A 57671-nucleotide genomic window follows, 5' to 3' on the forward strand; every position below is an offset into this window, starting at 1 on the left:
GACCAAATGGGGGCAGAAATACGGCTATGCGATCAAAAGCTGGAGAGACAACTGGGAAGAACTGACCGCATTTCTGGACTTTCCGCTGGAAATCAGAAAAATTATCTACACAACCAACATCATCGAAAACCTGAATGGAAAAATCAGAAAATACACCAAAAACAAGCTTTCCTACCCAACCGATGAAGCCGTACTGAAATCAGTATTCTTGGCAGTCATGGAAGCAACAAAAAAATGGACCATGCCTATCCGAGATTGGGGCATGATCCTAAACCAATTTATGATTATGTTTGAAAACCGTATAAAACTCTAACTAACCCTAAAATCTATTTACACACTTTTTGGGATAGTGTCATTTATATCTTTCGTTTTCATTTTTTTTAAAAAAACAAAGCTTTTCAGTTCCTTTATAATATTGTTATTTAGTTCCTCATACGGCTTTTACTTGTATTATAATTTGTATGTTTTATATGATTCATGCTCTTGCCAGTCTTTATTCTCATTTATTTCTCTCAAGGAGAATTTTCAAATTTCGTTAATATTTGTACTGATTTGTATTATTTATTTAATATTTTTCTTTGGTGATAGAATTAAACCAACTAGACAAACGCTTTAAAAAATCCCATGCGCTCCAATCGGTCTCTCTGAAGATTGAACTGGACGGGAAACTATATGGATTGGTGGGACCCAATGGAAGTGGGAAAACGACCTTAATCTCTATATTATCCAGATTTCTTTCTTCTGATTCGGGCTCTATTAGCGGAATCCAAAAGGATACCCTTGGCAGTTTCGTTGGCAACGAATCGTTTATGGACCACCTGACCGTGCAGGAATGGTTGGAATTTTTGCAGGTATTGAAAAACCTAAAAACTGACGAATCCACAGTCTCGGAGTTGTTAGCTCTATTAAAGCTCGATGAGGAAGCTGATAAAAAGATCAAATCGCTTTCTTATGGACAAAAACAAAGATTAGGGATAATTTCAGCCATAATGGGTAAGCCAAAGCTTGTTATTTTTGATGAACCGTTGAATGGCCTTGACCCATCAGGGGTCTTCCTTTTCAAAAAAGCCCTCACTTGGCTGATTGATCAAAAAATCTCGGTGCTTTATTCTTCTCATCGCTTGGATGATTTGGCAAATTACTGCAATCATCTATTCCTCCTCAATAAAGGAAAACTGCTATTCGATGGGGATTTTGAAACGTTTCTTAAGCTCGGGAACGGAAATATTGAAGAAAGTTATCACTCCCTTGTGCTATGAGTCTGCTTAAAATCTTCTGGTCTAATTGGTTCAAAAGTAATTTTGTCAAAGGGTACATCCTTTGTTCCATTTTTCTAATCCTGATCGCAAATTTTTATATAGTCTCTTTTGAAAAAGACCTGATTTACCGGTTGGGCGGGTCTTTCAAAATTCCCTATGTTTTCAATTTACTTTTTGCAATGAATTATCCCTTCGTGTTTTTATTTCCTTTGCTGATGGGGTACGTGTCAGGAATAAAAGATCAGGGTGGCAGTTTTCTGCGCTATATTCTTTTATCAGGGTTTAGTAAGAAACAGCTTTTTATCTTTTTTCAGAAGAATTTGCTGATTGCAAACTCCATTTTAACAATACTAGTCTTTTTTTCAGCCTTAGTATTAGGATTCATTGAAGGAGTTTCTCCAAAGAGAACAACTATACAAGACTTTATCTGGCCATTTCTTTACTTCTTTCAAGGTTTCGCAATAGGTAATTACTTTTTGCTAATTCTACTACTTTCAAGAAGCCTGCTCAAAACCATTTTAATAACTTTCTTTTTTGCTTTCTTACTTGAGCCACTTTTAGTTTACACCTCAAAAGAAGCCTTTGATCTATTTTCCTATCTTCCTTTCCGAACGATTAATAATCTAACTTTTGTGCAAGGAATGGATTTTACCATTTCGGACACTCCCAGCCGATCATTGAACTTATTGCTTGCTACTTTATACCTGTTTCTTTCTTTTTTCTTAAATCTGAGACTTTTTAAGAGACTTAGAGTTTAATAATTGCATCATTAAGCAATTGAGGTTAAGAGGATTTCTGATTTAATATTGGGAATACCCAGAAAACTTGTGGAAATAAGGAAAGAGGCTTCGGGCTCTTTTTTTACTCCCTTTTCACCTTCCCCATCTCCACTCCAAAGAAAACGACCTCCGAGTCGAGTTGGGTGAGGATGGCGTGCGATCGCTCGGGTCTGGCATCTGTCAAAAAGATCTGCCCGAAGGTATGCCGGGAGATCAACTGCATAAGTTGGGCGATACGAATATCATCCAACTTGTCAAAAATGTCATCCAGAAGTAGTAGCGGCTTTTCGCCTCTATCTTTTTCAAAAATCTGAAACTGAGCCAGCTTCAAAGCAATAATAAAAGACTTCTGCTGACCCTGACTACCGATCTTGCGAATGGGGTGATCCCCGATCAAAAACACATAGTCATCTTTGTGAATCCCGGCATTGGAGTTTTTAGTGATCTGATCTTTTTTGCGAAGACTCATAAAATAATCTCCAAAATCCTCCCGAAGTGCCTCGGTCTGATACTGAATGGTTACTTTCTCCTGACCCTGAGAGATTTCTTCATAATGCGCCTGAAGCATGGGCGCCACTTCCTCTAGGAGTTTGGACCTTCTTTGCGCCAGCTCCTGGCTCAACCGGATCATTTCTTCGTCATAGCTTCCCAATAAGGTCATATCTCTTCTGCCGGTCTCGGCAAATTGCTTCAAAAGGGCATTTCGCTGCTTCAGAAAATGGTGATAGCGAATGAGTTGGTTCAGGTACTGCCGATCGAGCTGAGAAAGCAATCCATCAAAAAACTTCCGCCGTCCTTCACTCCCGCCTTTGATCAGCTCGGTATCATCGGGTGCTATTAAGACCAAAGGAATTAACCCTACATGCTCGGAGGTCTTATCCAAGGTTTTCCCATTTTGCCAGATTTGCTTCTTCTTTCCGAGCTCGAAAGTGCATCTCACCTCCAGTGGCTTTTCTTGAATTTCAAATTGCCCTTTGATCGAAAAGAAGCTTTCCTCATGCCGCACATTCAGGGAATCGCTCGATTGGACTGCGCTTTTGGTGAGGGAGAGGTAGTGGATCCCATCCAAAACATTGGTCTTGCCGCTTCCGTTGAGGCCAGTAAAGCAATTGATCTGTGGGGAAAAGTCCAGCCGGGTTTTCTCATGGTTTTTGAATTGTAAGAGTTCCAGGGACTTTAGGTACATGGGTCTGGGGAATTATTTTGGCGACAGCCTTAATTTTAGGAGAGGTTGGTTATATTTGGGGCCTAAATTAGCATATTTTAATAGTACGATATGGCAAAGAGAACGACAGCAAGCAAGTCAAAAGTGAAATATTCCAAGGAAACCTATGCCTACTGGTATGAAAGCATGCTTTTGATGCGAAGGTTTGAGGAAAAAGCTGGTCAGCTCTACGGTCAGCAGAAAATCCGTGGATTCTGTCACCTATACATCGGTCAGGAAGCCTGTGCTTCAGGTGCAATCACTGCCTTGACTAAGGATGACAAATGGATCACCGCCTATCGCTGTCATGCGCATCCACTGGGACTTGGTACCGATCCGGGTGCAGTGATGGCTGAGCTTTTCGGAAAAATCACCGGAACCACCAAAGGAAAAGGTGGATCCATGCACATCTTTGACAAGGAGCGAAACTTCATGGGAGGCCATGGGATTGTAGGTGCACAAGTCCCGATGGGCTTGGGAATTGGCTTTGCTGAAAAATATAAAGGCACTCAAAACGTCTGCATTTGTAAGATGGGTGATGGTGCAGTAAGACAGGGAGCTTTCCACGAAGCGCTCAACTTGGCCATGATCTATAAGAGCCCAGTCATTTTCGTCATCGAAAACAATGGCTATGCCATGGGTACTTCAGTAGCTCGTACTTCCAATGTCACAGAGCTTTACCAACTTGGGGAGGCCTATGACATTCCTTCTTTCCCAGTCGATGGGATGAATGTAGAAGCAATTCATGAGGCAGTAGCTGAAGCAGCAGAGCGAGCTAGAAAAGGTGATGGTCCTACGCTTTTGGAATTCAGAACGTATCGATTCAAAGGTCACTCCATGTCTGATCCTCAGAAGTATCGTACCAAAGAGGAAGTGGAAGAATATAAAATGAAAGACCCGATCGAGCAGGTTCTTAAAACCATTCAAGACAATAAAATCCTGACAGAGGACGAAATCTCCGAAATCAACTCACGGGTAAAAAAGAAAGTAACTGACGCCGTCAAGTTTGCTGAGGAATCACCATGGCCAGAAGGAGAGGTAGCTTTCCAAGATGTCTATGTACAGGAAGACTATCCTTTCGTGATGGAATAATTGAATCATCAAGTCATTGAAAGCCGTGATTATTAATAAAATCATGGCTTTTTTATTTGGCTTTGTCTAAATCATAAAAACCGTATATTTGCGACTCGAAAATTGAGTAACATGGCAAAAACTAAATCCGGAAAAGCAGCACAACAGGATCCAAACGACTTCCTGGAGAATCCAGAAGTATTGGCTGAGCGACTTGGTCGTGGTGAAGCTTTTCTGAAGCAGAATAGCAAAGTATTGGGTGGCGTTTTGATCGCTGCCATCATTTTGATCGGAGGAATTTTATTTTTCCAGATCAACAATGAAAATAAAAATAAGGAAGCACAGGCAGAGATGTTTCAGGCTGTCTATTTCTACGAGCAAGACAGTATTGATTTTGCGCTGAATGGTGATGGAATCAATGCAGGTTTTCTAGAAATCGTCGATGAGTACCCACGTACGGATGCCGCTAATTTGGCCAACTTCTACATCGGTTCGATTCACCTTTCTGAGAAAAACTTTGGAGAAGCAATCGAATATTTGGAGAAGTTTTCTTCTGATGACTACTTGGTACAGGCCAAAGCCTATTCCCTTCTAGGTGATGCTCATTTAGAAAGTGGTAATTTGGATCAGGCTATTTCAAACTATGAAAAAGCGGCTTCCTACAAGGAAAACGATTATTTCACGCCGAAATATCTTTACAAACTCGCTATCGCATACGAAGAAGCTGGCAGAATTCAGGACGCCATCGCTTCCTATGACGAAATCGAAACTAAATACTACGAGTCTTACGAGTATTCTTTTGCTCGAAAACACAAAGCACGCTTAGAAGGCCTTGCCGCTAAGTAATGCTTTAGTCCATAGCATTTTAGAAGAGTAAGGTCCTGCGGGTCTTACTCTTTTTTGTTTTTACCCAAATGAAAAGTTCTATATGGCTACTTCCAATAAAAGCCTGAGCGAATACAGCTCAAAAAATATTGCAGACATCAGCGCTAAAAAATTTGCCATCGTCGTATCAGAGTGGAATGAGGATGTAACCGAATCCCTCTACTCCGGAGCCTATCAGACCTTGCTACAGCATGGAGCAAAGAAGGAAAACATCCTCCGAAAAAACGTCCCTGGCTCTTTTGAGCTCACACTTGGCGCCCAATGGTGCGCTCAGGACGAATCCATCGATGCGGTCATCTGTTTGGGCTGTGTGATTCAGGGCGAGACCCGTCATTTTGACTTTATCTGCGATGCAGTAGCTCATGGCATCACGGAAGTTGGGCTGAAGTTTAACAAGCCGGTGATTTTTGGAGTTTTAACCCCAAACAATCAGCAGCAGGCTATGGATCGTGCAGGCGGAAAACACGGAAACAAAGGTGATGAAGCAGCCATCACTGCCGTGAAAATGCTGGGATTTTAAATTAGAAATTAGAATCTAGATCCAAGAAGCAAGAATTTAAAACCAAACCTATTTCTCGTATTATATGAAGGTAATGAAATTCGGGGGGACCTCCGTGGGTAAGCCCGAGCGAATGCATCAGGTCAAAGACCTTGTAACTGCTTCAGACGAACCGACCATTGTGGTACTTTCAGCCCTTTCCGGCACGACCAATGCCCTTGTGGGGATCGGAGAAGCCTTGGCAGATGCCAATCGAGTACTAGCCAAAGAGCGAATTGATGAACTTCATGCTCACTATCTGGACTTTTACCCGCAACTTTTGAAAACAGAAAAGGCTAGATCCAAGGCAGAAGCAATCATCAAGGAGCATTTTGAATTTTTGAATATCATTTTGAAAATATCCTTCAATGAGGCAATCAACCGGGATATTTTAGCTCAGGGTGAATTACTCTCTACCAAATTGTTTTACACGCTTCTGGAGGAAATGGAAATCCCATCGGTATTCTTGGTCGCCTTGGACTTTATGAGCATCGATGAAAACTCCGAACCGGAATTGACGCGGATTTCGGAGAAATTGAAGGCAATTCTAGCTCAGCATCCCGAGCAAAAGCTATTCGTGACTCAAGGCTACATCTGTAAGAATCACCGAAATGAGGTGGACAACCTAAAGCGAGGTGGATCTGATTACACAGCCTCTTTGATTGCTGCTGCCATCAATGCATCAGCCTGTGAAATCTGGACAGACATCGATGGAATGCATAATAATGATCCAAGAATAGTCGACAGAACCCGTCCCATCGCAGAATTGTCCTTTGATGAAGCTGCAGAGTTGGCCTATTTCGGAGCGAAGATTCTTCACCCGGCTTCCATTTGGCCAGCCCAGCAGTACAATGTACCTGTACGACTACTGAATACCATGGACCCAAGTGCTCACGGCACCTTGATCAAGGCAAATGTTGAGACCAAAGGTGTGAAGGCCATTGCTGCCAAAGACGGAATCACCGCCATCAAAATCAAATCCAGCCGAATGCTCTTAGCTTATGGATTTTTGAGAAGGGTTTTTGAGATTTTCGAAAAGTACAAGACTCCTATCGATATGATCACTACTTCTGAGGTAGCAGTATCGGTAACTATTGATGATGTATCTCATTTGAACCAAATCATCAAAGAACTCGAAGTCCTTGGTTCTGTAGAAGTAGACCAAAATCAATCCATCATTTGCATCGTGGGGAATATGGTCTCTGAAACTAGGGGAGCAGTCAAATCCGTGATGGATAGCCTGGTTGATTTCCCCATTCGAATGGTTTCTTATGGAGGGAGCAGGCACAACGTTTCGCTTTTGATTGACAGCAAGTTCAAAAAAGACGCGCTGCAACATTTGAATGATGGGGTTTTTAAATGGGAATGACGAAACAACTATCTACAACCGGAACTTTGCTTCCGGTTTTTTTATTTTGGGTATATTAGAATTATGAAAACAATTACGCTTTCCATACCAGACTTTATCGACATAGATAGTAAAGAGGCGCTTCAAGCAATAGCTGCCCACTTATATGGTGCCGGAAAGCTGTCTTTAGGTCAAGCGGCTGACTTGGTAAACTTACCAAAAGTTGAATTCATGGATATTTTGACAAGGTTTAATATATCAGTTTTCAACTACTCACATGACGAATTAGATTCTGATTTTGAAGCCATCAAAGATCATAATAGCTGATACCAGTTGCTTAATTATTTTAGAAAAAATTGGGCAGCTGGAGCTTTTGCAAGTCCTTGACGGAGAAATTGTCATTACTTCTACTATTCAAAGCGAGTTTCAAAAACCTGTTCCTCGATGGATTAAAATAGAAGATCCTCAAAAAACCTCTCCAACTATTATTCAAAGCCTACTTGACCCAGGAGAAATGAGTGCTATTTCTTTAGCCTTGGAAAAAAAGAATACACTATTAATCCTAGATGATGATAAAGCAAGAAAATATGCCAAACAGTTGACTTTGAAATACACGGGTACCCTAGGGGTGATACTCGAGGCCAAAAGAAAAGGAAAAATCAACTCGGTAATTCCAATTTTGGATGCCATTAAAAAAACTAATTTTCGAATTTCCCCAAAAATGGAAGCTTGCTTTCTATACCTCGCAGGAGAATAAATCAAATTCAATCAAAAATCTAAATTCCTTGACATCAGAAAAAAGTAATCCCGGATTCCTCAAACGACTCCAAACCAAATGGAAGCTAGACAGCCTCTTTCAGGTGGTCATGGTGTTGGTTGTTTTTGCCTGTACTGGATTCACGATTCTTTTTATCAAAAACCCGATTTTGGATTTCTTCGGAGTTGAGAAAGGAGGCTTTGTCAATACATTCTTATACTTACTCCTCGTATTACCTCTATATCAGATTTTCCTTTTGGTTTATGGATTTATCTTCGGGCAGTTTAAGTTTTTCTGGGAAAAGGAAAAGCAGATTTTCAGAAGAATCGGAAGTGTTTTTTCTAGGAAAAAATCCTAATTCCAAGAACCAATTCCTTGCAAAATCCCTTGTAATAGAAACCGAATTTTTAACCCAAAAATCCATTAAACCATGATTAGAAAAGCAACTGCCGTATGGCAAGGAAGCGGAAAAGAAGGAAAAGGACATCTTTCTACTCCAAGCACTGTTTTAAATAATACTCAATATTCATTCAGTAGCCGATTTGAAGATGGCGTAGGAACCAATCCCGAAGAGCTCGTAGCCGCTGCGCATGCAGGTTGCTTCGCCATGAAGCTTAGCTTCAACTTAAGCGGTGAAAACTTCCCTCCTCAGGAGCTGAATGTCACCAGCCACATTACTTTCGAAGATGGAACCCTGAAAAAATCACACTTGGTCCTTCAGGCTAAAGTGGAAGGCATAACTGAGGAAAAATTTGCGGAATTAGTGAAAGATGCCGAAGAAAACTGCCCGATTTCCAAAGCCCTTGACATGGAAATCTCGGTAGATTATACTCTCAATTAGGCATTAGAAAATTTAACATTGAAAAAAGATCCTTCGGGATCTTTTTTTGTACAAACTTAATTGAAAGAAAGCACGTTAAGTCTTTGCTACGAGCACTAAACCAACTCCATTACTATCAAATGAATACCGTTTCTGACCGGCAACTTGCCCATGATTCAAACCGCATGGTCTTTGCCAAAAATGCCATCTTCACGGTCTTGGCATTGATTGTCATCTTCAGCCTAGAGGGAAAGCTTTCCGCTGAAAATCTACGTGAGCTCTCGATCTGCTTTACCTTCACACCGGTCGCCACCGGCTTGGCTGGGATTATCTTCAAAAATACTGCGGGCCTTCGACAGTCCGCAGGCTGGATGAAATATGTGGGATATGGCATCGGCTTTCTTGCCTACGCTGGGCTTATATTTCTATCCTTTGCGATTGTGTTTTAGTCTACTTCAAAAACCAGCTTCATCGTAATGGAAGCAGTTTTATTTTTTGAGCTGGTATTGAAGGCTCCTCCCCAAGAGTAGTCCTCGCCGGAGTTTTGACCGGTGATCTGGAAAACCCCCATATTGGCAGAGATTAGATTTCCCAAACCTGCTCCGGAATTTTCTGCTATTCGCTCCGCACGTACACGAGCGTCTTCCGTTGCCTTGGCAATCATTTCCAGTTTGAGAGATTCTAAGTCTGTGTAGTAGTAGCGCGGCTGTTGGGAATAAAAAGCAATTCCCTGATTGAGCAGCTCGGTAATTTCCCGACTTATTTTCTCCACTTTTTCCACCTCCTTTGACTCGATGACCAAAGACTGATTGAGCTGATACCCGGTAAAGGTCTGACCCATGTAGCGTCCATCACTGGAGTAATTCTGCTCGTATTGCGGATTGGTGGTGACGGCATTAAATACCAACTGCTCTTCGGGAATTCCCTTTGAGATCAAATATTGCGTTACCGCCTCTCGATCCTTTTCCAAATTCGCGTAAGCGGACTGAATATTGGAGTTACTTCGGCTAAAATTCCCCTCCCAGACGATCAGGTCTGAAGTAAAATTTTTCTCCCCCAGTCCTGTCACATTGACTGTTCCCTGAGGACGGTTTCGGTTGATGACTGCATAGCCAAATATGATGGAAGAAAGTACAATGGCTACTGCAAAAAGCAAGGCGTTTGATTTCATAAATACTGGAATTTTGAATCTAAAGTTATTGATTTTCAGCGTACAAAAAAGCCTCCAAATTTCAGGATTTAGCAATAATTTACATTTCCTAAATCAATAAACCCGTTGTTTGAATAGCTGATCTTTAGGATTTTGTAAGTCGATCAAATAGCCATTGATCAATGCATATTTCAAGACCTCGTCTTGTTTTAGAAAGAAGCTAGGATTGGAACCTGTCTGCCAGCCTCCCGTGAATTCATCTCTGCTTTTCAATACGATCAGGGGTAAATTATGCAAATCTCCCGGGTCATCATTTTGGACTTTGACAGCAGAATAGCCTGATCTCAAGAGTTCCAAAGCTTTTTCACCTGTTATTTCATTCACGGATTCAAATGCCTGATCGTAGGTTTTGCCCTCCTCGTACCGTAGGCCATTTGCTTCGAGCTCCTCCAGTCCAAAGTACACCTTCATATCTCCTAAATCCTCCACACTTCCGTTGACATAGTAAGTAGAGTCGGCATTGGATTCTCTACGGCGAATGGCAATATCGATTGGGTACCAATCTCCCTCCACCGGCACTTGTACCTCCTGAAGAATCAAATCCATGAGTTGAAAGCCATTGTCGGGAATTTCAAAATATTGATCCACAGAATAGGCTTCATATCCTTTCAAAGCGATCTGATGCAGGGCATTCAGGATGATCATAAAATTGAGTTTCCGGATAAATTGCTTTTCCGGATCACCCAGATAGCCTCCGGACTCGATCAGAATAGTACTTGTTCCCCACTTTTGGATATTGTCTCCAAAAGCTCTTGGCTCAAAACCATCGTCATATTTACCTACTCCACCCGGAATGACCTGCTGCAAGACTTCATTCATTCCGACGATTGCCTTCATGGCCCGGCCACGGACTTCATTGACATCCCGCTCATAATTATATCCCGGCGCCAAAACCGAAATCGTCGCCTGCTTCGGGGTCTTATCTACATTGTAATAGATTTGTTGATCGTGAAGGTTAAAACCAAACTCCGGCTCAAAGGCATCCCGAATACTTTTTAAAATAACTGCTTCTGGCGAAATCTGTGAAATAGCATCTCGATTCAAATCTATATCTAAGGCATTTCTTCGCTTGAAGGCATCAGCCCCATCGGGATTCAGCATAGGTATAAATTTGATCTGAAGATTACTTTTCAACACTCGTCGAAGTTCATCGTAGGCATCGCCAGAGGCTTCCAAAAAGTTAAAGAGGTCGAACAATGACATGGTTGCTGTACTTTCATTTCCATGCATCTGTGACCAAAGCAAAACTTTTGTTTGTCCTTCGCCCCAAGTCAGTGAACTAATGCTCTTCCCCTCCACGGATTCGCCCAACTCTTCAATTTCAAAAGCGGAGGAATGCTTTTGGATCAAGGGCTGAATGTCAGCATGTTTAAACCTTCGATGTGTAATGGCAGGTTCTTTATACTGCTCAAAGGCAGCCTCAAGCGTTTCAAGCTCAATGGCATGTTTTTCATTTTCTGATGCCATTTTACACCCAAAGGCAAAAAACAAAAACAGCACAAACATGCAAATCGTAGAAGTTTTGATTATTTTCATCTTTTCAAATAGTAAGCTGGTGTGATCAAGTAAATCTAATCAAGATTGTTTGGAAACACAGGTTTTTACTGCCAATAAACCCATCGAAATTGTAATGAAACTTTCTTATCAAGTCGTAGACCTCCCTTTAAAACATACATTTACCATCGCTCATCAAAGCAGAGACGTTCAAGACAGCCTGATTGTAAAGCTCGAGAATGCTGGTTTTTTCGGTTTAGGTGAAGCCACTAGCAATCCCTACTATGGAGTCACTGTACAGCGAATGACAGATAGTTTGGATAGTTTTCGGGATGTTGTAGAAAACGGCAAATGGGATCATCCTTCGGAGCTCTGGGAACTGGGAAGACAGCATTTTGCCCAAGATGCTTTTGCCCAATGTGCGCTTGACATGGCTGCTTGGGATCTCTATGCCAAACAACGTGGCCAAAAACTCTATGAGGTACTCGGTCTGAATCCGAAAGATATCCCCATCAGCAATTTTACGATAGGGATTGACAGCGTAGAAAAAATGGTATCCAAAATGAAGGAAGTGGACTGGCCCATTTATAAAATCAAATTAGGAACAGATCATGACCTCGAGATCGTCAGGGCGCTTCGCAAAGAAACCGACGCTAAATTTCGGATCGATGCCAACTGCGCTTGGACCGCTGAGCAAGCCATTCGAAACTCAGAGGAACTTGCCAAACTAGGGGTTGAATTTATGGAGCAACCTCTTCCAAGGGAGAGTTGGGAGGAAATGAAGGAGGTTTATCAGCATTCCAAACTTCCCGTCATGGCGGACGAGAGCTGCATGATCGAGTCAGATGTAGCCAAATGCCAAGGTTTATTTCATGCTATCAATGTCAAACTAGTCAAAGCGGGGGGAATCACTCCGGGTCTTCGAATGATCCAAGAAGCCAAAAACCTGGGAATGAAAACTATGGTGGGCTGTATGACAGAGTCTTCGGTGGGCATTTCTGCAATCGCTCACTTGGCACCGTTGCTTGACTTCGTGGATATGGATGGAGCATTGCTGTTGGCAGAGGACCCTGCTGAGGGTGTAGTGGTCAAAACTGATGGCGTAACTTTTCCGGATCGAGCAGGTATTGGGGCTCTTTTGAAATAGAATATCGGGAACAAAAACTCGTTCGGAAGCCGCATTTATGTTACCGTGAGTGAAGACACTCCCGGTGGCAAATAGGAAAAAAAGAATGCTGCCTCTAGAGAAGCGAATTAGCATAGCTTTCCCCGTGAGTGATGACACTCACGAGGGCAAAAAAAAATGCTGCCTCTCGTTTCTAGAAGCAGCATAGTGGTCGCCATGGGTGATGATTTTCACTGGGAATTTAGCGGTAAACACATAACATGCCCAGCTTTAAGAAAAGCCGAGTAGCAGTAGGCCATTATTCCCTTTATGTCTATTATCCGGAGGCTTCCCTCTCCCTTCTTCCAACTTCCAGCCGGGTAAGCATAGAAATTTGGACAAAGACACAATTTCGGATCATTACCTAATTATTTGCCAATTCATTAACTATCTCCCACAATCAATTTAAAACCTTCCCCATGTACCGTGATAATCTGTACTTTCGGGTCGTCTTTAAGGATTTTTCGGATTTTGCTGAGATATACGTCCATGCTTCGGGCATTGAAATAGCTATCATCGCCCCAAATCTGCTTTAGTGCATGACTCCGGTTGACCAACTTATTCATTTCAGCGGCTAGCAAACGCAATAGCTCATTTTCTTTGGAAGTAAGCTTATGTGGGCCCTTGGGACCTTCCAATAATTGCTTGTCGTAATGAAGCTGAAAGTCTCCGAACTCATATACTTTTAGAGGTGTGATTTCCTCGCTTTTTTGAGTTCTTCGGAGGATGGCCGTCACTCGAAGCAAAAGCTCCTCCATGCTAAATGGCTTGGTGATGTAATCATCTGCACCGATTTTTAGCCCTTCGATGACATCATCTTTTTGATTTTTGGCAGTAAGAAAAAGAATCGGTAGATCCTCCTGAACCTTCTTGATCTCACGCGCAAGTGTAAACCCATCTTTTTTGGGCATCATGATGTCTAGAAGACAAAGATCGTATTTGTCTTTTTTGAACTTACTCCAGCCTTCTTCCCCATCCCTGCAGAGAGTGGGTTCATAGCCTTTCATTTCTAAATATTCCTTGAGAATATCACCCAGATTAGGGTCATCTTCTACTACTAATAGTCTGGCCTTGCTCATGTTGTTTTGGGTAAGTTTATGATAAAGGTACTTCCTTTTCCGATTTCACTTTGGACATTGATTCCGCCCTTGTGGGCTTCCAGCATAGTTTTGACATAGGAGAGCCCCAGTCCGAAGCCCTTTACGTCGTGGACGTTTCCGGTAGGAACACGGTAAAATTTGTCAAAAATCTTTCGCTGTGCATCCTTGCTCATACCAATCCCCTGGTCTTGAATACTGACAAATATTTGATCCTTATCCTCCCAAGCTTTCACACTGATTTCAGGTTTTTCAGGAGAATATTTATTGGCATTGTCCAACAGATTATTGAAAATATGGGCAATATGAAATTTATCGGCTAGGAGGATTGGGTGCTCTAATTCATTTTCGAAAGTCAATTCTCCCGATCGCTTTTCGATCTGTAGAGAAAAATGATCCACAGCGTCCCCGAGGAGTTCGGAAATATTGACCTCCTCCAGTTTAAGCTTGAAGTCTTGCTTCTCCAATGCTGCGGCCTGAAGGACATTTTCAACCTGAGATACAAGTCGCTTATTTTCATCTTTGATAATGCCCAGGTATCTATCCCGGAATCTGTCCTGAGAGGAGAGCTCAGGATCTTGAAGCGCCTCCACGGCAAGACTTACTGTTGCCAGCGGAGTCTTAAACTCGTGAGTCATATTATTGATGAAATCATTTTTGATATCTGATAAGGCCTTTTGCTTGAAAATGACCCGTATGGCATAGATAAAACACCAAATAATGACCCCAATAAATAAAATTGAAGAGGCTAGCGGAATCCAAAGCTGACGAAGCACATGCTGGTTTTTCTCAGGAAAAAAGATGTACAGATAGTTTTCTTTTCCAACGATGTCTCTTGGAAAAAGCTTGGCTTGGATTCCATACTGCACCAATCTAAAAGGCTGATCCACCGGACCAATTCCCATCAAGAGTCCATCATCTTTCAAGATTCCCAACTCAAAATCCTCCATGATACCCCGCTCTAGTAGAAAGCTTTTGACGATTTTCCGTACTTGGGAAGTATCCAATCTATCCATGATGGCCTTTTGACCCTGAGAAAACTCTTCCCATGCGCGATTCATCAGATCAATCTTCAGGTTTGCTCTTCGGATTTTATCCAAAGCCTGCGGTGAAATATTCGTCTCGTATTCCACAAAAGCCTCTTCCACCACCTTAGGACTAGGATTTTTCGCCGAGAAGGTTTCAATTTGACTTAGGTACTGAAGTTGTCTTTCCTTCTCTTCTAAAAGAATCGCCATTTCATCCGGCGTGAAAATGGTTGAAGCTACTTCAGGAGTCATGTAAGCAAAAAATTGCTCCAACTCATCCAATAAGGAAAGATTGATTCCACGTACTTCCAACATCCGCTTGAAGGTGACGCTGACCTCAGGCATTTTTCCTATGTCTAAGGTATCGACAATGGAAGTTTGGGGACGTAACTGTAGCCTGGGACGGATTTCATCCAAATCAATCGGCTCAATTTTTTGAAAAAGTGACTCCTGGAGTTTTGGATCTCGAATAAGCTGACTCAGAAGTACATCACTCGCTTCTCCTTTTTCCAAAGCATCTACCGTGCTTTCAAGGGCTTGATAGACTTCCTGGTCAAAGCGCTGCTGATTGATGCGGATGGCATTATTCACCCAATAGTACTGAAAGGCCATCAAACCAAAACTGGCGACGGACATCAGGATGATGATCAGGTTAATTTTGCGCTTGGACATATGACAAATTTACGGCCTTTGACTACTAGGGGTCAATGCTTAACAAGTTTTAACCGATTGAGATCAAGGCTATTTGATCTGATTCGCTGTAATAAGCAGCTTTTCGAGCCAAAACTGGCCGAATTCTTCGGTGCTTGCCGGCTTGATGCCTATCTTTGATGGCAAATTTCAGACCATGAATTCAAACCAACATCCACAAGATATTCAAGGAGTAAGTCTACTTTCGCTAGCTGATCAATATGAGCTGCCGCTCTATGTGTATGACGGTGAAAAAATCGTCAATCAGATCCAAGCGATGCAGGAGGCTTTTGCATCAGTTCCCCTCAAAATCAAATATGCCACCAAGGCTCTTCCCAATATTTCGGTATTGAAACTAGTCCGAAATGCAGGAGCTGGGATCGATGCAGTATCGATTGAAGAAGTGAGACTAGGGATGCTTGCGGGCTATGAAGCCTCTGAGATCATGTATACACCCAGTGGAGTATCCTGGAAGGAGATCGAGGAAGCTGTGGATCTCGGCGTGATGGTGAATCTAGATAGCATTCCACTTATTCGTGAATTTGGTGAAAAATATGGAAATCGAGTACCTGCCTGTATTCGGATCAATCCGCATATCATGGCTGGAGGAAACTCCAAGATTTCTGTAGGACACAAGCATAGCAAGTTTGGAATTTCTATTGAGCAGCTTGATCAGATAGTGCAAACTGTCGAAAAGTATCAGCTCAGCATCGCCGGACTGCATGTGCACACTGGTTCGGATATTTTGGATGCGGAGGTATTCCTCCGCGGAGCCAAAGTTCTATTTGACGCAGCAAAGCATTTCAAAGAATTGAAATTCATTGATTGTGGTGGTGGATTTAAGGTAGCTTATAAAGCGGGAGATCCCTTTACTGATATCCGGGAAGTAGGCCGCATCGTATCCAAGGCCTTTTTGGAGTTTTGTGAAGACTATGGCCGACCGCTAGAATTATGGCTAGAACCGGGTAAGTTTTTGGTCAGTGAAAGTGGGTATTTCTTAGCCAAAACAAATTTGGTGAAGGAAACGCCCACGGTGACTTTTGTGGGGGTAGATTCTGGGTTGAACCATTTGATTCGTCCGATGATGTATGATGCCTATCATGATGTGTACAACCTGAGCAATCCAGAAGGGCCAGAGAAAACGTATCATATTGTGGGGTATATCTGTGAGACGGATACCTTGGCTGCAGACCGGAAACTTTCAGAAGTAAGAGTAGGCGATGTATTGGTTTTGAAAAATGCCGGTGCGTATGGATTTAGCATGGCATCCAACTATAATTCAAGACTTCGACCCGCAGAGGTTTTGATTTGGAAAGGGGAAGCACATTTGATCAGAAAACGGGAAGAATTTGAAGATTTGATCAGGCATCAAGTGCAAATAGAATTGTAGACTAGAAAAAAGGGGGAAGCTTTTTGCTTTGGTATAGTTATTGAGAATGGAGAGAGACTATTAAGAATAAGGTCTGGAAACCCATTTGATTGATCACCCCAATCGTAAGCCCTAGTAGTTTCACAACCTAAATTTCATAATTCAATTTACTGAGGCCCAAGGTAAAATGCCTACCTTTAACTTGGTAATATTGGTGGCGTAAGGTACATGCGAACGAAGAGATCGGTCAGTCTACTAGTTGTTTTTTCCATTTTTTGGATGGGGTTGGGGATGCTGTCTGCTTTTGGGCAAGTAGTTGTTATTCCAAGGGACGGTTTTCCGTATTGTGAACCCTTTACTGGAAGTTCAACACGTGCAAATACCATCTTTGGTCCACCTCCACCTGCCCAAGGTGCAGTCCTTACTTCCGGAAATGGTGATGCAGTTGATGATGGTGTACTAAGACTCACCACAAACGACTCAGACCAGACTGGTTACGTTTTCGTAGACTTAGCTTTTTCTTCAGTTTATGGAATAAAAACAAGCTTTGAGTATTTTGCATATAATGCTGCTATACCTGGAAACCCTGGTGATGGGTTCAGCTTTTTCCTTTTTGATGGTTCCATTGGTCCTGCAGATTTTGAAATTGGCGGTCTAGGCGGTTCTCTTGGATATTCTCCTTTGAGATATAGTGGAGGTAGTTTTGCTGGAGGCTATGGTCTAAAAGGAGCCTATATGGGTATAGGGCTAGATGAGCGGGGAAACTGGGGAAATCAATATGAAGGTAGATTGGGAGGATTTGAAGCTCCATTTTCGTATGGATCAGGCCTTTCACCAGCGTTCTTCCCAAGATACCCTAATTCCATTGCCATTAGAGGCCCGGTAGACCCTAATGATACAGTAAGGGACAATGGAATGACTGGTCTAGGAGCAGGTTTTCCTGCCAGTTTTCCTGATCCTCCGACCTATCTCAGTTATCCCTTTATCGATGGAAAAATTTTGTTTAATGATCCAAGTGATGGAGCCCCATATGATATCTTAGCTGCAGGTTTTTTTCTTCCTCCAGGCGATCGGTTTGAAGTCGGGGCCCTTACAAGGGTTACAGACTGTTCAGATGATGGCTATCGAAAAGTGTTCATTGATTTAAGGCCTGATGGTTCAGGGTCATACACTATTACCATGGACGTATTGGTCAATCGAGGTGGTGTACAGGATGTGATCAAAATTTTCAACAATGTACCCTATCCCTTTGGAGCACCGCAAAACTTGAAAGTTGGCTTTGCCGCTTCTACTGGAGCTTCCTTAAGAAGTGTTCACGAAATCAGAAATGTTACGGTAGAAGTATCTAGCATTGATCCTGTTTTGGCTCCAAACCCGCCAAACTTAGATGAGTCGGTTTGTTTTGATGAGAATCTAACCTTTGATTTTGAAGTATCACTACCAGCTCAAAACCAATTTATTCGCTGTTTACAGCTTTACGAAAATAATCCCGGAGATCCGGATAATTCACCAAATCCAGCGGGGGACCCAGCCATTGGAAACTGTGGACTATCCAATGTTTGTATTGAAAAATGTAGACCAGAAAATCGTCAGATCACTATTCCAGGTGTAGGAATTTTCGAGGCGATTTTAGAAGAATTAAACACGGGGAATTTTGATGACGAAAGAAATGAAGCTTCCATTCAATTTACACCTGAGCCTGGATTCTTTGGTACTCACACTATATTTTATACAGTAATTGACAATTATGGATTGACTTCCTTCCCTAGAACAGTTACTGTCACCGTACATCCCTTTCCAAGGGTAGATGGATCAGCGGCTATCATTGGGCCTACTTGTAATGGGCAGAATGACGGTTCGATCTCAAATGCTATTTTACAAGATTTGGTGCCAGGCTATGTTTGGAGATGGGAAGACGAATTTGGAAATGTTTTACCCTCTTCCAATTATACAATTACGGAAACTACAAATGGAAACTATCTTCAGGCTGAGGTAGGTGTAACGGGCGTTAACCTTGGAAGATATTTTTTAGTCGTTTCAAATCCAGCCACTAATAATATTTGTGAAGACCGATTTGAATTTGAAGTCACTGACGAAAGAGGCACCCCCGTTGAAGTTGTCCTAGACGATCAGGAAATTTGTGAGGGTTCACCCGTAGAATTTATCCCTGAACTAGAAGATCCCACGGATGCTAATAATCCTACCTTCCTTTGGTGGAAGGATAATAATAAAACACAGCCAATAACTGATGGACTGGTAGAAGGAGGCGTTACATATTCCATTGTTTCTCCAGGACAATTAACGATAACCGGACTTCCCCAAAGCGCAACGGCCTATGAATATTTTGTAGAGGTGGCTGCTGATCCAAGCCAAAATCTCTGTGCCACTCCTGCAGGAAGCCTAAAACGGGTTCAGGTTTTGGTACTCCCTCCTCTTTCCTTGGGTGCTAATGTATCAGACGATTTATGCCGATTAGGAGCTGGACAGATAGTCGTAAATGCTTCTGGAGGTTTTGGCACATATGAATACAGTTTGAATGGTGGCACTTTTCAATCCTCCAACACCTTCTCTGGTCTTTTGCCTGGCACTTATACAATAGATGTCAGCGCTGGAAGTAATTGCATAGGAACCATCACCGAAACGATCGCAGGACCAGCAGAAACTCTTTCCATCACCCAACTTGATCAAACAAACCCTTCGTGTGGTCTAGAGAATGGGATCGTGACTTTTGAAGTGGCGGGTGGTACTCCAGGCTACACATTTACGCTAAATGGCAGTCCAATTACCCCACAACTCAGTGGTAATACTTATACTATTGATGGGCTCTATGATGCTCCAACTCATATCATCGAGGTAATTGACAGTAATAACTGTAACGCCACTTTCACCACACCTGCATTTGACCCTATTCCAATTCCTACTTTTGATGCAACAGACGCCGTAATATGTCCTGGCGAAACGGCTATTCTCACTGTTCAAGCCATTGAGCTAAGCAATGCCACAAACCTGAGCTACACCTGGAGAGATGGAAATGGAAATCCACTTATCGATGGAAATGGAATCAGTTATTTGGCTAATTCGACAAGCGGTGAGCTTCAAATCACTGGTCTGAGTGAAAATGTAGATCCTTACGAATTTCAAGTAATTGTTTCAGGAGATAATCTCTGTAATTCGAATCCGATACCTGCAACTGTGACGGTAAATCCGGTTCCCAAAATCCTAGAAGCCCAGCCCGTCAATATCTTGTGTTTTGGAGAGGCGACCGGAAGTATCACCTTTATCCCAGAGGATGCAGCGGCAGGAGCGGATTATGAATATCGTCTAAATGGGGGATCTTGGCAAGGTGCTGTTTTCAATAATCTGACCGCAGGCCTTTACAGTCCAGAAGTACGAAATACCGTTACCGGCTGTACTACTACCCTGCCCGATGTCACCTTAACCGAACCAACTGAGGTTTTATTTGATTTTGATGAAGTCATTCAGCCCGCTTGTGGAGAAGCAAATGGGTTGATCCGAGTGAATTTCAGCGGAGGAGTAGGACCCTACGAGGTAGAGCTTTTCCAAAATGGTTCCTCGATACGAACTGAAAGTAACGCATCTTCCCCATTGGAGTTTAGAGATCTTGCTCCGGGTGATTATGAAATTCGCTTGACTGATGATAATGGATGCCCTCATACACTTAATCAGCAACTGATCAATGACGTGGGGATACAGATTTCTGTAGATCCGATGAGTGATGAAATCTGTGCAGGAGATGTGGCCACCATTTTACCGGTAATCACTACAGCTGGAAATCCAGAATTGACTTGGTATAAAAACCCCAATCAGCAGAACCCTATCACCACCAATGCCACTCCTGATTCGGATGGATTGACATTTGTCGTGGATGCCTCCACCATTCAGCTTGAGGTTACTGGATTACAACCGGGCACTTACACTTATTATTTGGTCGCCGAAGGACCGGGTTATTGTCCCAACCCTCCATTTGAAGCAAATATTACAGTACTAGAACCTATCACAGCTACATTAGCCATAGAAAATGAAGCTTGTTTTGGTGCAGGAGATGGAAGCATCGAAGTTTCAGCAAGTGGGTCAGACGGAAATTTTGAGTATAGTATCAATAGTGGCACTGACTGGCAGAGTACAACACTTTTCACCAATCTAAGTCCTGGAACGTATACCATTGACATAAGAAGCACTGGAGGGAATGATTGTGTTTTCAGTGTAAGTGGAGAGGTCTTAGGAACAACACCAATCGCGATCAATGCTCCTGATATTCTTCGCAGCAGTTGTGGTCTGGCTAATGGAAGCATCGAAAATCTTCAGATTTCCGGTGGTTGGGGAAACTACTCTGTAGAATGGAGACAAGGAAGTGAAACTGGGCCGGTAGTCTCCACAGACCCTACTCAAGCAATAGACCTAGCACCAGGCACTTATTTCTTGCTTATCACCGATGCGGAAGGCTGTCTTTTTGTGGAAAGCTTTGTACTTGAAGAGCAGCCTCGGCCTAACTATGTGATTGCTCCTGTAGAAATCTGTGCAGGCGAAGAAGTCATATTGACTCCAGTTAATACTGTTTCCGGATCATCAGGGTCTGATTTGGTATGGTATAAGGATGCTTCCAGAACCCAAGAAATCAGCAATGGTCCGGATGCGATTGATCCAACTGTAAGCTATTCCATTGATGCTGATGGAGCCTTGACTATCACAGGGTTAGAAGGGGATAGAGATCCATACATTTATTATTTACATGTAGTATGTAATGACGAAAATGTCTCTGTAGAAGCCTTGGTGCGTACCGTTCCAGCCCTTGATTTCGAAACAGATCCAGAGCAGTGTTTTGGAGCAGAAGATGGTAAAATCAGAATAATAGCCGGAGCTGACCCACTCTACGAATACTCCATTTCTGGAAACAATTTGACGCAGGCTGAACTTGAAGCCGCTGAGTATGCTCCGGGGACTTATACAATTTCAGTAAGTAATGAAGGATTTTGTCTGCAAGACTTCACCGTTGTGGTAGAAGGCCCTGATGCTCCTTTGGAAGTAGATCCTCTAACGCAGATTGATCCAGGATGTGGAGCAGATATCGGTGTAATCTCTACAGAAGTTAGTGGAGGATGGGCCCCTTATGAGGTGACGCTTTTCAGAGATGGCTCAGCCATCGAAACTTCCACCTTCCAAGGACCAGAAGTTGAATTTGATGATTTAGCCCCGGGAGATTATTATTTGACAGTTACCGATGCCGAGGGATGTTTAGAAACTTCTAACACCGTTACTTTGGTATATGGTCCTACTCAGATCATCATCGACGATGTGGTGATTTGTGAAGGAGAAGATGCCGTGCTGATTCCTTCGATCAATCCTTCAGCACCCAATCCCACTTACTCATGGTTTAAAGATGCTGCAGCAACTATTCCAATTGTATCTGATCCAAATCCAGATGCAAACGGGCACATTTTCCAAATATCAGCAAATGGTACATTAACCATTTCAGGATTGGATGCCTCAGATTCTCCTCAGACTTACTATGCAACTGTTTCTGGCACTGATGTCTGTCCAGGTTTTATCGGATCGGCGCAAGTTGTGATCAATAGAATCCCTTCACTTAGCTATACAGTGAGAAATGAGGTTTGTTTTGGGGATAATGGAACAATCAATCTACAAGGAAGCGCCGGCGATGGCACATTTGAATATTCTCTAAACGGCAATGACTGGCAGAGCTCAGGGACTTTTGATGTTGCCCCGGGAATTTATACCGGATATGTACGAAGTGGGGCTGGATGTATCGTGCCAAGCCCAAATATTGAAGTACAAGGCCCTTCTGCTCCACTGAGCTATTCCGAACCCGTACTCGTAGATCCTACTTGTAACACAGCTGATGGAAGCATTTCCTTTACAATCAGTGGAGGCTATGGAATCTATTCTGTTGAGGTGACCAAAGACGGAGCTAGCTTTGGAACCTTTGCTTCTCCTTCAGGGCAGGTAGTTCTTCAAGATTTGGAATCAGGGAGCTATTCTTTCTCGATCTTGGATGAAAATCCAGATGGAATAAATTGTCAACTGAGCATTCCTGCTCAGATTGAATTGGAGGACCTTCCAACTCCTCTTTCTGCATCCGGGGTCGAAATTTGCGAAGGAGAGACAGCAAGTATTCAAGCAAGCACTACCCAAACGGGTATCAGTCCTGTATTTACCTGGTATCAAAATGCCAACGGAACAGGCGAAATAAATACCGGAAACTCAGGGTCTGTCACTTATCAAGTAAATAGCTCAACAGGGGAACTTTCTATTAGCGGATTAAGTGGTCAAAGTGATCCTTATGTGTACTATGTGGGTATTTCTGGAAATGGAGTTTGTGAACCAGAACTTGTGCCGGTAGAAGTATTTGTCTATCCAAAACCTAATTTAAGGGTATCCAACCCATCGATCGTCTGCGATCCCCAAGGAACCGTTGACCTGACACAGTTTATCGAAGGGTTTAATCCGAATATCTACGACTACAACATCATTGACCCGACTGGAGGATCAATGAGAATGGATGAAATTGATGCTGTAAACTTGAGTGGTTCTTATCAAGTTAGCACTAGTCTGAGAGGTGCAGATTGCTGGTCAGCTGAACAGCGAATCCAAGTGATTATTTCTGATACTGAATTGATACCTGAATTCAATTATGAAGTTGATCTAGGAGGTGGTAATATTCTCACGAATGCGGAAGTGCAAATTCAGGAACCGGTACAATTCCAAGATGTGTCCCTAGGTAAAGTCATCATTTGGAATTGGGACTTTGGTGATGGCTCCACCAGTTCAGACCAAAACCCAAGTCATGAATATCAAAAGAAGGGAAGCTATACCGTTACTTTGACTACCATAGACGAATTTGGATGCGTGGCAGAGTATCAGCGAGTCATTCAGGTATTTGACGACTATGTAATCATGGTACCAAATGCTTTCACTCCTGATGGCACCAAGAATCAATATTTCAAACCTCAATATAGAGGAATAGCCTCCATGGAGTTTTATGTCTTCAATACCTGGGGAGAATTGATATTTGAAGCCAACTCACTTGAGACGATGGGATGGGATGGAACACTGAACGGAAAGAAAGTCCCTAATGGAAATTATGTTTACCGGGCAGTCTTCACCACACGATCTGGGGAAAAAGAAGAAAGGTCAGGAGTTTTTGTGTTGATCAGATAAATGAGGAGGGGAAAATTATATAGCGTACTTATTCTGATTTTTTGGATTTATGCTGGCTTGGCAAAAGCCCAAGACGTACAGTATTCCCAATTCTACGCAGCTCCACTCTACCTAAACCCTGCACTTACTGGTGGCTCTGAACTCACAAGAATCGGCGTCAATTATCGGAATCAATGGCCCGGTCTGGATCAAAGCTTCAATTCTTACTCTTTTTACATTGACCATTACGTCTTTGATTACAACTCTGGAATCGGCCTTATTTTTAATGGAAACCGTGAGAGTATGGCTAATCTCTCTACTAATGAAGTGGGGCTTTCCTATGCATACAAGCTACAACTCGGCGAAGACACTTACTTCCGTCTGGGAGGACAGGCAAGCTACATGCAGCGGGATGCCTTTTTCTCAGATTTGGTCTTTGGGACGCAAATTGATATCATAAACGGAACCATTGGAGGAATAACAGACGAATTGGACGGGATCCCCATTGACAGTCGATACAACTTTTTTGATTTCGCCGTAGGTGGGATGTTTTATACCAAAAATATCTGGCTTGGGGCATCGGCTCATCACTTGGGAGAACCCAATATCAGCTTTGTGGAAGATCAGATTTCTGAGCTACCGATGAAACTTTCACTTCAGGGGGGAATCAAATTTGACCTGACAGGAGGCCGTCGCGATTATTTCACCCATGCCTATCAGGAGAGGGCGATCTCTTTTGCCTTCAACTACAAGCAACAAGACCCTTTCAATCAATTGGATATGGGAACACAGCTCTATCTTGATCCGCTTGTCTTAGGATTGTGGTATCGAGGATTGCCTACCAAAAACGCACTTCCGAATAACGAAGCAGTCATAGCCCTGATCGGCGTTTCCTTGCCAACAGGGCTGGATATCGGATATTCGTTTGACTATACGGTTTCCAAACTCGGGCTTCGCAATTCCGGTGGGGCTCATGAAGTGTCCGTTACTTACCGATTCCTTTGGGGTGATCCCAAAAGCCGAAACCAGCGAGCACGAACAATACCTTGTTTTAGGTATTAAAGAGTATTTAATCCCTGAAAGGTACGAGTACAGCAAGCAAAAGGATTTTACCGTCCCTAAGATAGTCACCACAAAGAACACCAAGCACACAAAGATTTTCTTTGAGTCCTTTTAGCAGTTTATGGTTCTAAATGAAAGCCCTCTGAAAACTTTAGTGAAATTAGCTAGGGGATATGAATTCCAAATTAAAACTTCACTGTGAGCGAAGTTTGGGAGCCTCCCAGTTACTTTTTCCTCAACATATGAAAGTATATAAAAGCCTCAACCCTATACGAATTGTTTTTTATAGTTTCTCCATCAAAATGGTTCTCCCAAGACTAGTATCCTTGATGAAATAGAGCTTACCTCCTTCGATAAGATATGGGATTTGTTCTATACTCCCGACTCGTGTATAATTATCAAAACTAAAATTTGGTACTTCCCACAATTCCTTTTCTAAAGATTTCTCATCCCGAACTATAACATATTTTTTACCTGTTTGAAAATCTACAAAAACCTTAAAAATTTGTTTTGCCGTAGAAGTTTCCTTCAATCGGGGGAGTGCCTTCTTTTGATTAAGGTTAAAGAACTCTTGACTGGTTCTTTTAAAATATATAAATCCTTCATTAGGGTGATATATCACAAAACTTCCCACTAGCCCACTTTCAAATGGCTCCGAGAATGGCTCAGGAATAGGGTTTTCCTTCGATCTACCTGACAGCAAAAACATATTTTCAGCGGATATCCTCCCTCCGTAGTAGTTTGGAGAAAGCATTACGTTGTCTTGTCTGTTTTTGAGAGCTGAAAGAGGAACATGAAAGAGCTGACTAATTGGGTTTTTCCCTTTGTATTTTAAAAACTCGATCCAAGCAGTAGTTTTATTCATAAAGGCGTAAGACTCAAATTCATACCCCGATATTTTTAGTTTTTTTACATCTTTTACAGATAAGACAGAGTCTAATAAAATCTGGTTATTTGTTATTCTACCCCAGACTGATGTGCTTCCAAATGTCACAAACGTAGTATCAGAAGTCTTGACTATATTCCCAAAACCCTGTAAAAAGCCAGAAACTGTATCCACTCCAAGGTTTTTCTCATCCAACAAAACCAAGCGAGACCGATTGGCATCAGCTGGATTTAGAAAAACAGCAATACTTTTCTCTCCAAAAGGCACCAACTCTGTCAAAAAACAATTTTGACAACTATATTTAATTTTATCTTCGGAAGGACTGGCCCATAGAAAATGTAAAGCAAAGAATAGTAAGTGCATCGCTTATAAGTTATTCATTACATCTCTTAGATCAGTGGAATTCAAACCCTTCAAGGATCTCCAATTTACCCATTTGGAGTCCCTAATTGTAAATAAAAAAGGCTCAAAAATTCCCGTTTCAAATTGTCCAAAAGAGTTTGAACTATCTAACAGCACATTTGATTGGTTTTTAGGCCACTCTATCTTTTGAGTTATGATGATCCTTTCTATGGCAGAACAATTTCCGCTTTTACAATAATCCAAAACCTCCTGAATACAGGCTGCACAATTTTGGGTTGGAATTATTAAATAGGTTCCACTAGCGGTAAGGCCTACTCCTAAATTAGAAAAATAATCCTCTACTCCTTCTTGGTAAGGATATCTCTCGGTCTGACAACTACTGAATATCCAAAGAGACAAAAACGAAATCAGCAAAATCTTCATTTTGATCTGTAATTTTCTTTATCAATATTCCATTCCCATACGGGAAAGAGATAGGTAAGAATAATTCTTTTTCGGGAAGGTCCATGGTGTAAATCATCTCAGGACGATTCAAATCAATCCAAACCAACCGCCATTTTCCAAAAAGCTTAGAATTTAGCCGACCGTTAATATTTTTCAACTCTTGACTTTCTTTCTCAAACCTGATCAATTTTCCTTGGTTATAGATTGTCTTCAAAAACCAATTTTCTGTAATGGTCATATTGGTTTCTTGCTGAAGATCCGGCTCCTCTCTCGTCATTCCTTCAAATGGGTTAAAATATTCAGAGGACAGGAAAACAGATTCTTGTTCTTCACCAGAAAAATCAAAAATCTTCACTTCTTGATCAACCGGGAATGAAAGAAATAATAGGGAATCTGAGTAAGAAAAAGAAGGCTCTCCCAACAAGCCAAAGTAGTAATCCCGATAGGCTTTAGGCCAATGCCCTAGTAACTTATAATCATCTAAAAGAAAAACATTTCCCGAATAGTATTCTTCAGAAAGGAAATCCTCATTTGGAGTAATTGGCCATATTTGATGATGGTCACCTAAATAGGGTTTAGAAGAAAACTCATTGACAATATTTATATTGTAGTCATCAAAGACGGATTGATTCTGTGGATTGACTATGCGGAAGAGTTCCTTTTCCCCAGAGACCAAATTTATTTTTACGCGTATATTCCTCACGGGGTCCACAGCTGAGATGAATTCTCCCTCAAAGACCAAGGCTTCTACGTTACCTATTCCAAAAGGTCCCTCTGGAAATAAGAAATAGCGCTTTTGAAAAGACTGCTTCTGCAGATCATAAAGATCAATTGAATAGGTAGCAGCATTCCAACTAGCAAATAGGTTATCCTTTGCATCATAAACCCAATCCTCAACCATAGAAGAGTCATTCAAAGCTAATTGATAGTCTTTGCTCTGAAACGGAACAGACTTATATTTTAACGATAAACGCTTTTCTTGACAAGAAAAAATAAGGAGCAACAGGAGTGCTGCTCCTATGAAAGAATAGTGTTTAGCTTGTGGCATCTTTTATTTCCTTCGCAATATTAATCACATCCGGACCAATCTTCAGCCAGTCTTTTAATCCTGGACACCCATCAAAAGTCTTACACCCAGTTCCAGTCTTTTTACGCTTTGTTGAACCGTCGAGAAGGCAGGTCGTTTGTCTCCATTCTTTTACCTCATCATCCTTCTTCAAATCATCAGGATCTTGGGAAACTCCTCTAATAGGGGTCGCAAAAGCAATCAATCCCAAAACAGCTAACATCAAAATTAAAAATACTTTTTTTACAATTTTTACAGTTCTCTTTAATTCTTAGCATTTGGAATATCTTTAAATAGCACATCGAGGAAATTTCTAAATGGAAATAATTCTTCCTCTAATGCATAAAAAATATCAAAGTATTCTCAGCAGGAAATCTAAATTTAAGATGTACATAAAGTCCTACTTGTCCCTTATGCAAGCACGTACATTAGCGAGTAAACTTTTCACAAATTTCTGTGCCCTCAGTGGAAAAAATAAAACCACCAAGTGCACCAAGATCACAAAGCTTATTTTACTTAGTGCTCTTTGCGTACTTAGTGGTTCAAAAACTTCTCTCTGATTGTGGCTAAAGAAATTTATTTATCAAACAAAGGAGGGCGTTTAGCCTGCCAGTCAGTTTTTCGCTGAATATAATCCCCCAAAAGCACCAATTTATCCTCTTCGAATAGATTTCCAAGTAAGGTAATGGATGTAGGACTGCCGCCTTGGTTAAAACCATTTGGCATACACAGCGCTGGATGACCTGTCAAATTGGTGATCTGAAGCTGCTGACCACCATAGCTCGGCGTCACAATCACGTCATAATCCTTCATCAGTTCGTGCATTTCCTGAATCAGGACAGTCCGCTGCCGAGCCAAATTCACATATTCCACCGCCGGAATCAAGCGGGCTGCACGGAATAGATTCGGCCAGGCACTTCTTCCCTGAGCCACCAATTCGTCATCCCAACCCAATCGTGTCAATTCATCAAATGCCGCTGCACCCTCCACCATCAACATCATCGTCAGAGGCCCTGCAGAAACTGAAGTCTCCAATTCTACGGGATGCAGTTCAAATCCCTCAGTTTCTAGAAATTCTAGCACTTTACGGTCATTCTCCGAACTGCGATTTCCCTCAAAAAAGGACTTGAAATAGCCGATTTTCAAGCTCTTTGGGTCTTTTTTCGAAGAATAATTAAATGCAGCCTCGATGGTACTAGCATCTTTGAAGTCCTTCCCGTTCAAAACCGAAAGCACAATTGCATTATCCAATGCTGAGCGGGAAATCGGACCGATTTTATCCATGGACCAGCTGAGTGCCATGGCTCCATGCTTACTTACCCGGCCATATGTAGGACGAAGACCTGTTACTCCATTTCGCGTACTAGGAGATACTATAGAGCCTAGAGTTTCTGTGCCGATGGCAAAGGGAACCAAACCTGCAGATACTGCAGAAGCCGAGCCGGCGGAAGATCCACTGGATCCCTGCTCCAAGTTCCACGGATTCTTAGTCACTCCACCGTACCAAACATCCCCCATGGCCAAGGCCCCGAGGGTGAATTTACCGACTAGGACAGCTCCTGCTTCATCCAACTGTGTGACGATTTGGGCAGTCTCATCAATTTCTTGGTCTTGATAAGGCGCGGCACCCCAAGTGGTTTTGGTGCCTTTTACCGCCAGCAAATCCTTGATGCCATAAGGGATTCCATGCAAAGGGCCTCGATAGCGACCCGATGCCAATTCCGCATCCATCAATCGGGCCTTGGCTAGTGCGTCTTCTTCCATCAAGGTAATCAGACACTGCAAAGTATCAGAATAGGTTTTGATTCGATCCAAGTAGATTTGAGTCAGACGCTCACTGGAAAGCTTACCGCTTTTGATCAAGCCTGCCAATTGATGTACCGGGGTATAGGCGATATCTACCTCGGAAGTAGGTAACTCTACATTTTCTGCCAATCCAAAATCAAGCGGTACTTGTCTGGTTTCTGGCTGAAATCCAATTGGAAGTGGATTAAAAACCAAAGATGGGGCGATGGCATTCTCCAGTTTGTATTCTCTGGAAGATTGGAGATTGGAGCGCTGATTTTCCAGACGGGAAATCATGCTGTCTTTTTCGGCAGGAGTAAATGAAAGCCCGATCAAGTCCGCAGCATGATCGATGCTTTGAGGGGTGATTTCTCCCATCATTTTTCCGGCAGTAAATCCAAGCCCTAAAGCCGCTCCGATTCCAAGAGCTACAAAAAAGCCTGAATGTGGTCTATTTTTTCTTTCCATGAGATAGTTTTGTATTATGCAGAAACAAGCACGCACCGAAGGTGTTTATTTAGCTGAAAAAATTCAAACCGTTCATGGATCAAAAGCCTGATTTCCCCATTTTTCCTATGCATTTCCGAGGCCTGCTCTTACTAGCTGGTATGTACACGATCGCTTGGTCCGCATTTTTCAAGTGGTTTGGGGAGGAATTGATCGCCTGGCTAGCCATTCAGCCTGGACAAATTTTTGACGTCCCGGCTATGTGGTATGGCAATTTAGGCCTAGTAGTTGGGCTGATCATCTTTGTATCGGCCTTCTACCCGGTGAGTTGGGTATATTTGATTCTGGCGGGTTTGACAGGAAAAATCATTCTAGCCATCTGGTTTTCACTCGGATTCTTACCAGATCTTGATTGGAATAAGCGGACAGGTTTTCACTTAATTTTCAATGAACTACTTTGGCTGATTCCGCTAATCCTCATCTTCCTCCGGGCTTTGCAAGTTCGGGAATATTTAAGGAAAGAGGAGGCTAGTTCTTAAACCCAGATTTTGCATTTGAATTCATAGTGAGAGTTCAAACCAAAAGAAAATCAAGTATTTAGTGAATGAATCATAGCACCGCTACGATGATTGAGGTAAATGCAGCAAAGCGATTGATTTTGAAGCGGTTTGGGCTTATAATAGAAATTCTAATGCATGTTTCGGGTTAGACCCAAACAGGATATTTTAATTTAAAAAGCTTTAGTAGCCAGGATTGGGGCCTCAGGCAGGGGATTTTTTGTAACTTCAACTGCTCATTTGGACCCAAGATAAAATGACTCAAAAACAAGCCCATAAACTTTTCCTTCTCGATGCGATGGCCCTGATATACCGGGCCCATTTTGCATTCAGCAAAAATCCCAGAATCAATTCCAAAGGACTCAATACCGGCGTGATGCTGGGATTTACCAATACGCTCCTGGAGGTATTAAATAAAGAAAAGCCCTCACATATCGCGGTTGCTTTTGATACCTCAGCACCTACTTTTCGACACGAACAGTTTGTAGAGTATAAGGCTAATCGGCAAGAGCAGCCTGAAGACATCACGGTTTCTATTCCTTGGGTAAAAGAAATCGTCAAAGCTTTCAATATTCCGCTTTTGGAAATGGATGGCTTCGAAGCGGATGATATCATTGGCACGATTGCCAAAAAAGCTGAGCGCGAATCCTTCACTGTCTACATGATGACCCCGGACAAGGATTACGGCCAATTGGTAGATGATCATATTTTTCTCTACAAGCCAGCCTTCATGGGAAATGGTGTGGATATCATGGGTCCAAAAGAGGTCTGTGCCAAGTGGGATATTGAGCATGTGGATCAGGTGACAGATATCTTGGGGTTGATGGGGGATGCAGTGGATAATATTCCGGGCATCCCGGGGATTGGAGCGAAAACCGCCACCAAACTGCTCAAAGAGTTTGGAACGGTGGAAGAATTGGTCAAAAACACGGATCAGCTGAAAGGGAAGCAAAAGGAAAATGTAGAAAATTTTGCCGAGCAAGGGCTCCTTTCCAAAGAATTGGCCACTATAAAAATCGATGTTCCGGTGGACTTTGTGGAAGAGGAACTACGCTACGACGGCTTTGACGAGGAAAAGCTTCGGGCAATTTTCACCGAATTGGAATTCCGCACGCTTTCCAAGCGTGTATTCAAAGAAGAGGGCAAGAAAGCCGTCATTCAGCAAAATGAGCAACTAGGACTTTTCGGGGATTCGGGCAGCAACAGTTCGTCTGCGAGTACAGAAATCGAATTTGAAGAAGAAACCGTCAATACCAGCGCACCTCTCATCCCCGAGACCATTGACAGCAATTTTCATCATTATCACAAAATCAAAGGTAAAGAAGCAGTCAAAGAACTTTTGGAATATTTGCTCTTGCAAAAGGAAGTTTGCTTTGATACCGAAACCACCTCGCTCAATGCCATGGAGGCTGAATTGGTCGGCCTTTCTTTCGCCTACCTAAGCGGAGAAGCCTACTACATCCCTTGCCCGGATGACCAGAAAGAAACCGCAGGGATTTTGGAGATTTTGAAACCCTTTTTCGAAAATGAATCCATCCTTAAAATTGGTCAAAACATCAAATACGACCTTCTGGTATTGAAAAATTACGGCATCGAAGTCAAAGGAGCGCTTTATGATACCATGCTAGCCCACTACCTGATCGAGCCGGAAGGGAAACATGGAATGGACGTATTGGCAGAGCAATACCTCAATTACAAGCCGGTATCTATCACCGAACTCATCGGGAAAAAAGGGAAAAATCAAGGCAATATGCGGGATGTGGACGAAGACACCGTCACTGCCTATGCCGCTGAGGATGCGGATATTACCCTTCGGCTGAAAGAAAAATTTGACCCGACGCTCAAGGAAAACGAGCTTGAAAAGTTGTTTTACGAAGTGGAGAATCCGCTGATTCCAGTCCTAACCGATATGGAATTCGAAGGGGTCCGGATCGATACCGATAGCTTGGCTGAATTGAGCAAATCACTCGAAACCGAAAGTCAGGAAATCGAAAAACGGGTCTATGAGTTGGCTGGTGTAAAATTCAACCTGGCTTCTCCCAAGCAGTTGGGCGATGTATTGTTTGAAAAGCTAAAACTTGATCCGAAAGCCAAAAAGACCAAAACAGGGCAATACGCCACCGGAGAGGAAATTTTGAGCAAATTGGCAGGAGAGCATGAAATCGCTCAGGCCATTTTGGATTATCGCCAAATGGTGAAACTCAAGTCCACTTACGTGGATGCTTTGCCCACCATGATCAATGAAAAAACCGGTCGGATTCATACGACCTACAATCAATTTGTGGCAGCTACCGGTCGTCTTTCTTCAATCAATCCAAACCTCCAAAATATTCCGATTCGTACCGATCGTGGGAGGGAAATCAGAAAGGCATTTGTCCCCCGCGATGAGAATCATGTCCTTTTAGCAGCGGATTACTCGCAGATCGAACTCCGAATCATGGCTGCCTTTTCTAAGGATGAATCCATGATCGAAGCCTTCAAAAACGGGCGGGATATCCATGCCACCACGGCAGCAAAGATTTTCCAGGTACCCCTAGAGGAAGTGACCTCCGATATGCGCCGAAAAGCCAAAACAGCCAATTTTGGCATTATTTACGGTATTTCGGCCTTTGGACTTTCCCAGCGACTTTCCATCCCAAGAGGAGAAGCCAAGGAAATCATTGATGCCTATTTCAAGGAATTTCCTGCGGTCAAAGCCTATATGGATGGGGTGATCGAAAAAGCAAGAAGTGAGGAATTCGTGGAGACTATTTTGGGTCGGCGTCGCTACCTCCGGGATATCAACAGCCGGAACCAAACCATGCGAGGTTTTGCGGAGCGAAATGCCATCAATGCGCCAATCCAAGGTTCGGCCGCAGACCTGATTAAAGTTGCTATGATTCGAGTTCATGATTGGATGAAAAAAGAAAAATTGAAGTCCAAGATGATCTTGCAAGTGCATGATGAATTGGTATTTGATGCACACAAAGACGAGGTGGAACTTCTGAAAAAAGAAGTGCCCAAATTGATGTCCGAAGCCATTGATATCGCAGTACCGATCGAAGTGGAAGTGGGATTGGGGAATGATTGGTTGGAAGCGCATTAGAATTGAAAGATTGGAAAATTACAAAATTGGAAAATTAGCTTGTCTTGATTCTTGCTACTTGATACTAACTACTTGCTACTCCTCTAATGGCTAAAATAAAAACCGCTTTGATACTAGAGACAAGATGCTAGAAGCTAGATAGTCTATCTTGATTCTTGTTTCTTGACTCTAAGCTCTTGTCTCTATCTACTTGCTACTTGAAACTAACTACTTGCTACTCCTCTAATGGCTAAAATAAAAACCTCTTTCTTCTGTCAAAACTGTGGGGCACAAAGCCCCAAATGGCTCGGAAAATGTCCTTCCTGTGGGCAATGGAATACCTATGTGGAAGAAATCATCCAAAAGGAAGAAAGTGGAAAAGGGACCTGGAAACCGAGTGGCAGCGGGACCAAAAAGACCAATACTCCAAAAAAAATCAAAGAGGTCAACTACGAGGAGCAGGCTCGCTGGGTGACAGGCGATCCGGAATTGGATCGGGTACTGGGAGGAGGAATTGTGCCGGGTTCCTTGGTGCTGATCGGTGGTGAACCGGGTATCGGAAAGTCCACTTTGATGCTTCAGATCGCGCTAACGCTTAGCGGCAAAACCATTCTCTATGTCTCCGGCGAAGAATCGGAGGCTCAAATCAAAATGCGGGCAGATCGTATGGCCGTCTCCAACCCGGATTGCTATGTACTTTCGGAGACAAACACCCAACAGATATTTCAGCAGGTCGAACTCCTTAAACCTGATTTTTTGGTGATCGATTCCATCCAAACCTTAAATAGCCAATACGTCGAATCCGCTGCGGGCTCGGTCTCTCAGGTGCGGGAATGTACCGCCGAACTGATGAAGTTTGCTAAAGAAACGGGCACGCCAGTCTTTTTGATCGGGCATGTGACCAAGGAAGGCTCCATTGCCGGACCCAAGGTCTTGGAACACATGGTCGACACCGTTTTACAGTTTGAAGGGGACCGACACCTGACCTATCGGATTCTGCGAACCTCCAAAAACCGTTTCGGCTCGACCCACGAACTTGGCATCTATGAGATGCGGGTGGATGGGCTTCGGTCCGTTGCCAATCCATCTGAGATTCTTCTGACCCAGCGGGAAGAAGTGCTGAATGGCGTCGCCATCGGTGCGATGCTAGAGGGCAACCGACCGCTATTAATTGAGATACAATCGCTCGTCAGTCCTGCTACTTACGGAACTCCCCAGCGAACGAGTACGGGACATGATGCCAAGCGGCTGAATATGCTTTTGGCCGTATTGGAAAAGCGGGGAGGAATGCGGCTTGGCAATCAGGATGTCTTTCTGAATGTGGCAGGCGGCATGCGTGTGGACGATCCGGGATTGGATTTGGCGGTATGTGCAAGTTTGATTTCCAGCTATGAGGATACGCCGGTTTCCGAACAGATTTGTTTTGCGGGAGAAGTGGGTTTGGGCGGAGAAGTTCGTGCCGTTTCTCGCATAGAAAATCGGATCTCCGAAGCGGAAAAGTTGGGGTTCAAAAAGATCGTCGTATCCAAGTATGCTGTCAAGGGAGTTGACCTGTCCAAGTTTAAAATCAAAGTCATCCAAGTCAGTAAACTGGAGGAGATGTATCAGTTGATTTTTTGATTAGTTTCTCCATTCAAATTTTTAAGTATAAAATGGAGTTTTTTACCACTGAAAAATTTTTTTCTTTTCCCCTGTAGTTTTTTGCTCCCTAGCTAGACTAACGAAGTAAAGAAGTCACCAAACAGCAGGAAAATGAAAACTACCAAAAATCAACAAACCACTCTATTTGAAGGAGCCGGCTACCTTATTGGCTCATTGATCACCTTTATCCTGGGAATAGGATTGTTTATCCTAACCGAAAACTTCGTCATCGCCATTTCCTCTTCACTCCCCATCGGAACAGTGATTGGGATTTTGATCGAGCAGAAGTTTCAAAAGGAGGAAAGCCAACAGCTAAGACAAAAGACCAAGCTTTTGACAGGGCTCCTACTCTTGGGGATCAGCGTCTTTTTTGCCATCTTATTTCTGTAAAAAAGGCTTTAGAAGCTGATTTCCTCATGCGTCCAGCAATAGAAACAGAAAAGGAGTTCATTTCACGGATAGAAAAGCATCAAGGAATTATCCACAAAATATGCTTTGTCTATGCCAAAAATGAATCAGACCGGGAGGACCTATATCAGGAAATCATCCTTCAGTTATGGAAGTCTTATCCGAGTTTCAAGGAGAATTCAGCTTTTTCTACCTGGATGTATCGAGTGGCATTGAATACGGCCATCACGCAAATTAAAAAGCCCAATTTATTGCTCCTACATGTCGAAATGCCGTCTGTAGGGGATGACAGCATAAGTCGGATGGAAGCCTCGGAAGATGTCAAAGTCTTATATGAAGCCATTTCTCAGCTCAACAAAATCGAAAAAGCCATCATTCTGCTTTGGCTGGATGAAAAAAGCTACGAGGAAATAGCGGATACGATCGGTATCTCCATAAAAAACGTGAGTGTCAAATTGGTACGAATCAAAGCAAAACTAGCCCAACTAATCCAAAAGCTTCAATAATCATGGAATCAATCAATCTGGATAAGTATAAAGAGGCTTGGAAAAAGGAGCCCATTTTCGAAAAAAAAAGGTTGACAGAGAAGGACATCAGTCAATTTATCCGGTCTTCCTCAAAAAGTATTCGCAGTCAATTTAGGTCCTCCTTGATTCTTGATATCACACTAAAATCAATCCTACTCATGGTGGTATTCTATCTCCTATTTTTCATGGGAGGAGATACTATTTCGTTTGCCCTGCTGTCTTTTTTGGCCATTTTGTCAATAGGGATCTTCATTCAGGCAGGCATCTTAAGAAAGCTTTCCCATTTTAAATCAGGTGACTCAGTAGTTGAGAATTTGCAGTCAAGTCTTGCGTTTTACTATACCCATTTCCGAAAATCCATTTGGGTATCTGCTACTACAGCGACACTCGTATTTCTCATTGGCTCCTACTTCTATCTGCAGAAAAAATATGGAAAGATTCCCACTTTCGAATGGGATGATTATGTGGTCTATGGAATTGGCATTTTGCTCAGTTTCGGAATCAGTTTTTATACCCAAAATTATCACAACCAATTCAAAATCAATCAACTGGAAGATTTTTTGAATGAAGCAGGAGAAGTCTCCATCGAGGAGAAACACATTCAGGACTACCATTACAAAAGGAAGAAATGGTTATGGATCTTTGTGCTCATGGCGGTTTTGGGGCTCATTTTCTTTATGTATTTATTGTTCATCTAATTATTCAATTTTATGGAATCGAATTCAAAAATCAGCTGGCCCCTTATCCGAACTCTCCTTTTTATTGTGTTGGGATTGATAAATACAGTTTTTATCAAGCCTGAAGACCTCGGCAGTTTTAAAAATTACCTAGGCTATGGCTTATTGATCATGGGGTTAATTGATGCTTTTTTTCTCATCCGCTCCAAAATCAAGAGTAGGAAGATCCAGTAAGTCCTACTATCATTGGCTCCTTCCCATTACTTTCCCGATGTTATAGAGTTAGAGTTTATTCTTATATTTAGAAATTAGTTTATACTCTTCAAAGTAAGTGGAAATGAACCAACAAGCGATGGGGCAATTTCAAGTCTTGGCATTTGAAAAAATTACATATCATTGAGGATATTTACTAGTTGGCATTCATTATAAAAAAACAAATGAGAAAATATTTAACTGCACTAATTGGAATTATACTTTCAAGTTGTTCTAATGGGCAAACAACCGTTGCTGAAAATGGGATTGAAATCTCAAATAATGGAATTACTAAAGAGCAGTCTGAACTTCTATTTGATAACACCAAATCATTCCCAAACAACACTCAATTATCAATCGCTTTAATTAAAAACGGGAAAATTGATTTTATTGGAATTGAAAGAACGAATGACACAATTAAGTTAATTGAAAATTTTAAGAATACTTTTGAAATAGGTTCTATAACTAAAGTATTTACAGCAACCTTGTTGTCAAATTTTGTAAACGACCAAGAAATAAAATTAGACGACAATATTCAAGATTACCTTGATTTCAAAATTAATTCCGATAATGTAATCACTTTCAAGGAACTTGCCAATCATACATCTGGACTTCCAAGATTACCTTCAAATCTGAGCCTTTTGTTTGTTGACCAAGACAATCCTTATAAAGATTATGACAAAGAAATGCTCATAAGTTATCTAACAAAAGAAGTGAAGCTAAATCAAGAACCTAGAAAAAAGTATGAATACTCTAATCTTGGTGCTGGTGTTTTGGGATTTGAATTAGCAACTATTGCAAAATCAACTTATGAATTACTCTTACAAGAGAAAATATTTACAAAATATAAAATGGTAAACTCTACGAGTAAAAGAGAAAATTTAAAAACTGAACTTGTGAAAGGATTAAAGCCAAATGGGAAACCTACTTCGAATTGGGATTTTGATGTTTTAGCTGGTGGTGGAGCAATTTTTTCTACTGTAGAAGATTTATCAAAGTTTGCTTTAGCTCAATTTGATATTGCGAATAAGGAATTAGCATTGACCCAAAAACCTACATTTAAGGTAAACGACAATATGAGTATAGGACTTGGATGGCATATTTTAAAAAGGAAAAATGGTGGCGAATTAATTTGGCATAATGGTGGAACTGGAGGCTATACTTCCTCAATGGCCTTAGATTTAGAAAACAAAAATGGAATAGTAATACTATCCAATGTTTCTGCATTTAACGAAAAAATGGGCAATATTGACCAATTATGTTTCGGACTGATAAAAACATTGGATGAAGAATAACGAAATGCCAACAATGGCTATACGTAATTCGGGCTAAAGTACTGATATTAAAGTAATTACATTAAACAAACTAACTGCTAAACGGAAGGTGAAATGCCTTGAAATCCCACACTACGCATAGCCGAGAACCGTTGGCGGTAATATAAGATGGCTAAAGAAGAGTTTAAGCTTTTTAATATAATCGATAATCATCCTCCAGAATTTGAGAAATCTGAGAAGAGAAAAATCTTAATTGGATTTCTTTTATTCCCAATTCTCATATTTTTCATCTCAGTGATAATTGTAATTCGTGATTTTAATTTATTCTCAATTCTCTTCATGTGCTTATCAGTTTGGTTCTTAGCTAATTCATACAAAAAGGTAAAGAAGTTTAAAGCGTTTGTTGAACTAGACAGAACTCAACTTGAAAGATTCACTGATATTGAGATGATAAGTGATACACTGAGATTCAAGAGATTGATTATAGAATTTACAGATTCATCTTGGGGATTATTTTCCATCGGTATGAAATATAGATTTGTGAAAAAGGATGAGCGGATATATCTAAATATAGGTATAGAAGGAGTCACTAGACCATTCGGATTTCTCCCATTTTATCTGAATATTAAAACTAAAAAACAGAAACTGTTTGACGAAATTAAGAATACTACCGCCAACATAGCACAGCCCAAAACCTAACGAAAACGAGCTAGCACGCTTGTTGCGCCAAGTCACGATATTGAAACACGAACAGAAAATACCACCAAGTCCGGCCTGTGGCTGTGCAGGCCGTTGTGGTGCAAAAATCCACTTGATGAAAAACCGCTTTTACATTTCAAACAAATAAACTAGATTTGTATCCAATTGGATACACTTTCCTATGAAGTTTATCGAGAAAACCTCTGAGTTTGACAAATGGTTGCGAAAGCTAAAGGATTTGAGAGCAAAGGCTAAAATCCTTTTTAGAATCCAGAAAATTGAATCAGATGGTCATCTTGGTGACTGCAAACCAGTGGGAAATGGAATTAGTTAGTTGAGAATTAATTATGCGAAAGGATATCGGATTTATTTTAAGGAGAAAGATGATACCGTCATCATTTTGTTGATCGGTGGCGAAAAATCGACTCAACAAACTGACATAGAAAAGGCAAAGGAGATTTGGAATAAAATAAAAGACAATTAAAATGAATACAACAAAATTTGATATAGCTGATTATTTGGAAAGTAAAGAAATGATAGCTGAATACTTGAATACTGTCCTAGAAGATGGAAACAGCTCTGACGTCATTAATGCTATTGGACATATTGCAAAGGCGATGGGTATGTCAAAAATTGCAGAAGAAACAGGTATGAGCAGGCCAAGTCTTTACAAGGCATTGTCAGATGGTGCAAAACCTCAATTTGAGACCATAATGAAAGTTCTGAGAGCAATTGGTGGACAGATAAATATAAAGCCAACTTAAAATTAAAAACGACACCACAACAACAAATAAAGCCAATGCTTATCTCCGTCACGTCAAGAAAACTAGTGAATAAAACACATCTTTAATGTCGTATAAAGACATTTACATAGCAGTGTCTTTTTTCAACGTTACAAATTTTTCCCTCAAGCATCATGAAAAAAAAGAACAAGGTCTTTATCGGATGCAGCCTCGACGGATTTATAGCCGATCAAAAAGGTGGAATCGATTGGCTGGACTCAATCCCCAACCCGGACCAAAACGATATGGGTTATGGAGAATTTATGGAAGGAGTGGATGCTCTGCTGATGGGTAGAAATACTTTTTTGATACCGTCTTGGGCTTTAATATTCCCTGGCCTTATGAGAAGCCTGTTTTTGTCTTGAGCAATTCTTTGAAAGAAGTACCAGACAAGCTCAAGGACAAAGTGAAGATTGTCAGCGGTTCGCTTTCAAAAATATTGGAAGAAATAAACAGGGAGGGATATGTTCGATTGTATATCGACGGGGGAAAAACGATTCAGAGTTTTCTGAAAGAAGATTTGATTGATGAACTGACCATTACCACCGTTCCCCTACTTCTAGGTTCCGGTATTCCTTTGTTCTCGGATTTACCAAAACCCCTTCTTTTTAATGCTATCTCTTCAAAAATCTTGTTAGGTAAAATTGTGCAAAGCGTTTTTGTACGAGATAGAAGCTAAATCAAGAAATCTAAAAGAATTCTCCCCACCGAAAGCAAAAACAGAGCTGTCCACATCCAGCTTCGCCAGCGATTGACTTGAAGGAGTTTTGAGATACTTTTATCCACATTTTCGCCTTGATCAATGCTATTGTGAATGGGAATGGCCACGAAAAAGGTATTGATCCAAATCATGGCCAAGAAAAAACCATCAAGCAAAAATATGAGCGGGTCAGAGAGGATTTGCAAAGCGATCACTCCGGTCTGAATAAACATCAGGGGCGCAACGAAGTAAAGGATTTTTCCTGTGTAAAGCCGGTGCCAGTAGTTGAGCTTTTCCCGGTCGATATATAGAAATGATGGATAAATGATGATTTGCACCAACCAAACCAAAATAAAAAGCCCAGAATCTAACGAAAGACGAATCCATTCCATTAGAATTTATTTTGGTTTATCGGAGTTGCCATTGCGTTTGAGTATGTACACGCTTTAGAATCAAGAAAAATGGAACCCACCAAATAAGGTCATTGGTGTATAGGGTATAGCTGAATTCAAAGGGGATTTCTTTCAAGATCAAGAAATTGAACAGGAATCCAAGAGGGCCAAAGATCTTTCCCAAGAAGCCAACCGCCACGATAGGCCAATGCTTAAGCGGGTTGTAACTTGCCCACCAATATCCGAGACCATAAACGCCCACGATCATACCCGTTCCTTGCCAAATAGTGGGATGCTGCAGGGGCTCCATTCCGGTCCATTCAAAAAATGTATTGGGCCAAATAACCACCCAAGCTCCCCAGAGAATATTGTAAACAGCGGCCAATTTCAGGCAAGTCGCCATCCAATTGGGATAATTTTTTTCCATTCCTTAAGGACAATCCGGAAGTCAAAAAGTTTGAGAATGAGTTCAATCTTTTTTCAACAGCACTTTTCACCTAGCCTCCACCCGAACCTTGGCTCCTGTCATCAAGATTCTGCGATAGCCATTCTGAGTATCCGAACTCACCTCCTTACCCAAGATTTTGACCTGTTCATAGCTTTCCGGTATTTCGATCGAGAGGCCCCATTTTTTCTGTGTTTGGGTCACTTCAATCATCAGCTCCCCATCAATCTTTTCATAGCTTAGGGAAATTTCATTGTCTCCTATTTCCACCTTTTCAATGCTGGCACTTTCCCAATCCGAAGGCATTTGAGGCCGGATATAAATCACCCGATTTCCTGCATCCGGCTGAATTCCGAAAAACTGTGTGACGATAGGAATCGCATAACTATACAAATTCCAAGCTTGAGTGAACATCCCATAATCAGGAGAAACTTCGTAGATAGAGCCTGGTAATGCAAAGCTGAAGCTTCGCGTCATTCGCTGAAGGTAATCCAAGGCCGCGTCCGGGTTTCCATAATTATTTTCTCCAATCGCAGAAACGCCCGTCGGCAAAGTCATCACAGCTCCTGTGTAGGAAAAGACCTTACTTCCGGTAAAGGATCCATCCTCAGACTCCGAACTATCATCCCGATCAATGCCCGTCACAAAAGTGCCAAATGGGTTGGTATATTTTCGTGCTGTTTCCAGCGCAATTTGAGCCTTCTCAGGATCAGCTACACCCACTTCCATTGGGGTATTCACAACCCAATTATGATAGAGAACAAAACCCTGTTTCTGATCTTTCGGCAATGTGGATAAACTCCTTTTTGTAGCCTCCAACTCCTCTACAGCCCAGGGTTTATCTAAAGTATCAGCCCGGGTAATCGCTCCTTCAATCAGATGCAAGGCTTCTTCCGCTGTACCGATAAAATCCGCATAGCTTCCAAATTCCGGTACCCAAAAATCCCTATTGATTTTTTCTGCCAAAGCATCAGCAGTCTGTTGATAACTTTCAGAAAGTTCGGTTTTCCCAAGTATTTCGGCCATTTTCGCCGCATCCGCAAAAGCTTTATAGCTATATGCTGCTACATCAATCATCTCCGATTCTAATCGGTGGATTTCCATCATCCCATAGCCATCAGCGAGCAAATTCCCATCCTGATCATTTTCTTCAAGGAGCCAGATCAGGCCTTTTTCCACAGAGGGAAAATACTTCTCCAAAAACTCCCGATCTCCGGTCCAGCGATAGACCTCCCAAATCGTGGAAACCCATTGGGGCGTCTCATTAATATTACCGGGATTAAAAACCACTCCATTGGTAGAAGCCTCGTGGATAATTCTGCCATTACCGTTGGTTTTTTCAGAAAGCTCATGAATCAGTTCCACCGTACTGTACACCAATTCTTTTCTTCCTGTAGCCAACAGTCCCTGAATGGTATATTCGCTATCCACCCCAAAGAACCAGGGATAATCCGGCAAACCTGCTCCGAATCCACGACCCATTTCAGGCACATCCCGCACCAACCAATCGGTATTGTACTTAGTCCACTCAAAGGCTTTTTGCAGTTGCTTATCTGGAATATCAATGGCTGATTTCTTTGAAATTTCCTCATAGCGCCGCTTTTTGGAAAACCAGTCAGCCTCCAGATTTTCTCTCAAATCAGCGATAGTCTCCAGAGCCTTCAATTCACTTTCGGTTGAACCTGCGATGTAGATCGGAAAAATCAATTCAGACCCTGATGGAATATTAAGTTGGACCCCGAAGGCAGCCGAAGTACCCATACCTCTCGACTCAAAATTGCAGATTGGATTGATAGGTGTAAGAGGAATTCCCGCATCCGTTCCCCATACGGCATACCAGTCATTGCCTTGATCCTTTGCAGTGAATGTTCCGGTCAACTCATTAAAAGCTACCTCATCCGCTTGATCAATCATCCCACTTCGCTCTCCAAGCCAAACGGGTCGAAGGTCTACCCTTGAAGTCCAGGAAAAATCAAAGGATTTATCCACAGAACCAGTATTTTTAAAACGATACAAAACAATCATTCCCTCCCTCGCATCCGGAACAAAGTGCATACGTTCTACTTCCAAATCTGCTAATACGCTTCCATAATCAATCGTATTGGCAAATGAATAATTGGTGAAAGTCTTTCCTTCTGTCAGGCAAATGCTTTGAGAATCATCTCCAAGCTGTACTATAAAGCCATCAAGCAACTTAATTGGATGCAACCAGATACCGCCCATTTCACCTTCCACATGCCAACCCAAATCCGGAAAGGTTCCATTTTGATGCCCGACTAAGTACAAACGATCTCCTGCAGCTGAAAATGGGGAGTTGAGGTATTCAACATTACCCTCAATTCCCTCTTGATTTTCCAAATCTTGAAAAATTTGGTTAAGTGGTCCGGATTCACTTTGGCAACTCCAGTAACATGCTAGGAGAAGAAGAACAAGCAAGCTTTTAGTGATTCGGAGAATTTTATTATACATGCTTCTAAGCGATTTTGCACTCGTAGGGTGCGTTTTTAAATATTTTTTGCACTATTACAGTGCATTTTTTATTCTTTAAAATTATCCGCATTTATAGAAGAAAAAAAGGATACAACCTTAACAAAGCAAAATGTTCAGGATATGGCATCTTCCCTCTTCCTACTTCCAGCTTCCAACCATAAAAATGAGAAAATAAGCCGAAGCATTACTAAGTAAATTAAGACTCTTATTTAATTTTCATCACCTTTCCTATTTCCCGCCAAGTAATCAATTTGATCCCTTCCTTTTCGATTAAATTCTTAGCTTTTTCACTCGTGAAAAAATCATAATCGGCCTGTCGCCAAGGAGCGTGGAAACTGTCATGCCCTGCCGTCACAGCGTTCATTTCCTCATCATCAAAAGCGAGGTGAATCAACAAAACATGGACTCCTGCAGGCAAATTTTTTAAAGCTTCTGTGTAAAATTCTTCCATTCCACTTTCATAAGCTGCCTCATCTGCCATAATTATTTGATCTATCACCGGCAACTTATCCACATTCAGCCCTTCAAACAGTTCCTTATTTGGCAGGACCAAGGCCTGCATCAATTGCTGATTTAGCATGGCAGGAATTTCATATTCCAAGGCGAGCTTGATATAGATTTTCAAATATTCAGGCCTCCCAAAAAACATACAACCCATATGGGAATCCAGATGGGTAATGTCTATGCCCATTGATTTTGCATTTTCTATTTGAGCACGAACTTCCTGCTCAACTTCCTCCGGACTTGCGTTCTCGGCTACTTGAGCACAGGAAGGGTACATGTGGCCCAATGGATTTACCAAACCAGGAACAGCAGTTTTCCCCGCTTCAGGACCCCAGTTGTACTGATACCATTCATTGGTTAAAGTTATATGAATACCGATGTCCGGATTTGAGATTTCCTTAGCCAGTTGGGCGACCTCCGAAGACCATGCTGCTGGTACCATCATACTGGTAGAAGTGACCAAGCCGTTTTTGATCGCCTCAAACGTAGCTTTATTCTGAGAATGAGAAACTCCCACATCATCTCCATGAATGATCAAAAGTTTGGAATCTTTGGGATAACCCAATTTTTCTTGGAGACTTTGGCAAAAGCTCGAAAAAGGGACAAGTCCCAGTAAAACGAGGAGCAACGTGAATTTTTTCATAATCAATCGAATCAAAGCTGAAATTAAACAAAATCGCTACAACTCAATTTTTATTTTTCTCCCAAACACTTCGCCTAGACAGCCTGTTTGCACAATATGAACTTCAATAGGATTATCGTTTGGTTTCGAAATGATCTTCGTGTAAAAGATCACGAAGCATTACACAAGGCTTGCTCTAGCGGAGCCGAAGTGATTCCTGTTTATTGCTTTGATCCTCGACATTTTGAGATGACGGAAATTGGCTATCCAAAAACCGGAAGTTTCAGAGGCAAATTCCTGTTGGAATCTGTGGCAGACTTGAGAAGAAATTTACGCAAGATTGGCGGAGACTTAGTAATCCTAAGAGGAAATCCAGAGGTCGAGATAATCACCTTGGCTGAGCGAGTAAAAGCAGATGCAATATTTTTCTCGGAAGAGGTGACTGCAGAAGAACAGTATGTGGATAAGGCTTTGGAGAAAGCTGCTTGGTCGAAGGGGATAGCCACTGAAAATTTTTGGCAATCAACCCTTTATCACATTGAGGATTTACCCTTCCCTGTGGCGCAAGTTCCTGAAGTTTTTACCCAATTCAGAAAATCAGTGGAGAAAATGGCTTCCGTAAGGCCCACTTATCCACAACCCAATAAAATAAACTTTCCCAAAAAATCAGTGATTCCTCAAAGTGGTGAATTGCCTGGTTTGAAAAGTTACGGATTGGAGGACCCTGAGCCTGAGCGCCGTTCGGTGATGGAGTTTGATGGTGGAGAAAGCGCTGGCCTCGGGCGAATCCAATCCTATTTTTGGGAAGGTAATCACTTGAAAGTTTATAAAGAAACCCGAAATGGGCTTATCGGTACAGACTACAGTTCAAAGTTTTCCGCTTGGCTAGCTTTAGGTTGCATATCTCCACGTACAATTCATGAAGAGGTGAAGCGATATGAAAAGGAGCGAAAGAAAAACCAAAGCACTTATTGGTTGATTTTTGAGCTGATTTGGAGAGATTATTTTCGCTTTATCACCAAGAAACACGGGAATAAAGTCTTCAAGATAGAAGGGATTAAAAATACAAGGGACTCCTGGCGCAGAGATAGTGCTGATTTTCAGCGCTGGTGTGAGGGGCAGACAGGAGTCCCCTTTGTAGATGCCAATATGCGAGAACTTAACTTCTCCGGCTTCATGTCAAATCGTGGCCGTCAAAATGTGGCAAGTTTTCTTGTCAATGATCTGGGAATTGATTGGACTTGGGGGGCTAGTTACTTCGAGAGTCAACTTGTGGATTATGATGTCTGTTCCAACTGGGGCAATTGGATGTATGTGGGTGGTGTAGGAAATGACCCTAGAGAAAACCGATACTTTAATATTCTTCGTCAGGGAAAAAATTATGATCGAAATGGAGAATATGTGCGTCTTTGGGTCCCTGAGCTTGCCTTGATTAAAGGCTTTGATATTCATCAACCCTGGGAGTTATCCACAGCCCAGCTTAAACAATCAGGAATTCAAATAGGCAATACTTATCCACAGGCTATGGTTGATTTGGAGGGTGTTTTCTAAAAATGGAGAAATGTGGATAATTACTTTTATGCTCCATATTTTTCGCACATTTTTTTTCGGAACTCCGGACTATATTACCAAAACGCAAAATACATCACTATAGACCAAACTGCCATATTGAAAATGAGACTTATATAAGTCAGAAAGTCTTTCAAATACGACCAATCGAATCCACGATTGATTCCGAGATAGCCTTTTACAAGCATACCAGCTATACTGCTCAAAATAATAAACCAGGAAAAAACCCGCAAAAAGAGTCTAAACTCAGTAAATTGACCATTAGAAGAGTTAGGATTGACAGTCATTTGAATTTTTGGATTGCTGATTATCCTGCTTGCATAAATACCCGGGGCGCCATACGAAGAATTGAGTGGCAGTCCAAAAGGCCCAAAAAAATAGCATTTCATAGTAAGTAGATTTTTCCCGAAGAAAATCAAGCTCAAAACGCAACTCGGGATAAACGTAGCCTTTTTGCCAAAAGACTAGCGGAATTGCAAACAACAAACCCCAAGCCCAATTCTTCTTAAAATATTTGACAAACAGTTTCACCGCTTAGTATTCAAATTTCAATCCCTCAAAATCCGGCTTCAATATTTTCTTACGATTCAGCTCCCGCTGATAAAGATACTCACCCAATTCGGCAAAGAATGGGAGCCCAATTCCCTCCGTCTCATAGGTATTATCATTCAAGGTTTCATTTTGATTGGTATAAATCACCGCCGATACAAAAAACTCTACCCCATTCTCATAATCCACAAAATAGCTTCCATCAATCAGATGACCATAGGCCCAACCTGTCTTATTGAAAATCCGGAAGCGATCCGGGATGGGGTTTTTATCTGTTCCGAATTTGAAAAACTTCGAATAGCTGTCGTAATAGTCTGGTCCTTCATACTTGGGAAAATCAGACTCGCCGGGTAACATGCTCATGTATTTTAGTATAAACTCCCGATGCACCTCATTCAAGTTAAAACGATCAGCTTCCATAAATGAGCGAGGAAATACAATTCGCTGGACGACTCCATGCAAGTCAGATAGGGCAAATTTATTTTTGAAGGTAAACTCCATGCCTGTCTCAATCAGCGAATCTCCAGAATAGTAGGCTCTCCCAATCATCGGTCGCTCAGGATTGGAATAAACCTTTCCGGTAGTTCTCTCGGGCAATTCCAAAAGAATATTTCCAGACTTATCCACAAAGCGGATGGGATTGAAATATCGGTTTTCGATCTCATTTGCAGGATAACTCAGTCGATGGTTAATCATTGTATGATTCAAGCCTTTCTCTGCCAATTTTTGATTGATGTAATCCTGTCCTAATAGCTCATAGAGTCGATTATAGGCATCATTGTCAGAAACCAAAAGGATTTTTTTGATGTAATGCCCAATGCTGGGAAGAGAGTCTTCCGAAGAGTTATCCACATAGGCTGGAATTTGTGAAGGCCTCACCGAATCTATCAGCATGGGCGTGTCCAAGGTTAAGTTATCCACATTCTGCTCTTGCAGCCACTCCAAGGCAAGAATCGCGACGGGTAACTTGACAGTGGAAGCCGGATAGAAATAACGCTCATCATCCAAATTGAAGGAGAAGTCTTCCATCATCGGATTCATATGTTCGTTTCGATCTATTTGCGTAAAAAGGATCTGAACTTGATACTTATCCACACTATCCAAGACTCGCTGAAGAGTCGGAAAATCCTCCAAACCATCTTCAAAAAGTATCGGCTCTTTTTGAGAACAAGCGAATGAAAATAAAACAATCAGAAATAGAATCGTTAGCTTTTGCATTGTTAAAGGGCTAGGTTTTCTAAAATATCGGCTAAGTATTCAATATCTTCTTTTTCGTGGAAAGCTGAAAGAACAATCCGGTTAACTTTGGGACTATCCGCATGTGGATAAGGAAAACTGGAGGTGATAATTCCTGATTTTTCCAATTGCTCCACCCAAGAGTCTTCCGTATATCGAAAAACCGGGTAGTCAGGATTTCCTATGATCTGTGGCATAAAGGCAATCAACTCATAGAAGTATTGACACAATTCCTTCAGGTGTTCATGTGCCGCCTCATATGTATGCTGCATTTCCAAAAAAGTCCGGATATGGGCAGGAGATCCAGGAGAAGCCCCAGCGAAAAGAGGTAAATTTTTAATATGGTCTATATGATAATCCGGACAGAGAACGATTCCTGCTGGCAGGCCCAAACCCTTTCCCAAAGAACCGCTCACAATTACCGAAACGGAATCATATTGCATCTTGGAGTAAGTGCCAAATATTCCATTTCCCAAAACCCCAAAAGCATGTGAGTCGTCAACCAGAAGCCAAACTTTATGCTTTTTACCAATTTCTTCCACCCAAGAATAATCATGGATTTGCACATTTAAGGCATCCACGGCATTACCGATTATCAATATACTTCGAGAAGAAAGAGACTCGGCTTTTTCCAGACAATCAATTTTCCATTGTTTAAAATTTAATTGATCACTTGCTAGATGTCCGTCTGGAATGACTGCCGGATGGGCATCTGGGGCGATCCAGACCTCATCTACCTGACTAATGACACTCTTCCAGGCAGCGATCCCAGCGAGATAACCCGAACTGAAAAGTGCTCCTGCATCAGCGCCAGCCTCTTGAGCAAAAAAGGTTTCAAACTCATCAAAGACTTCTAACTGTATGTTATTCTTTCTGCTTTGTCCGAAATTAGAACCATACTCGAATACATTATTAGCCAGAATATCCAAAAAATCTATATCCTGCGGAATCCCTAAATAGGAGGTCCCGCTGAAGTATAGGTAGTCCTTTCCTTCGATCTCGATCATTCGACCGATGCCGGTATTTAGCTTGTGTTTCTTCAAAAGATATTACTTCGCAAAAATCTGAGACTCATCTTGGAATGACTTGAATTCCAGCGCGTTTCCGCAGGGATCCAAGAAAAACATCGTCGCTTGCTCTCCTACTTCACCTTTGAAACGGATGTATGGCTCGATGACAAACTCTATCCCATGCGCTTTCAATTTATCAGCCAGATTATGCCACTCGTCCCAAGGGAGGATCACCCCAAAATGTCGAACCGGCACATTTTTTCCATCCACTGCATTGGTATTTGCTTTGGCTAATTCTTCAGGCTTGATGTGTGCAGACAATTGATGCCCAAAAAAGTTGAAATCGATCCATTTATCAGTACTTCTACCGATATCACATCCAAGCAATTCTCCGTAGAAAGCCCGGGTCTCTTCGATATCACGAATAGGGAAAGCAAGGTGAAAGGGTTTGAATTCGCTCATATTTATTACTTTCGTTTATTGATTTTTCATCCTAAAGATATGGCAAAAAAGCAGAAAGTTTCATTGGTTTTGAGTAGCGGTGGAGCTCGAGGATTGGCGCATGTCGGAGTGATTGAGGAATTGGAGGAGCGGGGTTACGAAATAGCCGAAATCGCGGGCTGCTCAGCAGGTGCTCTGGTAGGCGGAATGTACGCCAGTGGCAAAATGGAAGAGTTTAAGAATTGGATCTGCAATTTGGACCGGATCGATGTATTTTCCCTGATGGATTTTACCTTTTCAAGTAAGGGTTTTATCAAAGGAGAAAAAGTCTTTTCGGCTTTAAAAAAGGTAGTTCCAGACTGTCAGATAGAGGATTTAGCCTTGCCCTTTTCCTGCAATGCAGTTGATGTAGAAAGCGGAAAAGAGGTCATTTTTGATAAGGGAAGCCTATTTGCAGCCATTCGAGCATCCGGCAGTATTCCTTCCGTCTTTATTCCAGCCAAACAGGGAAATCAGCCCCTGATAGATGGTGGGGTGTTGAATCCGATTCCCATTTCTCTTCTGACACCCCAAAATGATACCCTTTTGGTCGTAGTAGATGTCAATGGGCTGGATCAAGAATACATCGCCCCTCCAAAGAAAGATTCGAAAGGAAACCGATTTATCAATAGCCTTCCTGCTTGGATGATTGATTATAAAAATAAAATGACCCAGTACTTTCCGGAGGAAAAACCCACAGAAAAAGATATCAGTTATTCCACCTTGAACTTGGTGAAGCGCTCATTCGATCTTCTGCAAGACCGTTTTTGTGAGATGCTTTTGGAAAAGCATGCAGTAGATGTACAGGTAAAAGTGGCCCGAAAGCAGGCAGGAACATTGGAGTTTTATCGAGCAGCGGAAATGATAGAAATTGGTCGGATTAAAGCCCAAAAGGCATTGGATAAACTGGAAAATGGAGATTAACGAGTTAAATCGGCTTTTGGGCAATGTGGATAACTACCTCTTGGATCAGATCCTGAAGGGTCGGTTTACCAAGGAGATGAAAATCCTTGACGCGGGTTGTGGAGAAGGAAGGAACACGGTTTACTTTATCAATCAGGGCTATTCGATCTTTGGAATCGACCCAAATGAATTGGCTATTCAGTACTGTCGCTATCAGGCAAAGAGTCTTGACCCAAACTATGATGCGCATCGGTTTCAGCTAGGAAGATTGGAAGAAATTCCATTCCACAGTCAGGCCTTCGATGCCCTTATTTGCTCTGCAGTGCTGCATTTTGCAGAAAATGTGGATAACTTTTGGCAGATGACCGAAGAAATTCATCGGGTCTTGAAGCCGGGTGGAATTTTTTGGTTTCGGATGTGTACCGGCTTTAGCGATATCTTAGAGAAGTCAGAAAAACTGGAAGGCGGAAAATACCGCTTGCCAGACGAATCAGAACGTTTCGTGTTGACACATAGCCATGTGGATAAGTTGCAGAAAATGGGCTTTCAATTTCTGGAAGCCCCCAAAGCCGTTTTAGTCTTGGAACAGCGAGAAATGGGGGTCTTTTTAATGAGAAAAACATAAGCAAAATCTAACTGTCAACAATTAAAAAATGACCTTACAATACGCACTTGAACTAATCGGAACATTTGTCTTTGCCATTTCCGGCGCTTTAGCCGTTCGGGAACGCGAGCATGATTTGTTTGGCGCGGGCTTTACGGGTTTTATCACCGCTATTGGAGGTGGTACTCTCCGGGATATTTTATTGGATGCTCACCCACTTGTGTGGATTGGAGATATTTATTTTTTGTATGCCATTTTGGTAGGGATTTTAGCAGCATTCATTTTCCCCAATTTTCTAAGCCGGCTTAGAAAAACCTTTTTCCTTTTCGATACATTGGGAATCGGCTTTTTTACAGTTTTGGGTGTGGAAAAAGCCCTCAGTCTGGGGGTCAGGCCGGAGATTGCGGCAATCATGGGGATGTTTTCTGCGGTGATGGGAGGGGTAATTCGAGATACCTTGACGAATGAAATCCCAATTCTATTTCGTAAAGAAATCTATGCCTCTGCTTGTCTGGCGGGAGCAATTCTATATTTGGTGTTGAATTACTTTGGCCTGGCGAGGGAGTGGAATTTGTTGATTTCTATGTCCGCTGTGATCTCCATTCGACTAATAGCGATGAAGTATAAATTAAGCTTGCCGAGGTTGGATTGAGGTGGTGATGGATAATTGTGTAATTAATTAATCGAGTAATTGTTATTGTTTACTTCGCTATTGGAAGTTCATCATTCGATGTTCGATATTTTTTTGATCTCATCCATCCAATTGCTGATCGTCACTGCAAGTGGAGCTTGCGGAGCGAAGCCCGCCTACTGGAGGGCAGGCAGTCTCAAATTACTATTGGAAATAGCTTTAGGTTTAATCTTAAATAAAGAAATTCTCTCCTATGTGCCTATGTGGTACTCTTCTATTTTTAAACCACATAGAATCATAGCCCACATAGCTTTTGTCGGACATAGTTTTCCCGCAGATTTTCGGTGCGGATACTCACTTATTAATCGACCAAAAGAATGGTTTAAGACCTGAATCCGCGCTAATCCGCTAATTTTTCTGCGTGGATCAGCGGAAAAGAAAAGACAAGTAAAGAAAGAGTTTTAAACTTATCCTATGTGCCTATGTGGTACTCTTCTATTTTTAAACCACATAGAAACATAGCACACATAGCTTTTTTCGACATAGTTTTCCCGCTGATTTTCAAAGATTTTTGGTGCGGGTACTCACTTATTAATCGACCAAAAGAATGGTTTAAGACCTGAATCCGCACTAATCCGCGGATTTTTCTACGTGGATCAGGGGAAAAGACAAGTAAAGAAAGAGTTTGCAACTTATTCTATGTGCCTATGTGGTTCTTTTCTTTTTTAAACCACATAGAAACATAGCACAAATAGCTTTCATCGACATAGTTTTCCAACTGATTTACCAATCAGACATGGCCTTTGTCAAAAACCTCGAATTCTTCATGTGCTTTGTGGTTCCTATTTTTAAATAAAGCATTATGCCTCACCTTCTTCCTCCACTGAAATCACAAAAAACTCCAATTCTTCCGTTTCCCGATTTCTGACATATAATTTTCCTTTTCTGACAAAGTATTCACCAAAACCTATCCGCATTTCACTTACGTCCATTTCATGGATCAAATTCATCTCCTTGTCAAAAATCATAAAATACTTAAGTTGTCTCCCTGTTTCGGGGGCTTTCATTCCTGCAAACCGATAAAAAAGCTGATTCACTTGATCAAAAACCAAATCGCGGTAAGAAACCTCTAAATCCTTCTTCTCAAATACTGCATCAAACTCTCCTAACTCGGTAGTTTTTGAAAAATTTCCTGATTTCCGTCTTGGGAAAAGATGAGGGGAATTATCCTTGAATTGGGCAGTGGATGTTTTTGGGTCAATGATAAAGACGTCAATTCCATCGGGATGAAAGACCATGAATTTTTCCTGAATAAATGCGGCATTTATTGGACTCGAAATAATTAACCGGCTGTTTTTGATCTCAAAATCCTTTCGATAATCCATGCTATCCAACCGGACTTCCCGATAAACCGAATCCTTAAGATCTACCCAGCCCAGCATTTGATCTTGCTTGAAGCTGGAAGTCAAGCCATACAAATACCGTTGGTCTTGGCTAAGTTTGGCCCATGCTTCAAAGTTTTTCTCCGGTGCTACCCGTACCATGCTATCGAATCGTGGCGACTCGAATAGCAATTCATTCCGCATATCTAACTCAATAAAGTTCCGCTGGGTAAAAAAGCGAAAAGTACTATCGGTCAGGGGGATAAAGTCAAAGCGACTTCTGTCCATCACGCCTTTCGGGCCTTCCCTTTCCAAATACAATGTTCGAACCCAAGATCTTTCCTCTAAGTCAATAGTCTCTATCGAATGATTTGTATAGTCATAGAAAAACAGATATCGCTCATTCTCTGATAGCTGGGCTTTTGGAATACCCTGGCCGACATTTATCAGATGCTCTTGACTGTCAATAGAAAGGGTATCTATGCTGATTTTATATTGAATCAGACTTTTTTCTTCCGATTCTTCATGCTGACATGAAATGAAAATTACCAAACCCAAAATCGATAGAATTTTCCTCATATTATTCAACCTTTAAGCGAATAAATGCCAGCTCATCCTCTTCATTCAAGAAAGAGTAGTATACCCCATCTCTTATGAATGATTTGGAAATGGAAGGATAAAAACCCGGCTCGGGAATCAATTGCTCATGGATAGGCTGGAGGTCGCGGTCAAAAACCGTCAAATAGGAGTTAAACACTGCTTCCCCAGTGCTGTCGTATCCCTCAAACTGAGTAGTGATTCGAAGAAATCGTTTGTTTTTAGGATCGAATTGGATGGGATGAAAATAAACTTCCTCGTTTTTCTTTTTGGCCGCTTCCTGAAAATCCTCCATGGATTCTACTCTCTTCGGAAAATTCCCCTCTTTTTGATTTTTCGTTAGTTGGCTTTCATAGGAATACTCTTTGAAATAGTCGGATTCAAAGTGGTAAACCCAGAGTTTATTCACCGATGAGATAGAAAAAATAATGCTGTCTCCTTTGAAAACAATTCCACTCATTTCTGGAAATTCGCCCCGATTGTATCGACGGTCCGGCTCCCGATAATAGATGTCAAAATCATTTGCCCAGTGGAAAAAATCCATTGCTCTGAACTCCGATTGCATTTTTTCAAAGTCTAAGCGTACCAATCCCTTCCGCTTTCGGTTGGGAAAGGTATCGGTGTAGAATGAGTAGTAATATCGCCCGCTCTCCGATACAAAACCCTGCAGATTGAGTTGGATGTCAGGATCGTATCGGAAGTCACTCAAACTATCATTCATGAAGCGATAACTAGACTTGACTTTTCCCTCAAGATTGGTTTTGTAGATGTTACTAGTGGTCTGAAAAAACAGTTCATTTGACTCAGTAGCTAACTGAATTCGGTAAAAGTATTGGTTTGGAACAGCGTTCGGCCCTTCTTTTTCGATCTTATACTTTTCGGCAAGTCTATTTTCCTCCAAATCTATGAGCTCCAATTCATAGTTCAAGGGGTTGAAATTATACAGATACCGTCTATCTTGGGAAAAATCCGCTAAACGTAGGTAATGGTTTAAATAGATAAAGTCATCTCCTGCATCGATCCCAATCGTATCGATACTAATTCTGACTTCAAGTGAATCGGTTGGAATTCTAAATGCATTGGAATCAATGTTTTTCTCTTTACAGCTGAGAAATATTAGAATCAACCCAAAAAATACTCCTAGTTTCTTCATCACTGAAACGCTTTAAACTCCAATTTTGACCATTGGCTACCTACTATTGAGGACGCATTTTCACTCCAAGTTCATCCAATCTGTACTCTGCATTCAAAAGATCACCCGCTGATTTCCGCTGATTTGATGCGCAGACAACCGCTGATTTTCGACCAAAAGAAGCACTTATGGACTCAATCCGCGCCAATCCGCGAATTTTTCTGCGTGTATCAGCGGGATTTTTTTTCCTTAAAATTTCAAACCCTATAGCTTTGCTTCTTTTTTCTCCTACAGGAGGTCTTATTCAGAAATACTCGGCTTCACCCTAACAAAAGCCATTTCGTCGTCGAGATTGATATAAGCATACAACATCCCGTCCTTAAAGAAAGACATATTTGAACCCGGAAATTTTTCAACGACCTCTTCATGAAGCATTTGATAATCTGAGTCAAAAACAGTGACCACGTTCTTGTAAATCACCGAATCTGCAATCATCCGATCCTTATCCTTGGTCAGTCTCCAAATCAGGTTTTTATCAGGCTGGGGAATAAGTGGACCAAAGCGAACTTGCTCATTCTTTTCCTTCATCACCTCCATCAAGGCCTCCCTACTTTCCACTCGTTGCGGATAATCCAATATTCGCTCATTGGAACTTAATTGAGCCTGATATTGGTAGTGAATCAGGGAGTCAGCATCAAAATCATACACATAGATTTCATTGAATCCAGTATTGGAAAACACAAAATCACCAGCGATCACATCCATGAATACCTGCTCTCCGGTGGACATCATAGAATTTCCCCCCATCTCAAACATGATTCGATATTCATCCAGTTTGGAAATCGCATCAGTCTCTTCCACTTGAATTTCCATGGTCTCAGTATCCACAAAAGCCAATCCTTTTGCTGGTTTTTTGAAGTCCTCATCGGTCAATTGACCTATAAACCGCTTCCCATCAGGAGAAAAAATCCCAATGGTCTCCACTTCATCCGTCTCACCAAAATCATATCCGCTCAGTTTGCTTTTGTCAAACTCATAGCTCCGGACTAGCTCTCCCTTCGGAGTGATTTCAAATATTTTTTGGAAATCGAATAGGAGCAAATTGCCACTATCCAACACCTGAAGCTTGCTGATAAAGCCTCCACCAACTCCATTAGGACCTTCTTTTTCTAGTTGGACAGTCTCCTTCAGTGCCAAGGCATCCAAATCAACTATCTCAAGCAGAAAAGTTTGAGGGTTGAGGTTAAAAAGCATTTTTTTATCCGCCGAAACATCAGCAATCCCCAAGCCCCAGTTGAGAAAAAAGAAATGATCTCCGGGATCCACCATCACCGTGTCGATTTCGTAGGTGATCTCTAGGTCTCGGGTAGCCTTAGAAGTTTCAGGATCTCCACCACAAGAAAAAAGGGTAAGGATTAAAAGGTAAATTGATAGTTTTTTCATCATTTTGTTGGTTTAAAACTTAAAATCCATCACCGCAAAGCCCAATTCATCATCCACATTGACATAGGACCAAAGCTTGCCATCTTTGAAGAAGGGGTTACTTGGAGTATTTTCTAATTCCGGGATTTCGGTTTCGCCCAGAAAGTTTAGGTTTTCGTCAAAAGCAAAAAGAAAAACCTGTGCCTTGCTTGGTGCTTCAGGATCATCACCCTTGGGCTCATAGATCCTCCCAAATCGATAAAAACGCCTGGTTTGCTCATCAAACAGCAATTTTTCAAAGCCGATCTGGGTTCTCGCTTTTTCCATTTCTGCCTCAAACTCTTCCATCGAGGATACTTTTCTTTGAATAGGAATTTCCTTTTGATTAGGGACCAGACTAAAGTCAAATTCAAAAAGCTGAAGCGAATCCTGTCCCGGTTCAAATCGATAAATGCTGTTGGTCGTAGCTCCGGAGATATAAAACTTCCCGCCTAATTCCTGAAATGAAATCTCCTCTATGTAGATTGACATGCTTTGATCCGATTGGAGAAGAATCCGATAATCGCCCACAATCTCCATCGCAGGAATGGGGAGTACCTTACCGCTTTTGTTTTCCAGATCAATTTTTGCCAATTGGGTAGTTCCCTCCATAAAGTCACCAGGAAGAGAGTAGACTTGTTTTTTGTCAGGGGTGATACGCATGGAATTGGTGATATTGAATTGCGCATTTTCTCCCAATCCTTCTATATCCAGTTCCTCTGGCTTTAAAGTCAAATCGAGCACTTTTTCACCTTGCTTATTGAAAATACCGCTTGACTGAAAGCTGGAAAAGAGAAACTCCTCCCCTGGTAGGTAGCGCGAAGTGCTGATAAAATTGGCACCGACACCATTGGGTCCTTCTTTTTCAAAGGGTATTTGCTCCTCCAAGATCAATTCATCCAGATTGATTTTATTGATCTGGGTGGTCGCATCATCAAATAGGTAGAAATGGGTCTTGGTTTCATCTAGTGAACTTCCCCGTACGCCTCGGGAAAGATTGATGATCTCCTCGCCTGGATCTACGACTAAGGTGTCCACAGTGAAAGAGAAGTTTTCCAGAATATTCCTGGGCTGGGAATCCCTGCTTTCATTTTCTCCTCCACAGGAGAAAGCCAAGGCAGCTATTAGGGTTGGAAAAAG

General features: G+C 41.8%; 52 protein-coding genes (1 of these 52 running past the window's edge). 31 read left to right on the top strand and 21 right to left on the bottom strand.

Annotated features, from left to right (window positions below):
- On the top strand, positions 1-313 hold a 313-nt coding region (locus G457_RS21225; protein ID WP_035483530.1), incomplete at its 5' end, for a transposase.
- 268 nt (positions 314-581) lie between these two features.
- On the top strand, positions 582-1259 hold the full coding sequence (locus G457_RS0108270; protein ID WP_162142696.1) for an ABC transporter ATP-binding protein: 678 nt from the start codon (positions 582-584) through the stop codon (positions 1257-1259).
- Between the two features lie 861 nt (positions 1260-2120).
- Here G457_RS0108270 and recF read toward each other — a convergent pair.
- Complete coding sequence (gene recF, locus G457_RS0108280; protein ID WP_026946060.1) at positions 2121-3224, bottom strand: DNA replication/repair protein RecF; 1104 nt, start codon at positions 3222-3224, stop codon at positions 2121-2123.
- 90 nt (positions 3225-3314) lie between these two features.
- Here recF and pdhA point away from each other — a divergent pair, with 90 nt between their 5' ends.
- From pdhA to G457_RS0108325, 9 genes are all read left to right on the top strand, one after another.
- On the top strand, positions 3315-4334 hold the full coding sequence (pdhA, locus tag G457_RS0108285; RefSeq protein ID WP_026946061.1) for a pyruvate dehydrogenase (acetyl-transferring) E1 component subunit alpha: 1020 nt from the start codon (positions 3315-3317) through the stop codon (positions 4332-4334).
- Between the two features lie 111 nt (positions 4335-4445).
- On the top strand, positions 4446-5159 hold the full coding sequence (locus G457_RS0108290; protein ID WP_026946062.1) for a tetratricopeptide repeat protein: 714 nt from the start codon (positions 4446-4448) through the stop codon (positions 5157-5159).
- A gap of 82 nt (positions 5160-5241) precedes the next feature.
- Complete coding sequence (gene ribH, locus G457_RS0108295; protein WP_026946063.1) at positions 5242-5718, top strand: 6,7-dimethyl-8-ribityllumazine synthase; 477 nt, start codon at positions 5242-5244, stop codon at positions 5716-5718.
- 64 nt (positions 5719-5782) lie between these two features.
- Entirely contained in the window at positions 5783-7105 is a 1323-nt protein-coding gene (locus G457_RS0108300) for an aspartate kinase (RefSeq protein WP_026946064.1), read from the top strand.
- 63 nt (positions 7106-7168) lie between these two features.
- Positions 7169-7411: a UPF0175 family protein gene (locus tag G457_RS0108305; RefSeq protein WP_026946065.1), complete on the top strand. Its 243-nt coding sequence runs from the start codon at positions 7169-7171 to the stop codon at positions 7409-7411.
- On the top strand, positions 7383-7841 hold the full coding sequence (locus G457_RS0108310; protein ID WP_051260762.1) for a DUF3368 domain-containing protein: 459 nt from the start codon (positions 7383-7385) through the stop codon (positions 7839-7841). The genes G457_RS0108305 and G457_RS0108310 overlap by 29 nt, the downstream gene beginning before the upstream one ends.
- A gap of 28 nt (positions 7842-7869) precedes the next feature.
- Positions 7870-8199 carry a DUF6787 family protein gene (locus G457_RS0108315; RefSeq protein ID WP_026946067.1) on the top strand — a complete coding sequence of 110 codons (330 nt, stop codon included), beginning with the start codon at positions 7870-7872 and terminating at the stop codon, positions 8197-8199.
- Positions 8200-8271: 72 nt separating this feature from the next.
- Positions 8272-8682, top strand: coding sequence for an OsmC family protein (locus G457_RS0108320; RefSeq protein ID WP_026946068.1), 411 nt, complete (start codon positions 8272-8274; stop codon positions 8680-8682).
- A gap of 83 nt (positions 8683-8765) precedes the next feature.
- Entirely contained in the window at positions 8766-9110 is a 345-nt protein-coding gene (locus G457_RS0108325) for a hypothetical protein (protein ID WP_155847113.1), read from the top strand.
- Here the strand turns inward: G457_RS0108325 and G457_RS0108330 are convergent.
- Positions 9107-9832, bottom strand: a complete 726-nt coding sequence (locus G457_RS0108330; RefSeq protein WP_026946070.1) for an SIMPL domain-containing protein — start codon at positions 9830-9832, stop codon at positions 9107-9109. The genes G457_RS0108325 and G457_RS0108330 overlap by 4 nt on opposite strands.
- A gap of 93 nt (positions 9833-9925) precedes the next feature.
- Positions 9926-11407 carry a M14 family zinc carboxypeptidase gene (locus tag G457_RS0108335; RefSeq protein WP_035483534.1) on the bottom strand — a complete coding sequence of 494 codons (1482 nt, stop codon included), beginning with the start codon at positions 11405-11407 and terminating at the stop codon, positions 9926-9928.
- A 94-nt stretch (positions 11408-11501) separates the two neighbouring features.
- Between G457_RS0108335 and G457_RS0108340 the strand changes: the two genes are divergently transcribed.
- Together G457_RS0108340 and G457_RS22775 are read left to right on the top strand one after the other, a co-directional pair.
- Positions 11502-12512 (top strand): dipeptide epimerase, encoded by a 1011-nt coding sequence (locus G457_RS0108340; protein ID WP_026946072.1) that lies wholly within the window; start codon positions 11502-11504, stop codon positions 12510-12512.
- Between the two features lie 239 nt (positions 12513-12751).
- Positions 12752-12898, top strand: coding sequence for a hypothetical protein (locus G457_RS22775; protein WP_155847114.1), 147 nt, complete (start codon positions 12752-12754; stop codon positions 12896-12898).
- 15 nt (positions 12899-12913) lie between these two features.
- On the opposite strand, the gene G457_RS0108350 is transcribed toward G457_RS22775, so the two are convergent.
- Positions 12914-13609: a response regulator transcription factor gene (locus G457_RS0108350; RefSeq protein ID WP_026946073.1), complete on the bottom strand. Its 696-nt coding sequence runs from the start codon at positions 13607-13609 to the stop codon at positions 12914-12916.
- Positions 13606-15327 (bottom strand): sensor histidine kinase, encoded by a 1722-nt coding sequence (locus G457_RS0108355; protein WP_026946074.1) that lies wholly within the window; start codon positions 15325-15327, stop codon positions 13606-13608. Before G457_RS0108355 ends, G457_RS0108350 begins: the two co-directional genes overlap by 4 nt.
- 175 nt (positions 15328-15502) lie before the next feature.
- On the opposite strand from G457_RS0108355, the gene lysA reads away from it, so the two are divergent.
- The 3 genes from lysA (at position 15503) to G457_RS0108370 (ending at position 24952) form a co-directional block, all read left to right on the top strand.
- A complete protein-coding gene (gene lysA, locus G457_RS0108360) occupies positions 15503-16735 on the top strand; it encodes a diaminopimelate decarboxylase (RefSeq protein WP_026946075.1) in 1233 nt (410 codons plus the stop codon).
- Positions 16736-16942: 207 nt separating this feature from the next.
- Positions 16943-23911, top strand: a complete 6969-nt coding sequence (locus G457_RS0108365; RefSeq protein WP_081701407.1) for a PKD domain-containing protein — start codon at positions 16943-16945, stop codon at positions 23909-23911.
- Positions 23912-24952, top strand: coding sequence for a PorP/SprF family type IX secretion system membrane protein (locus tag G457_RS0108370; protein ID WP_026946077.1), 1041 nt, complete (start codon positions 23912-23914; stop codon positions 24950-24952).
- A gap of 283 nt (positions 24953-25235) precedes the next feature.
- Here G457_RS0108370 and G457_RS0108375 read toward each other — a convergent pair whose 3' ends face one another.
- From G457_RS0108375 to G457_RS0108400, 4 genes are all read right to left on the bottom strand, one after another.
- Entirely contained in the window at positions 25236-26117 is an 882-nt protein-coding gene (locus G457_RS0108375) for a hypothetical protein (RefSeq protein WP_155847115.1), read from the bottom strand.
- A 460-nt stretch (positions 26118-26577) separates the two neighbouring features.
- Positions 26578-27693, bottom strand: coding sequence for a hypothetical protein (locus tag G457_RS0108385; RefSeq protein ID WP_155847116.1), 1116 nt, complete (start codon positions 27691-27693; stop codon positions 26578-26580).
- Positions 27680-27934 carry a hypothetical protein gene (locus tag G457_RS0108390; protein ID WP_026946081.1) on the bottom strand — a complete coding sequence of 85 codons (255 nt, stop codon included), beginning with the start codon at positions 27932-27934 and terminating at the stop codon, positions 27680-27682. Before G457_RS0108390 ends, G457_RS0108385 begins: the two co-directional genes overlap by 14 nt.
- Before the next feature lie 353 nt (positions 27935-28287).
- Positions 28288-29964, bottom strand: coding sequence for an amidase (locus tag G457_RS0108400; protein WP_026946083.1), 1677 nt, complete (start codon positions 29962-29964; stop codon positions 28288-28290).
- Positions 29965-30038: 74 nt separating this feature from the next.
- Between G457_RS0108400 and G457_RS0108405 the strand changes: the two genes are divergently transcribed.
- The 11 genes from G457_RS0108405 to G457_RS23045 all read left to right on the top strand — a co-directional run bounded on the left by G457_RS0108405 (position 30039) and on the right by G457_RS23045 (position 40503).
- A complete protein-coding gene (locus tag G457_RS0108405; protein ID WP_026946084.1) occupies positions 30039-30482 on the top strand; it encodes a hypothetical protein in 444 nt (147 codons plus the stop codon).
- A 274-nt stretch (positions 30483-30756) separates the two neighbouring features.
- Positions 30757-33585 carry a DNA polymerase I gene (polA, locus tag G457_RS0108410; protein WP_026946085.1) on the top strand — a complete coding sequence of 943 codons (2829 nt, stop codon included), beginning with the start codon at positions 30757-30759 and terminating at the stop codon, positions 33583-33585.
- A gap of 225 nt (positions 33586-33810) precedes the next feature.
- A complete protein-coding gene (radA, locus tag G457_RS0108415; protein WP_026946086.1) occupies positions 33811-35184 on the top strand; it encodes a DNA repair protein RadA in 1374 nt (457 codons plus the stop codon).
- A 132-nt stretch (positions 35185-35316) separates the two neighbouring features.
- Complete coding sequence (locus G457_RS0108420; protein WP_026946087.1) at positions 35317-35595, top strand: hypothetical protein; 279 nt, start codon at positions 35317-35319, stop codon at positions 35593-35595.
- Positions 35596-35621: 26 nt separating this feature from the next.
- Complete coding sequence (locus tag G457_RS0108425; RefSeq protein ID WP_035483536.1) at positions 35622-36119, top strand: RNA polymerase sigma factor; 498 nt, start codon at positions 35622-35624, stop codon at positions 36117-36119.
- Between the two features lie 2 nt (positions 36120-36121).
- On the top strand, positions 36122-36838 hold the full coding sequence (locus G457_RS0108430; protein WP_026946089.1) for a hypothetical protein: 717 nt from the start codon (positions 36122-36124) through the stop codon (positions 36836-36838).
- A 416-nt stretch (positions 36839-37254) separates the two neighbouring features.
- Positions 37255-38364, top strand: coding sequence for a serine hydrolase domain-containing protein (locus tag G457_RS0108440; RefSeq protein ID WP_026946091.1), 1110 nt, complete (start codon positions 37255-37257; stop codon positions 38362-38364).
- Between the two features lie 147 nt (positions 38365-38511).
- Entirely contained in the window at positions 38512-39042 is a 531-nt protein-coding gene (locus G457_RS0108445) for a hypothetical protein (RefSeq protein ID WP_026946092.1), read from the top strand.
- Between the two features lie 485 nt (positions 39043-39527).
- A complete protein-coding gene (locus G457_RS0108455) occupies positions 39528-39806 on the top strand; it encodes an addiction module antidote protein (RefSeq protein ID WP_026946093.1) in 279 nt (92 codons plus the stop codon).
- Between the two features lie 152 nt (positions 39807-39958).
- Positions 39959-40189, top strand: coding sequence for a dihydrofolate reductase family protein (locus G457_RS23040; protein ID WP_248602837.1), 231 nt, complete (start codon positions 39959-39961; stop codon positions 40187-40189).
- An 8-nt stretch (positions 40190-40197) separates the two neighbouring features.
- A complete protein-coding gene (locus G457_RS23045) occupies positions 40198-40503 on the top strand; it encodes a dihydrofolate reductase family protein (RefSeq protein WP_248602838.1) in 306 nt (101 codons plus the stop codon).
- On the opposite strand, the gene G457_RS0108465 is transcribed toward G457_RS23045, so the two are convergent.
- The 4 genes from G457_RS0108465 to G457_RS0108480 all read right to left on the bottom strand — a co-directional run bounded on the left by G457_RS0108465 (position 40500) and on the right by G457_RS0108480 (position 44998).
- On the bottom strand, positions 40500-40916 hold the full coding sequence (locus tag G457_RS0108465) for a hypothetical protein (protein WP_026946094.1): 417 nt from the start codon (positions 40914-40916) through the stop codon (positions 40500-40502). The genes G457_RS23045 and G457_RS0108465 overlap by 4 nt on opposite strands.
- A 16-nt stretch (positions 40917-40932) precedes the next feature.
- Positions 40933-41343 (bottom strand): alkyl hydroperoxide reductase, encoded by a 411-nt coding sequence (locus G457_RS0108470; RefSeq protein WP_081701408.1) that lies wholly within the window; start codon positions 41341-41343, stop codon positions 40933-40935.
- 66 nt (positions 41344-41409) lie between these two features.
- The gene (locus G457_RS21240; protein ID WP_248602839.1) at positions 41410-43719 is read right to left on the bottom strand and encodes an alpha-L-rhamnosidase-related protein; all 2310 of its coding nucleotides are present in this window, start codon (positions 43717-43719) and stop codon (positions 41410-41412) included.
- A 337-nt stretch (positions 43720-44056) separates the two neighbouring features.
- Positions 44057-44998 (bottom strand): polysaccharide deacetylase family protein, encoded by a 942-nt coding sequence (locus G457_RS0108480; RefSeq protein ID WP_035483539.1) that lies wholly within the window; start codon positions 44996-44998, stop codon positions 44057-44059.
- Between the two features lie 96 nt (positions 44999-45094).
- Between G457_RS0108480 and G457_RS0108485 the strand changes: the two genes are divergently transcribed.
- Positions 45095-46528, top strand: coding sequence for a DASH family cryptochrome (locus tag G457_RS0108485; protein ID WP_026946097.1), 1434 nt, complete (start codon positions 45095-45097; stop codon positions 46526-46528).
- A gap of 74 nt (positions 46529-46602) precedes the next feature.
- Here G457_RS0108485 and G457_RS0108490 read toward each other — a convergent pair whose 3' ends face one another.
- From G457_RS0108490 to G457_RS0108510, 4 genes are all read right to left on the bottom strand, one after another.
- The gene (locus G457_RS0108490; RefSeq protein ID WP_155847117.1) at positions 46603-46935 is read right to left on the bottom strand and encodes a hypothetical protein; all 333 of its coding nucleotides are present in this window, start codon (positions 46933-46935) and stop codon (positions 46603-46605) included.
- A 145-nt stretch (positions 46936-47080) separates the two neighbouring features.
- Entirely contained in the window at positions 47081-48313 is a 1233-nt protein-coding gene (locus G457_RS0108500; protein WP_026946100.1) for a serine hydrolase, read from the bottom strand.
- 2 nt (positions 48314-48315) lie between these two features.
- Positions 48316-49374 (bottom strand): aminotransferase class I/II-fold pyridoxal phosphate-dependent enzyme, encoded by a 1059-nt coding sequence (locus G457_RS0108505; protein WP_026946101.1) that lies wholly within the window; start codon positions 49372-49374, stop codon positions 48316-48318.
- 6 nt (positions 49375-49380) lie between these two features.
- Positions 49381-49803: a VOC family protein gene (locus G457_RS0108510; protein WP_026946102.1), complete on the bottom strand. Its 423-nt coding sequence runs from the start codon at positions 49801-49803 to the stop codon at positions 49381-49383.
- 39 nt (positions 49804-49842) lie between these two features.
- On the opposite strand from G457_RS0108510, the gene G457_RS0108515 reads away from it, so the two are divergent.
- From G457_RS0108515 to G457_RS0108525, 3 genes are read left to right on the top strand one after another with little or no spacing between them, the layout of a single operon-like run.
- Complete coding sequence (locus G457_RS0108515; protein WP_035483541.1) at positions 49843-50745, top strand: patatin-like phospholipase family protein; 903 nt, start codon at positions 49843-49845, stop codon at positions 50743-50745.
- Positions 50735-51349 carry a class I SAM-dependent methyltransferase gene (locus tag G457_RS0108520; protein ID WP_026946104.1) on the top strand — a complete coding sequence of 205 codons (615 nt, stop codon included), beginning with the start codon at positions 50735-50737 and terminating at the stop codon, positions 51347-51349. Before G457_RS0108515 ends, G457_RS0108520 begins: the two co-directional genes overlap by 11 nt.
- 28 nt (positions 51350-51377) lie before the next feature.
- Positions 51378-51980 (top strand): trimeric intracellular cation channel family protein, encoded by a 603-nt coding sequence (locus G457_RS0108525; RefSeq protein WP_026946105.1) that lies wholly within the window; start codon positions 51378-51380, stop codon positions 51978-51980.
- A gap of 839 nt (positions 51981-52819) precedes the next feature.
- Here the strand turns inward: G457_RS0108525 and G457_RS0108535 are convergent.
- From G457_RS0108535 to G457_RS0108550, 4 genes are all read right to left on the bottom strand, one after another.
- Positions 52820-53920 (bottom strand): DUF4221 family protein, encoded by a 1101-nt coding sequence (locus G457_RS0108535; RefSeq protein ID WP_026946107.1) that lies wholly within the window; start codon positions 53918-53920, stop codon positions 52820-52822.
- 1 nt (position 53921) lies between these two features.
- Complete coding sequence (locus G457_RS0108540; RefSeq protein WP_026946108.1) at positions 53922-55091, bottom strand: DUF4221 family protein; 1170 nt, start codon at positions 55089-55091, stop codon at positions 53922-53924.
- Between the two features lie 279 nt (positions 55092-55370).
- Positions 55371-56516 (bottom strand): DUF4221 family protein, encoded by a 1146-nt coding sequence (locus G457_RS0108545; RefSeq protein WP_026946109.1) that lies wholly within the window; start codon positions 56514-56516, stop codon positions 55371-55373.
- A gap of 9 nt (positions 56517-56525) precedes the next feature.
- Positions 56526-57671, bottom strand: partial view of a DUF4221 family protein gene (locus G457_RS0108550; RefSeq protein ID WP_035483545.1) — the 3' portion only. The gene runs 12 nt beyond the window's last position; only the last 1146 of its 1158 coding nucleotides appear in the window; the start codon falls outside the window, past its right edge; it ends in the stop codon at positions 56526-56528.

Origin of the sequence: Algoriphagus marincola DSM 16067, from assembly GCF_000429405.1 — a bacterium.
GTDB lineage: Bacteria > Bacteroidota > Bacteroidia > Cytophagales > Cyclobacteriaceae > Algoriphagus > Algoriphagus marincola.

What these genes read in the sequence shown, in the direction of transcription:
- recF (WP_026946060.1), bottom strand. Translation starts at nt 3,224, where the DNA reads ATGTACCTAAAGTCCCTGGAACTCTTACAATTCAAAAACCATGAGAAA.
- pdhA (WP_026946061.1), top strand. Translation starts at nt 3,315, where the DNA reads ATGGCAAAGAGAACGACAGCAAGCAAGTCAAAAGTGAAATATTCCAAG.
- G457_RS0108290 (WP_026946062.1), top strand. Translation starts at nt 4,446, where the DNA reads ATGGCAAAAACTAAATCCGGAAAAGCAGCACAACAGGATCCAAACGAC.
- ribH (WP_026946063.1), top strand. Translation starts at nt 5,242, where the DNA reads ATGGCTACTTCCAATAAAAGCCTGAGCGAATACAGCTCAAAAAATATT.
- G457_RS0108300 (WP_026946064.1), top strand. Translation starts at nt 5,783, where the DNA reads ATGAAGGTAATGAAATTCGGGGGGACCTCCGTGGGTAAGCCCGAGCGA.
- G457_RS0108305 (WP_026946065.1), top strand. Translation starts at nt 7,169, where the DNA reads ATGAAAACAATTACGCTTTCCATACCAGACTTTATCGACATAGATAGT.
- G457_RS0108320 (WP_026946068.1), top strand. Translation starts at nt 8,272, where the DNA reads ATGATTAGAAAAGCAACTGCCGTATGGCAAGGAAGCGGAAAAGAAGGA.
- G457_RS0108330 (WP_026946070.1), bottom strand. Translation starts at nt 9,832, where the DNA reads ATGAAATCAAACGCCTTGCTTTTTGCAGTAGCCATTGTACTTTCTTCC.
- G457_RS0108335 (WP_035483534.1), bottom strand. Translation starts at nt 11,407, where the DNA reads ATGAAAATAATCAAAACTTCTACGATTTGCATGTTTGTGCTGTTTTTG.
- G457_RS0108340 (WP_026946072.1), top strand. Translation starts at nt 11,502, where the DNA reads ATGAAACTTTCTTATCAAGTCGTAGACCTCCCTTTAAAACATACATTT.
- G457_RS22775 (WP_155847114.1), top strand. Translation starts at nt 12,752, where the DNA reads ATGCCCAGCTTTAAGAAAAGCCGAGTAGCAGTAGGCCATTATTCCCTT.
- G457_RS0108350 (WP_026946073.1), bottom strand. Translation starts at nt 13,609, where the DNA reads ATGAGCAAGGCCAGACTATTAGTAGTAGAAGATGACCCTAATCTGGGT.
- G457_RS0108355 (WP_026946074.1), bottom strand. Translation starts at nt 15,327, where the DNA reads ATGTCCAAGCGCAAAATTAACCTGATCATCATCCTGATGTCCGTCGCC.
- lysA (WP_026946075.1), top strand. Translation starts at nt 15,503, where the DNA reads ATGAATTCAAACCAACATCCACAAGATATTCAAGGAGTAAGTCTACTT.
- G457_RS0108365 (WP_081701407.1), top strand. Translation starts at nt 16,943, where the DNA reads ATGCGAACGAAGAGATCGGTCAGTCTACTAGTTGTTTTTTCCATTTTT.
- G457_RS0108370 (WP_026946077.1), top strand. Translation starts at nt 23,912, where the DNA reads ATGAGGAGGGGAAAATTATATAGCGTACTTATTCTGATTTTTTGGATT.
- G457_RS0108385 (WP_155847116.1), bottom strand. Translation starts at nt 27,693, where the DNA reads ATGCCACAAGCTAAACACTATTCTTTCATAGGAGCAGCACTCCTGTTG.
- G457_RS0108390 (WP_026946081.1), bottom strand. Translation starts at nt 27,934, where the DNA reads ATGTTAGCTGTTTTGGGATTGATTGCTTTTGCGACCCCTATTAGAGGA.
- G457_RS0108400 (WP_026946083.1), bottom strand. Translation starts at nt 29,964, where the DNA reads ATGGAAAGAAAAAATAGACCACATTCAGGCTTTTTTGTAGCTCTTGGA.
- G457_RS0108405 (WP_026946084.1), top strand. Translation starts at nt 30,039, where the DNA reads ATGGATCAAAAGCCTGATTTCCCCATTTTTCCTATGCATTTCCGAGGC.
- polA (WP_026946085.1), top strand. Translation starts at nt 30,757, where the DNA reads ATGACTCAAAAACAAGCCCATAAACTTTTCCTTCTCGATGCGATGGCC.
- radA (WP_026946086.1), top strand. Translation starts at nt 33,811, where the DNA reads ATGGCTAAAATAAAAACCTCTTTCTTCTGTCAAAACTGTGGGGCACAA.
- G457_RS0108420 (WP_026946087.1), top strand. Translation starts at nt 35,317, where the DNA reads ATGAAAACTACCAAAAATCAACAAACCACTCTATTTGAAGGAGCCGGC.
- G457_RS0108425 (WP_035483536.1), top strand. Translation starts at nt 35,622, where the DNA reads ATGCGTCCAGCAATAGAAACAGAAAAGGAGTTCATTTCACGGATAGAA.
- G457_RS0108430 (WP_026946089.1), top strand. Translation starts at nt 36,122, where the DNA reads ATGGAATCAATCAATCTGGATAAGTATAAAGAGGCTTGGAAAAAGGAG.
- G457_RS0108440 (WP_026946091.1), top strand. Translation starts at nt 37,255, where the DNA reads ATGAGAAAATATTTAACTGCACTAATTGGAATTATACTTTCAAGTTGT.
- G457_RS0108445 (WP_026946092.1), top strand. Translation starts at nt 38,512, where the DNA reads ATGGCTAAAGAAGAGTTTAAGCTTTTTAATATAATCGATAATCATCCT.
- G457_RS0108455 (WP_026946093.1), top strand. Translation starts at nt 39,528, where the DNA reads ATGAATACAACAAAATTTGATATAGCTGATTATTTGGAAAGTAAAGAA.
- G457_RS23040 (WP_248602837.1), top strand. Translation starts at nt 39,959, where the DNA reads ATGAAAAAAAAGAACAAGGTCTTTATCGGATGCAGCCTCGACGGATTT.
- G457_RS0108465 (WP_026946094.1), bottom strand. Translation starts at nt 40,916, where the DNA reads ATGGAATGGATTCGTCTTTCGTTAGATTCTGGGCTTTTTATTTTGGTT.
- G457_RS0108470 (WP_081701408.1), bottom strand. Translation starts at nt 41,343, where the DNA reads ATGGAAAAAAATTATCCCAATTGGATGGCGACTTGCCTGAAATTGGCC.
- G457_RS0108480 (WP_035483539.1), bottom strand. Translation starts at nt 44,998, where the DNA reads ATGAAAAAATTCACGTTGCTCCTCGTTTTACTGGGACTTGTCCCTTTT.
- G457_RS0108485 (WP_026946097.1), top strand. Translation starts at nt 45,095, where the DNA reads ATGAACTTCAATAGGATTATCGTTTGGTTTCGAAATGATCTTCGTGTA.
- G457_RS0108490 (WP_155847117.1), bottom strand. Translation starts at nt 46,935, where the DNA reads ATGAAATGCTATTTTTTTGGGCCTTTTGGACTGCCACTCAATTCTTCG.
- G457_RS0108500 (WP_026946100.1), bottom strand. Translation starts at nt 48,313, where the DNA reads ATGCAAAAGCTAACGATTCTATTTCTGATTGTTTTATTTTCATTCGCT.
- G457_RS0108510 (WP_026946102.1), bottom strand. Translation starts at nt 49,803, where the DNA reads ATGAGCGAATTCAAACCCTTTCACCTTGCTTTCCCTATTCGTGATATC.
- G457_RS0108515 (WP_035483541.1), top strand. Translation starts at nt 49,843, where the DNA reads ATGGCAAAAAAGCAGAAAGTTTCATTGGTTTTGAGTAGCGGTGGAGCT.
- G457_RS0108520 (WP_026946104.1), top strand. Translation starts at nt 50,735, where the DNA reads ATGGAGATTAACGAGTTAAATCGGCTTTTGGGCAATGTGGATAACTAC.
- G457_RS0108525 (WP_026946105.1), top strand. Translation starts at nt 51,378, where the DNA reads ATGACCTTACAATACGCACTTGAACTAATCGGAACATTTGTCTTTGCC.
- G457_RS0108535 (WP_026946107.1), bottom strand. Translation starts at nt 53,920, where the DNA reads ATGAGGAAAATTCTATCGATTTTGGGTTTGGTAATTTTCATTTCATGT.
- G457_RS0108540 (WP_026946108.1), bottom strand. Translation starts at nt 55,091, where the DNA reads ATGAAGAAACTAGGAGTATTTTTTGGGTTGATTCTAATATTTCTCAGC.
- G457_RS0108545 (WP_026946109.1), bottom strand. Translation starts at nt 56,516, where the DNA reads ATGATGAAAAAACTATCAATTTACCTTTTAATCCTTACCCTTTTTTCT.